This is a genomic window from Deinococcus carri (assembly GCF_039545055.1).
Lineage (GTDB): Bacteria > Deinococcota > Deinococci > Deinococcales > Deinococcaceae > Deinococcus > Deinococcus carri.
Genome location: NZ_BAABRP010000020.1, coordinates 1 through 57,671, shown reverse-complemented (window position 1 = coordinate 57,671; position 57,671 = coordinate 1). Strand labels below are relative to the sequence as shown.

The 57,671-nt window shown below is 68.5% G+C and carries 41 protein-coding genes and 1 pseudogene (1 of these 42 running past the window's edge); 15 read left to right on the top strand and 27 right to left on the bottom strand.

The annotated features are described in order from the left end of the window. The 6 genes from ABEA67_RS16915 to ABEA67_RS16890 all read left to right on the top strand — a co-directional run. Window positions 1–184, top strand: partial view of a hypothetical protein gene (locus tag ABEA67_RS16915; RefSeq protein ID WP_345467530.1) — the 3' portion only. Its footprint begins 152 nt before the window's first position; only the last 184 of its 336 coding nucleotides appear in the window; its start codon lies off the left edge, out of view; it ends in the stop codon at window positions 182–184. Between the two features lie 12 nt (window positions 185–196). After that, the gene (locus ABEA67_RS16910; RefSeq protein WP_345467527.1) at window positions 197–2,905 is read left to right on the top strand and encodes a DUF11 domain-containing protein; all 2,709 of its coding nucleotides are present in this window, start codon (window positions 197–199) and stop codon (window positions 2,903–2,905) included. Between the two features lie 14 nt (window positions 2,906–2,919). Further along, window positions 2,920–6,711: an SdrD B-like domain-containing protein gene (locus tag ABEA67_RS16905; protein WP_345467525.1), complete on the top strand. Its 3,792-nt coding sequence runs from the start codon at window positions 2,920–2,922 to the stop codon at window positions 6,709–6,711. After that, window positions 6,708–9,560, top strand: coding sequence for an SdrD B-like domain-containing protein (locus ABEA67_RS16900; RefSeq protein WP_345467523.1), 2,853 nt, complete (start codon window positions 6,708–6,710; stop codon window positions 9,558–9,560). The genes ABEA67_RS16905 and ABEA67_RS16900 overlap by 4 nt, the downstream gene beginning before the upstream one ends. A 217-nt stretch (window positions 9,561–9,777) precedes the next feature. Beyond that, window positions 9,778–12,360 (top strand): EAL domain-containing protein, encoded by a 2,583-nt coding sequence (locus ABEA67_RS16895; protein WP_345467532.1) that lies wholly within the window; start codon window positions 9,778–9,780, stop codon window positions 12,358–12,360. Window positions 12,361–12,737: 377 nt separating this feature from the next. Continuing rightward, entirely contained in the window at window positions 12,738–13,511 is a 774-nt protein-coding gene (locus ABEA67_RS16890) for an IS982 family transposase (protein ID WP_345467521.1), read from the top strand. A 10-nt stretch (window positions 13,512–13,521) separates the two neighbouring features. On the opposite strand, the gene ABEA67_RS16885 is transcribed toward ABEA67_RS16890, so the two are convergent. After that, window positions 13,522–14,442 (bottom strand): DUF5996 family protein, encoded by a 921-nt coding sequence (locus tag ABEA67_RS16885; protein WP_345467519.1) that lies wholly within the window; start codon window positions 14,440–14,442, stop codon window positions 13,522–13,524. A 375-nt stretch (window positions 14,443–14,817) separates the two neighbouring features. Here ABEA67_RS16885 and ABEA67_RS16880 point away from each other — a divergent pair. Beyond that, window positions 14,818–15,591, top strand: a pseudogene (locus ABEA67_RS16880) (IS982 family transposase). 180 nt (window positions 15,592–15,771) lie between these two features. Here the strand turns inward: ABEA67_RS16880 and ABEA67_RS16875 are convergent. From ABEA67_RS16875 to ABEA67_RS16865, 3 genes are all read right to left on the bottom strand, one after another. Then, entirely contained in the window at window positions 15,772–16,602 is an 831-nt protein-coding gene (locus ABEA67_RS16875; protein ID WP_345467517.1) for an alpha/beta fold hydrolase, read from the bottom strand. A gap of 120 nt (window positions 16,603–16,722) precedes the next feature. After that, complete coding sequence (locus tag ABEA67_RS16870) at window positions 16,723–17,544, bottom strand: acetoacetate decarboxylase family protein (RefSeq protein WP_345467515.1); 822 nt, start codon at window positions 17,542–17,544, stop codon at window positions 16,723–16,725. 148 nt (window positions 17,545–17,692) lie between these two features. Next, window positions 17,693–18,424 (bottom strand): type 1 glutamine amidotransferase domain-containing protein, encoded by a 732-nt coding sequence (locus ABEA67_RS16865; protein WP_345467512.1) that lies wholly within the window; start codon window positions 18,422–18,424, stop codon window positions 17,693–17,695. Window positions 18,425–18,485: 61 nt separating this feature from the next. Here ABEA67_RS16865 and ABEA67_RS16860 point away from each other — a divergent pair, with 61 nt between their 5' ends. Next, window positions 18,486–19,127 carry a TetR/AcrR family transcriptional regulator gene (locus tag ABEA67_RS16860; protein ID WP_345467510.1) on the top strand — a complete coding sequence of 214 codons (642 nt, stop codon included), beginning with the start codon at window positions 18,486–18,488 and terminating at the stop codon, window positions 19,125–19,127. After that, window positions 19,124–20,125 carry an NADP-dependent oxidoreductase gene (locus ABEA67_RS16855; RefSeq protein ID WP_345467507.1) on the top strand — a complete coding sequence of 334 codons (1,002 nt, stop codon included), beginning with the start codon at window positions 19,124–19,126 and terminating at the stop codon, window positions 20,123–20,125. The genes ABEA67_RS16860 and ABEA67_RS16855 overlap by 4 nt, the downstream gene beginning before the upstream one ends. Before the next feature lie 161 nt (window positions 20,126–20,286). Here the strand turns inward: ABEA67_RS16855 and ABEA67_RS16850 are convergent, their stop codons facing one another. The 4 genes from ABEA67_RS16850 to ABEA67_RS16835 all read right to left on the bottom strand — a co-directional run bounded on the left by ABEA67_RS16850 (window position 20,287) and on the right by ABEA67_RS16835 (window position 22,428). After that, window positions 20,287–21,318 (bottom strand): SIS domain-containing protein, encoded by a 1,032-nt coding sequence (locus ABEA67_RS16850; protein WP_345467504.1) that lies wholly within the window; start codon window positions 21,316–21,318, stop codon window positions 20,287–20,289. A 106-nt stretch (window positions 21,319–21,424) separates the two neighbouring features. Next, window positions 21,425–22,114: an N-acetylmannosamine-6-phosphate 2-epimerase gene (locus tag ABEA67_RS16845; protein ID WP_345467501.1), complete on the bottom strand. Its 690-nt coding sequence runs from the start codon at window positions 22,112–22,114 to the stop codon at window positions 21,425–21,427. Then, complete coding sequence (locus ABEA67_RS16840; RefSeq protein ID WP_345467500.1) at window positions 22,107–22,244, bottom strand: hypothetical protein; 138 nt, start codon at window positions 22,242–22,244, stop codon at window positions 22,107–22,109. Before ABEA67_RS16840 ends, ABEA67_RS16845 begins: the two co-directional genes overlap by 8 nt. Before the next feature lie 13 nt (window positions 22,245–22,257). Next, window positions 22,258–22,428, bottom strand: a complete 171-nt coding sequence (locus ABEA67_RS16835; RefSeq protein WP_345467498.1) for a hypothetical protein — start codon at window positions 22,426–22,428, stop codon at window positions 22,258–22,260. Between the two features lie 376 nt (window positions 22,429–22,804). Between ABEA67_RS16835 and ABEA67_RS16830 the strand changes: the two genes are divergently transcribed. Further along, on the top strand, window positions 22,805–24,346 hold the full coding sequence (locus ABEA67_RS16830; protein WP_345467496.1) for a cation:proton antiporter: 1,542 nt from the start codon (window positions 22,805–22,807) through the stop codon (window positions 24,344–24,346). Between the two features lie 585 nt (window positions 24,347–24,931). On the opposite strand, the gene ABEA67_RS16825 is transcribed toward ABEA67_RS16830, so the two are convergent. Both ABEA67_RS16825 and ABEA67_RS16820 read right to left on the bottom strand, forming a co-directional pair. After that, a complete protein-coding gene (locus tag ABEA67_RS16825) occupies window positions 24,932–25,528 on the bottom strand; it encodes a hypothetical protein (protein WP_345467493.1) in 597 nt (198 codons plus the stop codon). 120 nt (window positions 25,529–25,648) lie between these two features. Then, on the bottom strand, window positions 25,649–28,123 hold the full coding sequence (locus ABEA67_RS16820; RefSeq protein WP_345467491.1) for a DUF2339 domain-containing protein: 2,475 nt from the start codon (window positions 28,121–28,123) through the stop codon (window positions 25,649–25,651). 377 nt (window positions 28,124–28,500) lie between these two features. Between ABEA67_RS16820 and ABEA67_RS16815 the strand changes: the two genes are divergently transcribed. Beyond that, window positions 28,501–29,442, top strand: coding sequence for an aldo/keto reductase (locus ABEA67_RS16815; RefSeq protein ID WP_345467490.1), 942 nt, complete (start codon window positions 28,501–28,503; stop codon window positions 29,440–29,442). 149 nt (window positions 29,443–29,591) lie between these two features. On the opposite strand, the gene ABEA67_RS16810 is transcribed toward ABEA67_RS16815, so the two are convergent. From ABEA67_RS16810 to ABEA67_RS16800, 3 genes are all read right to left on the bottom strand, one after another. Continuing rightward, the gene (locus tag ABEA67_RS16810) at window positions 29,592–31,526 is read right to left on the bottom strand and encodes a hypothetical protein (protein ID WP_345467488.1); all 1,935 of its coding nucleotides are present in this window, start codon (window positions 31,524–31,526) and stop codon (window positions 29,592–29,594) included. Window positions 31,527–31,642: 116 nt separating this feature from the next. Continuing rightward, complete coding sequence (locus ABEA67_RS16805) at window positions 31,643–31,840, bottom strand: T9SS type B sorting domain-containing protein (protein ID WP_345467485.1); 198 nt, start codon at window positions 31,838–31,840, stop codon at window positions 31,643–31,645. A gap of 145 nt (window positions 31,841–31,985) precedes the next feature. Continuing rightward, the gene (locus ABEA67_RS16800; RefSeq protein ID WP_345467483.1) at window positions 31,986–33,944 is read right to left on the bottom strand and encodes a peptide-N-glycosidase F-related protein; all 1,959 of its coding nucleotides are present in this window, start codon (window positions 33,942–33,944) and stop codon (window positions 31,986–31,988) included. 368 nt (window positions 33,945–34,312) lie between these two features. On the opposite strand from ABEA67_RS16800, the gene ABEA67_RS16795 reads away from it, so the two are divergent. Further along, on the top strand, window positions 34,313–35,974 hold the full coding sequence (locus ABEA67_RS16795; protein ID WP_345467481.1) for an FAD-binding dehydrogenase: 1,662 nt from the start codon (window positions 34,313–34,315) through the stop codon (window positions 35,972–35,974). Between the two features lie 62 nt (window positions 35,975–36,036). Here ABEA67_RS16795 and ABEA67_RS16790 read toward each other — a convergent pair whose 3' ends face one another. The 4 genes from ABEA67_RS16790 to ABEA67_RS16775 form a co-directional block, all read right to left on the bottom strand. Next, window positions 36,037–37,335: a sensor histidine kinase gene (locus ABEA67_RS16790; RefSeq protein ID WP_345467479.1), complete on the bottom strand. Its 1,299-nt coding sequence runs from the start codon at window positions 37,333–37,335 to the stop codon at window positions 36,037–36,039. A gap of 11 nt (window positions 37,336–37,346) precedes the next feature. Beyond that, window positions 37,347–38,018, bottom strand: coding sequence for a response regulator transcription factor (locus ABEA67_RS16785; RefSeq protein WP_345467476.1), 672 nt, complete (start codon window positions 38,016–38,018; stop codon window positions 37,347–37,349). After that, window positions 38,015–38,680, bottom strand: coding sequence for a phosphatase PAP2 family protein (locus tag ABEA67_RS16780; protein ID WP_345467473.1), 666 nt, complete (start codon window positions 38,678–38,680; stop codon window positions 38,015–38,017). Before ABEA67_RS16780 ends, ABEA67_RS16785 begins: the two co-directional genes overlap by 4 nt. Before the next feature lie 232 nt (window positions 38,681–38,912). Beyond that, the gene (locus ABEA67_RS16775; RefSeq protein ID WP_345467470.1) at window positions 38,913–39,389 is read right to left on the bottom strand and encodes a PepSY domain-containing protein; all 477 of its coding nucleotides are present in this window, start codon (window positions 39,387–39,389) and stop codon (window positions 38,913–38,915) included. 295 nt (window positions 39,390–39,684) lie between these two features. Between ABEA67_RS16775 and ABEA67_RS16770 the strand changes: the two genes are divergently transcribed. Together ABEA67_RS16770 and ABEA67_RS16765 are read left to right on the top strand one after the other, a co-directional pair. After that, window positions 39,685–40,893, top strand: coding sequence for a polysaccharide deacetylase family protein (locus ABEA67_RS16770; RefSeq protein WP_345467467.1), 1,209 nt, complete (start codon window positions 39,685–39,687; stop codon window positions 40,891–40,893). Next, complete coding sequence (locus ABEA67_RS16765) at window positions 40,890–41,477, top strand: DedA family protein (protein ID WP_345467464.1); 588 nt, start codon at window positions 40,890–40,892, stop codon at window positions 41,475–41,477. The genes ABEA67_RS16770 and ABEA67_RS16765 overlap by 4 nt, the downstream gene beginning before the upstream one ends. A 9-nt stretch (window positions 41,478–41,486) precedes the next feature. Here the strand turns inward: ABEA67_RS16765 and ABEA67_RS16760 are convergent, their stop codons facing one another. After that, complete coding sequence (locus ABEA67_RS16760; protein WP_345467461.1) at window positions 41,487–42,089, bottom strand: DedA family protein; 603 nt, start codon at window positions 42,087–42,089, stop codon at window positions 41,487–41,489. A gap of 173 nt (window positions 42,090–42,262) precedes the next feature. Between ABEA67_RS16760 and ABEA67_RS16755 the strand changes: the two genes are divergently transcribed. After that, on the top strand, window positions 42,263–43,471 hold the full coding sequence (locus tag ABEA67_RS16755; protein WP_345467458.1) for an MFS transporter: 1,209 nt from the start codon (window positions 42,263–42,265) through the stop codon (window positions 43,469–43,471). 26 nt (window positions 43,472–43,497) lie between these two features. Here the strand turns inward: ABEA67_RS16755 and ABEA67_RS16750 are convergent, their stop codons facing one another. The 9 genes from ABEA67_RS16750 to ABEA67_RS16710 form a co-directional block, all read right to left on the bottom strand. Then, the gene (locus ABEA67_RS16750; RefSeq protein ID WP_345467456.1) at window positions 43,498–45,171 is read right to left on the bottom strand and encodes a VgrG-related protein; all 1,674 of its coding nucleotides are present in this window, start codon (window positions 45,169–45,171) and stop codon (window positions 43,498–43,500) included. A gap of 3 nt (window positions 45,172–45,174) precedes the next feature. Then, window positions 45,175–45,756 (bottom strand): CIS tube protein, encoded by a 582-nt coding sequence (locus tag ABEA67_RS16745; RefSeq protein ID WP_345467454.1) that lies wholly within the window; start codon window positions 45,754–45,756, stop codon window positions 45,175–45,177. Window positions 45,757–46,070: 314 nt separating this feature from the next. Then, window positions 46,071–50,474 carry a protein kinase domain-containing protein gene (locus ABEA67_RS16740; protein ID WP_345467451.1) on the bottom strand — a complete coding sequence of 1,468 codons (4,404 nt, stop codon included), beginning with the start codon at window positions 50,472–50,474 and terminating at the stop codon, window positions 46,071–46,073. Beyond that, window positions 50,471–51,349, bottom strand: a complete 879-nt coding sequence (locus ABEA67_RS16735; RefSeq protein ID WP_345467448.1) for a phage tail protein — start codon at window positions 51,347–51,349, stop codon at window positions 50,471–50,473. Before ABEA67_RS16735 ends, ABEA67_RS16740 begins: the two co-directional genes overlap by 4 nt. A 12-nt stretch (window positions 51,350–51,361) precedes the next feature. Beyond that, window positions 51,362–53,380, bottom strand: coding sequence for a putative baseplate assembly protein (locus tag ABEA67_RS16730; RefSeq protein ID WP_345467445.1), 2,019 nt, complete (start codon window positions 53,378–53,380; stop codon window positions 51,362–51,364). Window positions 53,381–53,383: 3 nt separating this feature from the next. Continuing rightward, on the bottom strand, window positions 53,384–53,791 hold the full coding sequence (locus ABEA67_RS16725) for a GPW/gp25 family protein (RefSeq protein ID WP_345467442.1): 408 nt from the start codon (window positions 53,789–53,791) through the stop codon (window positions 53,384–53,386). 252 nt (window positions 53,792–54,043) lie between these two features. After that, window positions 54,044–55,975, bottom strand: a complete 1,932-nt coding sequence (locus ABEA67_RS16720) for an ATP-binding protein (RefSeq protein ID WP_345467439.1) — start codon at window positions 55,973–55,975, stop codon at window positions 54,044–54,046. Between the two features lie 282 nt (window positions 55,976–56,257). After that, window positions 56,258–57,031, bottom strand: coding sequence for a hypothetical protein (locus ABEA67_RS16715; protein ID WP_345467436.1), 774 nt, complete (start codon window positions 57,029–57,031; stop codon window positions 56,258–56,260). Then, the coding region (locus tag ABEA67_RS16710; protein WP_345467433.1) for a hypothetical protein at window positions 57,028–57,671 on the bottom strand (644 nt) is incomplete at its 5' end. The genes ABEA67_RS16710 and ABEA67_RS16715, both read right to left, overlap by 4 nt.

Below are 57,671 nucleotides of genomic sequence, written 5' to 3'. Positions count from 1 at the left end.
TGACGGGGGGCGCAACTTCGGGTTCGCGCCCCTGAAAAAGCGGGTGGTGACCACCGAGGGGGGACGCCGCCTTGAGAAGGAAGTCGAGGTCCGTCCCGACGAGTACACCCATGTACGCTGGAGCATTCCTACGCTGGATGCTCGCAGCAAGGCCGAAGTGACCCTGCGCACCCGGGTGCGCTGAGGAGGCTGCGCTATGCCTGTCCGTCATCACCATCTGCTGTGCGCCGGGTTTCTGGCCCTGACCACCGGTGCCCTCGCGGTCGGGACACCCGCCAACACCACAGTGACCAACACCGCCACCCTGAACTTCCGCACCTCACTGGGCGACTCCCGGCAGATCAGCTCGAACCCGGTCGAGCTGCTGGTTCGTCAGGTCTATGCCGTGACCGTCTCGCCGGACGCCACCGCAGACGCCATCCCGGCCGCCCGGCAGTTCGGTGTTCCGGCCGACCAGCAGCGGCTGGTGCCCTACATGGTGCGCAACGACAGCAACGGGCCAGATACGCTGAACCTCAGCGTCGTTCAGGCCCAGACCGGGGACGACTTCGACTTCACGACTGCCGTGGTCTACGCGGACCGTGACAACAACGGTGTACCCGACGACGCCACGCCGCTCACACAGGTCACGCTGAATGCCGACGCCATGACGACCGTGCTGGTCGCCGTCCGCACGCCCGCCACCGCGCAACCGGGGGCCGTGGGCAAGTTCGCGCTGCGGGCCGTCTCCACGGGGAACCCCGCCGTGATCGACGAGAACAACTTCGCCCAGGTGACGGTCAGCCGGGACGCGCAGCTCAGCATCAGCCTGAGCAACACGCCGCAGGGCAGCGTGCAGCCGGGCAGCATCATCCGTTACTCCGCGCAGGGCAGCAACACGTCGCCCGCCCCCGCAGGGAACGTGACCGGCGTCGTGACCGTGGACGGCACGCCGCGGGACGGCATCTTCGTCCGTGACGTCCTGCCCGGCGGGATGAGTCTGGTCAGCGTGGCTCCGACCAGCGGCAGTTCGGCCGGAACGACCACGCTGGTCTATTCCACGGACGGCGGGCAGACCTGGACGGCCACGCTCCCCACTCAGACGGGGGCCGTGAACGCCGTCGGGATGCTGCTCACGGGGAGCGGGGCGTTCTTCCCGTCCGGAGCCACGCTCACCCTGACCTTCGACGCGGCGGTTCCGGTGAATTCCCCGGGCGGCACGGACCTGAGTAACCAGGCCACCGTGACCTTCGACGGCAACGGGGACGGGGATGGCGCGGACCCGGGGGAAGTCGCCACTGCCCGCGTCACCAACACCACGGCCACGGCCACCGGGGCAGCGTTCGGCCCCTTCGAGGCCCCCAGGGGCAACGGAACGGGCACCTATACCTTCGGCGGCCACCAGATCGACCGCTCCGGCGACTTGCAGACGCTGCTGGGCAGCGTCGCGGCGGGCACCACTGCCAGCTTCAAGCAGACGCTGCTCAATACCGGCAACACGACGAACACCTTCAACCTCGCGGTGGACTCCGCGCCCGCCGGATGGACCTGCCGCGTGCTGAACGTGGACGGGACCGGCGCGGTGGGTCCCTCCACCAACCCGGTCACGCTCGCTCCGGGGGCCACCGCCGACGTGGCGACCGAGTGTGACGTGCCCTTCGGGGCCGCCAGCGCCACCAACCAGGAGGTGCGCGTCTCGGCCACCCCCACGGGCGGCACCCCCGACGTGACCGTGAACCGTGTGGCCCAGGTCACGGCCGCCAGTCCCACCGTCCTGGGCAACAGCGACGGAAACCAGGCCACGCCACCGAACACGGCACCTGTGACCGTGGCCGCGGCCCCCGGCACGTCCGCCCGCTTCCCGCTGGAACTCCAGAACGGCGCACCTGTCCCGGAAAGCTACACCCTGACCGGCACCGTGCCCGCCGGCTACCCGGCCCCCACCTTTTACCTGGACACCAACTGCGACGGCGTTCCCGACGGCTCGCCGGTCACGACCACCCCCAGCATTCCGGCGGGGGAAACCCTCTGCCTCGTCGCGGAGGTTACGCTGCCCGTGGGCCGCCCGGCAGGCCAGGAACCCGTGACGTTCACGGCGACCGGCACCACCACCCCGAGCCGCGTGAGTACGTTGACGAACGCGGTGCAGGTGAACGGGGTCGCCAGCGTCAGCTTCGGGCCGAACGGTGCCCAGAGCACCCTTCCGGGCGGCAACGTGGTCTATGCGCACACCCTGACCAACACCAGCAACAGCCCCGTCACCGTGACGGTGCCCGCCTTCACCTCGGCCAGGGGCTGGACCTACGAGTTCTCGACCGACGGCACCACCTATGCCCCCAGCCTGACGGGCCTCACCCTCGCCGCCGGGGCCAGCACGCCGCTCTATGTGCGCGTCACGGTGCCGCAGGGCTACCAGCCGACCGCCGGGGACCAGGAAGCCGCCGTCATCCGCGTGGACGTCACCACGAACACCACGCCGAGCAGCACCGGCAGCGCCACCGTCACCGACACCACCACCGCGCTGCGCAGCCGTGCCGGCATCACCAAGAGTGCCGCCCTGTGTGCCGACGCCGCTTGCGCGACGACGTCCCCGCTGGCAAACGGCGCTCAGGTGTCCCCCGGCGACGTGGTGCTCTACACCATCACCGCCACCAACGATGGGGACGTTGCCCAGAACTTCGTGTACGTCTCCGACACCGTCCCCACCCACACCAGTTTCGTGAGCGCGGGTGCGGCGGGCAGCGGGCTGAACCTGCTGTACAGCGTGGACAGCGGCAAGACCTGGACGGCCTCCGCGCCGGCTGGCCTGCCGGCAGGACTGCTGTGGGTGGGGGTCGACAGCAATGGCGACGGTACCGTGAACGCCAGCGACACCTTCACCGCGGGGCAGAGCTTCTCGGTCCGCCTCATCGTCCGCGTTCAGTAAGCGCCGGAGAAGTGATGAGGACGCTCTCCCTGACCCTCTGTCTCCTCGGCAGCGTCGCCGCCCAGCAGGTGACGAACACGGCCTCCCTGCACCTGAACGGGGGAAGCCTCCCCTCCAACACGGTGGAGTTGCAACGTGCCCCGACCTGCACGCCGTCGCTGAGCGTGGACGGCGCGGCAGGGACGGAGGGGCTGCTCCTCGACACCCCCGGCACGGTCTTCGTGCCCCACACCCTGCGGCAGGGCGGGGCGGGCGGCGAAATCACGCTCAGTGCGGACGTGCTCCCGCAGGCCGCCTGGACCCCCCGCCTGGCCGTCTTTCTCGACGCCGACCGGGACGGCAGGCCCGACGGCGAGGCTTTGACCCGGCTCACGCTGGGGGCGGGTGAGGAACGGCCCCTGTTGCTGGCCGTCTCGGCCGGGACGCGGCAGACCGGGACTGTGCGTGTCCAGCTGAGCGCGGCCTGCGGCAGTCGCCGCGCCGACGGCACCCCGGTCGAGATTCGCCCCCGCGCGGGGGCAACGCCCCTGCTGCTGAACCACTCTTCGGCCATGCGCGAGGCCGAGGTGGGCCAGCCGATTCCCTTCACGCTCACCCTCCGTAATCCCGTCGACGTGCCCCTACCCGCCACCATTGAGGCGGTGCTGCCGGACGACGCCACCTACCTTCCCCGGGCGGGTGACGGAGCGCCCGAGGTGCGGGGGAACACCCTCCTCTGGACCTTGACGCTGCCGCCGGGGGTCAGTCAGGTGGTCACCTACCACGTTCAGGTTCTGCGGCACCGTGGGCCGCAGGTGACCTCCGTCGCCGTGGCCCAGGGCATGATCGCCGGCCGGCTGGTCCGCAGCGAGCGGGCCGCGGCCACCGTTGCGCTGCGGGCCGGGGTCTTCGACCAGCGCGGCACCCTGATCGGTCAGGTCTTCGTGGACCAGAACGGCAATGGCCGTTCCGACGCCGCTGACGTGCCCGTCCGGGGCGCGCGCGTGCTGCTGGCAAACGGCACCCAGACCCTCACGGACGCGCGGGGCCAGTACACCTTCCGCAACCTGGACCCCGGCTCGTGGCTGGTCGGGCTTGACCCCGCCACCCTGCCTGCCTCGCCTGCCGACGGTGCCCTGCGGCGTGCGGTGGACGTGGCGGGCCTGGCGCGGGCGGACTTCGCCCTGGCCCCGGTGACGGCGACGGTGGCGAGGGCCACCCCCGCGGCACCCACCCTGCCCCCGCCGCAGGGCCTCATCCGTTCGCCCCTGCGCGGAGCGGTGGTGCGCGACGGCAACCGCACCGGCATCACTCTGGAAGGTCCTGCCTCCGAACCGGTCAGCCTGCGCGTGAATGGTCGAGAGGTCCCCGAGGACCTGCTGGGCGAGCGCGGGCCGGGGCAGACGCCCGGCAGCGTGCGCCTCGGCTTCGTGGGCGTACCGCTGGAGGAAGGCGTCAACACCCTGGAGGCCCGCTTCGGGGACCAGACCGAGCGCCTGGAGGTCACGGTGGCGGGAACGGCCCGCCGCCTGGTCTTCCGCCCGGTCTCGCTCGTCGCGGACGGGCACTCCTCCCTGGTGGTGGACATCGCCGCCCTGGACGCCCGCGGCACGGAGGGCGGCAACGGTTTCGTGACCGTCTCCACCGACCTCGAACCCACCACGCCTGACGCCGCCCCGCTGGAAAGCGGCTATCAGGTGGCGCTGCGCGGCGGCGTGGCCCGCGTGACCCTGGCTCCCCTCGCCGCGGGGCGGGAATTCACGCTGCGGGCGGCGCTGGGCAGCCTCACCGCCGAGACCCGGCTCTACGCGCCCTCGGGCGGCTCGACCCTGGCTCTGGGTCAGGGCAGTGTCGGGGTGCAGGTGGCCGGTGGGCAGTTCGGTGTGACCGGCTCCGCGCGCGGCTACCTGGAGACGCCGCTGGCAGGCGGGCAACTGCGCGCCGCCGTCGACACCGGCGGCCTGCCGGGCGTGGAGGACTTCCAGCGTTTTCCCGTCACCGGCAGCAGTACCGAGGCCCAGACCCCCCTGCGTTCGGACGACGCCTTCGCGGTGCGCTACGACCGCCCCGACCTCACCGTGGGGTACTACGCCGCCCCGCTCGGGGTGCCCGGTCTGGAGACTCTGCCCGTGGGCACTGCCCTGCGCGTCGAGCGGCGCGGTCCCCTGCGGGTGCAGGCCTTCGCCGGACTGGTCGCGGGGGACAGCCAGGTCGAGGAGTTCACCCCCGGCGGCAGCCTCTATCACCTGAACTTCGGCCCGCGCACCGGCAGCGAGCGGGTGGTCGTCCGTTCCGGCGGGCGGGACCGGGTCCTGGTGCCCGGACAGGAGTACGTGCTGGACTCGGCGGGCACCCTGGTCCTGGCCGCGCCGCTGGGACCCTACGACGCCGACTTCCTGCCGGTGCGCCTCATCGTCACCTATGTTCCGGCCACCGCCCGGCGCAACGTCCTCGCGGCGGGGGTGGGGGCGCAGTACAGCCGCGGTCCCTGGACCGTGGAGTTCGGGGCCGCGCACCTCCAGCGGTGGTCCTACAGCGTGGGGGCGGCCTACGACACGCCGCAATTCAGCGTGAAGGCCGGGTACCGGCAGGACCCGCTGAACCCGGAAGGCCGCCTGACCGTGGACCTGCGCGGCCAGCAGGGGCCTTTCAGTGTCGTGGCCAACGTCAGCTCGACCCCCTCCGAGGGCACCCTGGGCACCGCGAGCGCGACCTACCGCTTCGGCGTGCGCCAGGCCACGCTGCGCCAGCGCTTCGAGAGCACGGGTGCCCGCACCGAGGCGGCCCTGGAGCAGCGCTTCGGCCCGGTCTCGCTGGGCCTGGGCTTCGACTACGACTGGTCCTCGGGGACTTTCGGTGCCCTGGGCCTGGCCCGCTATGAGGCGGGGCCAGGGCGGGTGGAGGTCACGCACGCGCAGCCGCTGGGCGGGCGCGCGGCGGAAACGCGGGTGGTGGCGGCCTACCAGCTTTCCAGCAGTCTCACGGCGGAAGCGCAGGTGCGGCAGCAATGGGGCGTGGGCGCGACGGGCGAACTTGGTCTGCGCCAGCGTGTCGGCACCTCCAACTTCAACGTGACCTACCAGTTGCCCGGCGTATCCGGGGAGGCCAGCCGGGCGCGCTTCGGCCTGGACGTGCCGCTCACCCTGAGTGAGCGTTGGAGCGCCAATGTCGGCGCGGGGCTGGAGCGGGACATGGGGAGCGGGACGCTGGGCGGAACCCTGACGACCGGCGTGCGCTACCAGACGCCCACCTTTTTCGCCACCTTGGGCGGCGAGTACGGCTTCACGGGGAGCGCGGGCCGCCTGACGCTGCGGGGCGGGGCGGCGGGGCAGCTCGGGGAGGGGCAGACCCTCTCTGTGGACGCGAGCGCACAACTGCTGCCCACCCCCCAGGGCCGCTTCACCGTGAGCTACGCCCTGCGGCGCGACACCTTCGCCCTGCTGACCTACCACCGCGTGCAGGGCGGCACCACGCGGGTGCTGGAGGGCGAGGTGCAGGCCAACCTGCGGGTGCGCCCCGCCCTCGACCTGCAACCCAGTCTGGCCTACCGCCTGCCGCTGGGCGATGCGGCGGCGAGCAGCGTGCAACTCGGCCTGGGGGCCACCGTCCTGCTGACCAAAACCTTCGGCGTTACCGCCAGCGGCTACCTGCTGTGGCAGCCTGCGGCCAACACCTGGTCGGCGGCGGCGGGGCTGGACGCCCGGTATCGCCTGGCCGACCCCGTCTGGCTGGTGGCCGGCTACACCTGGAGCGGCTTTTCCGGGTTAACCGAGGGGGCCAGGCCAGGCTTCCACGTTCGACTCGACTTCGGCGGAGGCACCCCTTGAAACGGATTCTTCTTTTCGTCCTGTGTTTGCTGGGGCTGGGAATCCTGGGCATGAACCAGGCACAGGCGCAGGCGTGCAGCAGCGGCGCGTGTGTGGCTGCCGGACCCCGGTTGGTGAGTGTGGACTCCCGGCAGAGTGCACTGCTCAACACCCTGTTGCAGGCCCTGCTGCCCGGCACGGGTGTCCAGCTCAGCGTGCTCGACTGGAACGCCCTGGCCGGAGGCGACGTGAGGCTGACCCTCCTGCTGGAGCGTCTGCGCGCCAACCTCAACCTCTCGAGCACCGACGAGGTGCTGGGCACGAACATCACCCTGGGTCAGTTGCTGGTGGCCCTGGCCGATGTGGCGCAGGCGGACGGCAACACGGCCCTCGTCAACGCCCTGAACACGCTGCGGGTGCCGCTGGGCGGCCTCGGCGGGAGCATCCGCCTCGCCGACCTGCTCTCGGTGCAGTTTCCCCAGGGGGCACTCACCGACGTGGGGCTGGATGTGCTCGATCTCATCACGAGTGCCGTGCAGCTCTACAACCACCGCAACGTCGCCACCACGCCCGCGCCCGTACAGGTCAACACCGCCGCCCTGGGGCTGACAGGTGTGGCCGCGCTGCGAGTGTACGCTCAGGTCGTCGAACCCCCGGTGTACGTGTGTGGCCGGGTCGGTTCCTCTTTCCACACGGCGGCCATCCGCCTCAAGCTCGACCTGACGCTGGCGAGCGGCCTGAACACGGCGGCCCTCACGACCGCCGTCTCGAACATCCTCGCCGGGCTGACCCTGAATGCCACCAACGTCCGGGTCGAGCAGCTCGACGCCCTGCGCGTCAGCGTCTACGTCGAGGTCGCCCAGGCAGAGGGCACCATCAGCGGCCTCGACCTGCTGGCGAGCGCGGTCACCCTGCAGGCGCGGCCGGGGCTGGTGAACCTCTTCCTGGGCCAGATTCCGGACCCCATCTTCTTCAACCGCACCCGCCTCCTGACCTCCGCCGACGTGACGCCCGCCACCGCCGCCACGCTGCGGGTCAGCGCCCTCCTGCCGATTGCCGACATCACCCTGGACCTGGGGGTGCAACTGCGCGGCACGGCGAGCGGCCGTCCCGAACTTCTCACCCAGACCTACACGGTGCCCTTTCCACAGACGCGCACCTTTTCCTCCGGCTCAGTGTCGGCCAGTGCCCTGGTCACCTCGCTCCTGAACAACCTGGAGGTCAGCCTGGTCAACAGCGGGGTGAACGTCAGGCTGCTCGGCACCCTGCCCCTGCCGCTGCCCATCGGCACCATCACCGACGCCCTCCTGACCGGGCTGGTGACTCCGCTAACGGGCCAGTTGACGGGTCTCCTCACGCCCGTGCTGGGTACGGTTCTGGGTGGCCTGGTCGACCCGCTGCTGAACCTGCTGGGCATTCAGATAGGTCAGGCGGTCTTCAGTGTGGCGGGCATCACGCGCGTCTGCCCGGTGAGCGGCACGGTGTACCGCGACCTGCAACCGGACGGCACCCGTGATGCGGGCGAAAGTTGGAGCGGCACCCCGAACGTCTACGTCAACCTGGTGCAGGGGGGACGGACCGTGCAGTCTGTCCTCGTGACCGCCGGAAGCGGCGCTTACACCTTTGCGGAAGTTCCGCGCGGCACCTTCAGCGTCCTCGTGACGGCGGCGGCTCTGGACACCACGCCCCGCGCTCCCGCCGGTTGGATCCTGGTGACGCCCGAATCCGGCATGCGCTCCGTCACCGTCGACGCGGCCCCGGTTGCGAGTCAGGACTTCGGTCTCTTCGAGGGTGCCCGCGTTCGCGGTCTGCTGTTCGCTGACCACGGACTGGGTGCAGGGGTTCCGAACGATGCGCGCCGGAACGGCCAGGAGCCGCCCGCCCCTGGCGTGACCGTCAGCCTGACGGGTGCGGGCCAGTCGCGTGCGGCCACGACCGGCACAGACGGCCGCTACACCCTGTACTGGCCCGCGGCCTGGGGTCCGTCTGCGGCCCTCACCGTCGCTGACCGCCCCGTGGCCGGGTTCTCTAACGGGACGACGGCTACCCTTGCGGCGGACTTCGCGGGGAGCAACGTCAACCCGCTCCCGCTCGACGTGACCTCAGGCCGCGACCTGACGCGCGACTTCGGGGTGGTGGAGGCGTCCTCCCTGACCTCCGCCGCCCCGGGCGCAACCGGAACGCCGGGGCGTGTGCGCTATGCCCACCTCTACCGGCCCGGCACCCTGGGCACCGTGACCCTCGCGGCCAGCGGCACGGTGGGGTACGGCTATACCTTCGCCCGTGACCTCGATTGCGACGGGACCGTGGAGGACAGTGAACGGGCGGGCCTCACCTCCTTCACCGTGGACGGCAACTGGCCGCGCGAGCCGGACGGCCGCCTGCGGGCCTGCGCTCTGGAAGTTGAGGTCCGGGTCCCGGCCGGACAGCCCACCGGCACAGTAGATACCGCAACTGTCACGGCGACCCTGACCTGGGAAGGCCGCCCGGTGCAGGACCCTCGCGGCGTCACCGACACGACGGCGGTGACGGACCAGCAGGCGGCCACCCTGACCAAGCGCGTCCGCAACTTGACGCGGCACGGCGCAGGCTCGGGCCTCAGCTCCGATGCTTTTCCCGGTGAGCGGCTGGAGTACTGCCTGGACTACCGCAACCTCGGAGTGGACCCCCTGACTCAGCTCGTCCTGGCCGACCACCTGACTCTCCCGCTCCAGTACGTCCCCGGCACCCTGGCCCGCGATGGCGTCGCCCTGACGGACCAGACCGGCGACGATGACGGCGACGTCACGGGGCAGCAGGTGGTGGTGCGGCTGGCCGCGCTGAACCCAGGCGCGGGCGGCAGCGTCTGTTTCCAGGTGACCGTGCCTTAAAGGGGACCCTTTAGGGCGGGTGCCGGGGATTTTCATGGTCCCCGGCACCTGCCGCATATGCGTCCACGCGGCCTCCCTGCGGCAACTACAGTGGGATGGATTCAACATGCACCCCCTGCCCCTTCCTCTTCCGGCCTTCTGTAGCCTGCTTCAGGCCACGCTGTCGGGTTCCGCTCTGCCAGATGCTTTTGTGCTCTTCCCGCACGAGAGCAGCTTGGTGAAGCTCTCCGTGTCGGCCACGACCCGCACGGCAGGGGACTGGTCCCTGCTGGAGAGCCTGCTGCCCCCAGAGGGCCAGCTCCTGCCCCTGCTGGCGGCCGACCGCACCGCGGGCACCGTGGGGATGCTCTGGACAGCGCCGGGCGTGGACGTTTCTGCCGGGACGCTGGAGACACTGGCCTGGCTGCTGACCCAGTTCGGGGCGCAGGCCGCCCCCACGGCGGGCCAGCTGATCGAACACCTCCCCGAGGCCGCCGCACTGCTCGACGAACGGCAACAGCTGGTGGCCGCCAATAGCGCGTGGCACCACCTGCTCGGCTCCTCACCGGAGGCGTCCCCCGGTCAGCTGGCGGACGTGTTGCCGGACTGGACGGCCCTGCTGGCCGTACTGCCGGAAGCCCTGGCCGGCCACGTGCGCCTTGTGCCGCCGCAGACTGTTCAGGTTCCTGGCCGGGCACCCGAGCACCTGGGTGGCGAGTTGCGCCCCTGGCTGGTTCCGCAGACCTCCCGCCGCTGGGTCCTGTGCTTGATCTGGCGTGCAGGGAGTCCCGTTTCAGGTCTGCCCCCAGACCTCTACCAAGAAGCTTTTGCGCGGGCGGACCCCGCCATGATTGTGACGTCCAACCAGGGGATAGTCCTGCTCGTGAACGATGCGGCCACGGCCCTGCTGGAGCAGGACATGCAGAGCACGCTCGGGGAACCCCTCTGGGCGCTGGGTCTCTGGCAGCAGGACCCCGTGGCCCGCCGCCGCGTGCGGGTAGCTGCGGTTCAGGCGGCCCGCGGAAGGCCCACGGATGAGGAGCTGGCCGTCAAAACGCCTGCCGGGGAACGCACGATGTTTCTGCGGGTTCACTCCCTGACCGGCCAGCAGTTGCTGTTTCAGCTCTCCGAGAGGGCCAGGGCGGGCAAAGACATCCTGCACCAGGAGGCCGTGCTGGAAACCATGCTGCGCCATGCCCAGGAAGGGCTGCTGGTGTGCGACTCGCGGGGACAGCTGGTGCTCTTTAACCAGGCGGCGCGTGAGATGCTGGGACAGGACGTATCCGCTGTTCCTCCCGAGGAGTGGCCGCGGCACTTCGCTCTCCAGACCACACAGGGAGAACCCTGGCTTGATGCGGGTCAGCTGCCGCTCCTGCGGGCACTGGCAGGAGAAGAGGTGCGCGGCGTCGAGATCATCCTGGCTCCTTCAGAAAGAGCGCGGCGGCACGTTCTGGTCGATGCTTACCCGCTCCAGACAGCACAGCCCCCGGTGGCGCTGGGCGCGGTCGCGTTCATGCGGGACGTCACAGAACGTTCCCACCTGAGTGGTCAGCTCCAGCATCTCACGCAGCACGACCCGCTGACCACCTTGCCCAACCGCCACAACTTTCTGGGCTTGGTCGAACAGGCCCTGCAACGTCAGCACACGGCCCCGACATGTCGGTATGCCGTACTGCTGTGCGCCATAGGCGGCATGGAGGGGCTGAAGGGCCTCCGGGGTTCGGTTCAGGCCCACCGGCTGGTGCTGGAAGGCGCGGCGCGCCTCGTCCAGGCCGTTCGGGGAAGCGACGTCGTGGCCCGTTTTGAGGGCGAACAGTTCGCAGTCCTGCTCGAGCGTCCCGGGCCTGAGGCGTCTGTCGACGCTATTACCACCCGGTTGCGGGAGCGGTTGAAGGCCCCTTTTCTGCTTGATGGACACGAGTTCACCGTTGACCTGCATATCGGGGTGGTGACCGACCTCCTGTCCTATCAGGACCCGGAAGCCGTGCTCCGGGATGCAGCGGCCGCCCTGTACGCGGCGAGGCTGCAACAAACCGAGGTGCAACCCTTCCGGGCAAATGTCCGGGAGGAACTCGGGAGGCGCGTCAACTCGGAATTGGCCCTGCGCTCGGCGCTGCATACAGGACAGTTGAGGTTGTATTACCAACCGGAGCTGCACCTGCGGCAGGGGCGTGTCTCCGGCTTCCGCGTCCTGCTGGGCTGGCAACATCCCCAGCAGGGCCTGCTCTGGCCGGAAACCTTCCTGGCCGGACTGCAAGATCGTGAGCTTTACGAGGCACTGGGGAAATGGACCGTCCAGCAAGTGATTGGGCAGCAGAGACAATGGCGGACCCTCGACCCTGACCGGGACTTCACCATCGGCCTGGATATCACCTGGACGCCCATGACCGACACTTCACCCCTGGGCCTTTACGGGGTGCTCGAAGATGGGGCCGACCTCGACGCTGAAGAACAGTTGACGTCCACCCTGTGGGAGCTGGGGCAGCTTTACCACCACAGTTGGCAGACCCTGCTGCCCACCTCCCTCTCGGCTTCCCGGGTAAACCCAACCCAGCCCTCTGTCACTCCTCGCCTTTTCGTGGGTGCCCGGACCGTTACCCGGCTACCGCAAGACCTCGACATCCTGAACCATGCCCTGACCCTGGCACGACACCTGGAACTGGACCTTATGGCGGACGGGATTGAAACCCAGGAACAGCTTGGACTCCTGCGCGGCATAGGGTGCGTCTATGCCACAGGACCCTTCGTCTCTCCCCCGCTGCCTCCGGAGGCCGCCTGGCCGTTTGCCGTCAATGGTGATGATGCAATTTCCAGGCGGTGAGGTCACTGACAGCTTGCTTTGAGGCCTGTCAGCAGGCGCAGTCGCAACTGGCCCTGCGATGGGGGAAGCACACGTCGGCAAAAGAGGCGGGAGCGCGAGTGGCCTGGGGGTGAGCAGACCGCGGCCATAAGTCGGCGTCACTATGCCGGATATTCGGGCACATGCTGGGCCTGCCCGAAACCTTAGGGCGGGGCGCAGAAAGGTTGCCGCCTTTTGGCGACCTTTCCGAGCGAAGCGAGCAGCGCAAAAAGGGCGGCGCGCAGTGGAGTGGACGCCCAGGACGCGCGGCAACGCAACGGAGCGCCGCCCTATAAACGCCGTTTAGGGCCTGAGGCAGGGGCAAAAACGGCGTGCTGAGCGTATAAAAAGGGAACGATATGGTTAGATATCGTTCCCGCCCCAGTGTAGGTCGTCGTGCCGCCATCCGCCACTTCTACCGCTGGACTCGACGCCACTTCAGCACCCGAAAGACCTGCGGCCATCAGAAGGTCACGGATGCCGGGCTGGTGGCGCTGCTGCTCAGTCGCTTTGTGTTCAAGGTGCCGTACGCCTCGAGCTGGTGGAGCTTGCTCAGGGAAGACCGAGCCGGTCTTCCCTCGTACACCCAGGCCTACATGCGCAGTGTTCGGCTCCTCGCTCGTCTGGAAGCCCTGGCAACGACAGCCGAGCACCTGGCTGAGGTCATCATCGACTCGATGCCGCTCCCCGTGTGTCGTCCCAAGCGCACCAAGCGCTGTACCTTTCCGGGAGCACGCTGGGGATATGGAACTCAGGGTGGGTTCTATGGGTACAAGCTGCACGCCTGGGTCACAGGAACGGGACGAGTCGTTCAGTACGAGCTTCGACCCGCTCACCTCCACGACGTGACGATGGGCTACGAACTCAACCGGAGATGGCCGGAGTTCGGGGGGCCAAAGATTATTGGGGATAAGGGCTATGCCACCCTGGGCTTCGTCTTGCCGCCCAAGAAAAACACCAGATACGACACGGGGTGGCGGGTCTCCCGCCACCCCAAACTCCGCAAACGTATCGAAACCGTCTTCTCTCAACTGGTCGCGGCTCAGGTCCGCTCCGTTCAGGCCAAGACGCTCTCCGGCTTGCGGCTCTGTGTCGTCCTGGCCGTCCTTGCTCACAACCTCGCCAGGCCCTAAACGGCGTTACTTATGTCGGCACATACTTAAATTCAGCTTGGTTCCAATGCGCGAGGGTGGCTGCCGCCTCATACGTGCTGTGCAGGAAACTCATCAGTAAAACTTCAGGTTGATCCGAGTCCCTCACCGCCTGATAGGGCAGGAGAAATTCACCCATCGTTGAGTCGTACTTCGCCTCGGCCGGTTGAACAGGCCACTGAGGATACCCCTTTGGTTCAGGATAGTGGTATGCGTAAAAAGCCGCCTCTTTGTGATCAGGGCCGCCTGCCCAGAAGCCAGCACTACATTCTTCGTGTGAATAGGCATCCTCAATCACTTTATAAGCCAGGAGAGGGCTGGGCGGGTGTGCGGGAGCAGTTCGGCCAGAGAAGCGCGTGACCGTTAAATCTGCTCCTCCCCACCAGTATAGCACTGGGCTTGACTTACCTTGAAATTCATCCCGGTAACGCTGCAACACCTTGGAAACCAGACCCAATACTTGAAAGTACCGCCCGGCCACGTCAGGATCGTAATTACGCTGAACGTGGTCCTGATCAAACCTCACGGCGTTCTCAATTTCCTGGGGCTGCGGCCAGAGGTGCACATGCAGTTCCAGCTCACGCAGGCTCTGAGTGAACTGTGCAAAATAATCCGCCATGCTCTGACGCTGCAACGCAATATCGCGCTGTCTTCCATCCTGAGTTTGAATGACCAAACGACTGTGCATCAAATCAAGGGTGATCTGGAATTGGGTACGCTGCGCCTGAACAGGGCCAGTCGTCAGGCCATACATACCGACGTTCAAAGCCACCTGCCAGTACTGATTCATTCTCGGACAAAGTGCCAGACGCACTTTGCCCAACATCTGACTGAGCAGGTGAATGATCTCGATGGTTTCCTGGTCTTCTTGGTAATTGAGTTCCGGCCAACTAGGAGCTTGCTCAGTAGTCATATCTCACACCTTTCGGTAGCGGACAACTCTAGCCCAAGTACGTCCTGGCAGGGACAAACCTCTGTTCATTACCTGGCGAGCATTGCGGACAGGCTAACCAACTCACTGACTCCTTCAAAGTCCCTGCCTTACACCTGCGAAGCGACCCGCTCCAACACGCTGTAGACGTGAGCTTTGCCGTGATCACCGCTGGGTGAATATCAGCGACCTCACCTTTCACCTGCCCGGCCTGAGTCTAAGCGTCGGACGGGGCAAGTGCCAGTCTGTACGGGCAGCCCACTGTTCGCCGCCCGCGAGCAGCAAATCCATCACGCCGTTTAGGGCTTGGACCTTGGGGGTTCGGGCGGCGCGTAGACGAGAAAAAATGGAAATGGTATGTGCAGATACCGTCTCCACCATAGTTTAGGTCGTCGCGCGGTCATTCGTCAGCTTCACCGCTGGGCCAGGCAGCATTTCAGCGACCAGAAGCGCTTCAAGCATCAGAAGTTGACGGATGCCCTGCTGGTGGCGCTCCTGCTGGCCCGCTTCGTGTTCAAGCACCCCTACCCGTCGATCTGGTGGAACCTGTTGAGGGAAGACCGCTCCGGTCTTCCCTCCTACACCCAAGCCTACACGCGTGGGGTACGTCTCCTTGAACGCCTCGAAGCCATTGTTAGCCCCGCCAAACCCTGTCGGGAGGTCATCATTGATTCTATGTCGCTTCCCGTCTGTCGCCCGAAGCGTGGCAAGCGGTGCAAGTTCCCAGGGGCACGCTGGGGGTTCGGCACTCAGGGTGACGTGTACGGGTACAAGTTGCATGCCGGGGTCACCCCAACCGGCGAAATCCTCCAGTATCTGCTGAAACCCGCCAACTTCCACGACACCACCGTGAGCTACGAGCTGAACCGCAGATGGCCGGAGTTCGACGGTCCGACAAGCATTGGGGACAAGGGGTAGGCCTGCCTCGGCTACGTGTTTCCACCCAAGGAGAACACCCGCTACGACACCGGGTGGCGGGAAGACCGCCACCCGAAGTTACGCAAGCGCATTGAAACGGTCTTCGCCCAACTCGTCGAAGCCCAAATTCGCTCCGTTCAAACCAAGACCCTCCCTTCACTCCGGCTTCGTGTCGTCTTGGCCGTCCTCGCCCACAACCTTGCCCAGCCCTAAACGGCGTTATAAGTTGAAGCGAAGGCAGATTCGCCTTCGCCAAATGACCTCGAACTTCACCAGATTTTTGCGCCGATTCGGGCAGGTTTATGACTCAATCCAGCCTGAACTGTTTGCATTATGGGTATTGGGCGAAAGCCGTTCAGGGTGTGGACTTATTCTCTACTCCTCATCTTCATCTCAAATGAAGTCCAGGAGCAACTTGTTGACTTCTTCGGCGTGGGTGGCCGCGAGGCCGTGCGGTGCACCTTTGATCACTTTCAATTTGGCGTGGGGAACATACTGCGGCACTCGCTGACCACTGACTTCCAGCGGCACGATCTGGTCTTTGTCGCCGTGAATGACCAGCGTGGGCTTATCGAACTTGGCGAGGTCAGCGCGGAAATCTGTTTCGCTGAAGGCATGGACACAGTCCACCGTTGCCACTGGGGACGCCTGATACGCCAGGCCCTTGGAGAAAGCCAGGAAATCCTCGCCCAGCTTATCGGCGTTGTCCTCCCAGTTGAGAAACTTGGTGGTCAGGTCAGTGAGGTATTTAATGCGCCCGTCTTGCACCTGTTGCGCCATGTCGTCCACCTCGGCTTGCGTCAGGCCGCCGTCGGGGTTGTCCGCCGTTTTCAGCAGGTAGGGGGTGACTGCCCCCAGCAGCACGATGTTCTTGAGGCGCTCGGTGCCGAACAGGCCGACGTAGCGGGCCACTTCGCCGCCACCCATGCTGAAGCCCACCAGCGACACGTCACGCAGGTCAAGCTGGGTCATCAGGTCGTTCAGGTCGCTGGCGAAGGTGTCGTACTCGTAGCCCGTAGCCGTCTTGCCCGACTGCCCGAAGCCCCGGCGGTCATGGGCAATCACCTGATACCCCGCGTCCGTCAGGGCAAAAATCTGGGCTTCCCACATGCGCCCGCTGAGGGGCCAGCCGTGGGACAGCACCACCGGGCGGCCTGTGCCGTAGGTTTCGTAGTAGAGGTCGGTTTGAGGGGCGAGGTTGTGCTGGGTTTTGATGGTGGGCATGATGAATCCTCCAGGGGAACTAAGGGAATGTGATGCAAGAAGTGATGTGGAGCGCAGTTTAAAACTTGAGTGGGCGAGCACCTCCTTTAAGTCAAAGGGAAAAGACTTTGTTCACGTCCTTCACCGTGATACGGAGAAGGGGATCGGCATGTTCAGGGCAATCTGGCTAGAGGTGGACACGTCCAGGCTCAGTGTTCTGAGTGGCTTTAAGGAACGAAGGTCATCGGACAGGCGGCCCCGCCCCAGATGCAGATGGGCGTCACGCGGGGAAAACTGGCTCCCCATGCTCAAAATGTTGGTCTGGTTGATCACTTCATGCCACGCGCCGCGAAAGTGCGTGTAGGTGGTCAGGCTCGACACCCGCTGACCGTTGGCAAACTGCTTTTGGGGCGGCGTGACCACCGACAGGGCCAAATCCAGACCGCCCGCATCATTGGCGACCTGGGCAGCGGTGCGGCGCTGGTCGATGTGAATGTCAATGTCCGTGACCCACTTGGGCAGGCCGTAAGCGTCATGGCCTCTGATCCTGGCAATCTCGGTATTCACAGGGAGCGACAGCACATAGGCGTGCAGATGCTCATTTTTGAGACTGGCGGCCAGGTCGATGCCTCCCAGCGGGCCGTGTCTGGCGGGCTTGACGGGAATCCCGACCGCGACCTCCGTGTAAAAGTCGATATCACACACGTCGTAGCGGTAGAACATCACCGCTGCCAGTCCCAGTCCGGGAACTACCTCCAGGGGGCTAAGAACGCGGGGTAATCTGGCCCGGAGCGCTTCCGTCGGCGCGAGCATGGTCAACCTTGCCGTGGAAACACGGTAGTAGAAGTTTGGTGTGAGGGTCGGGCCGATAGGGGTCTCAACGGCCGTTTTGGGCAGTTGCCGGAAAAAAGACACGTCCGGGACGCGGGGATCGCGGGCGACTTCATCCAGGTCGGTGTTCATCCGGTAACGGTCATACAACCCGCCTTTGGGAACGGCGACCGTGTGCCGTCCCAACTGGACTTCAACGGTTGGGGGAGAAGCTGGAGGCATGTGCTTTTGCTCCTTGTTGAAGGGTTCAGTGCGTTCGCAAGCCTGCCCTGGGCTGGCCTCAGCCGAGATCAGCGATCAGACGTTTGGCGAGTTGTTCGGAGGACGCGGGATTCTGTCCGGTATAGAGGTTCCGGTCTACCACCACGAAGGGGCGCAGTGGCAGCGCACCTTTCTGGTAATCGGCACCCTCCTTGCGCAGACGGTCTTCCAGGTACCACTTGGCTTTCCAGCCGAAGGTGTTCAGGCGCTCCTCGGTGTTGGACAGGCCGGTCATCTTGTACCCCTTGAACGGCCACGAGCCATCGGGCTTCTTTGCTGCCAGGGCAGCGGCAGGCGCGTGGCACAGGAGTGCCAGCGGCTTCCCTGATTCCAGCCTATGAGCGAGCAGCGCACCGGAAACCTCGTCGTAAGCGAGGTCTTCCATCGGGCCGTGACCGCCGGGGTAGAACACCAGGTCATAGTCGTCGGGATTCACCGTGTCCAGCGTGCTGGGATGATCGAGTTGCGGTTTGATGGACAGGAGATAATCCGCGATTTCGTTGCGCTTGTTCAGGGTGCCCGCCGTCCAGTTCATGCTCAGGCGGTCGAGCGTGGGGGCCTGACCGCCCGGTGTGGCAAGGGTGATGTCCCAGCCCGCTTCGCTGAAGAGCTTGTGCGGCATGGCGAGTTCTTCGCCCCAGTAGCCGGAAGGGTGCCGGGTGCCGTCTTTCAGGGTCCAGTAGTCGGCGGCGGTGACGACGAACAGGACCCGCTTCGGGACGTCTGGCTGGGGAGCAGAGGAGGACGACATGCCCCGAATGTAGTCGGCGCTAGCATTGTTGTCAATGTCTACTTTGCGCTAGACTGCCTTCATGAACGAACCCCCAACCGACCTCGACCTCGTTTCAGAGCCGGAGCGTCCCTACCACCACGGCAACCTGCGGGCTGAACTCCTCAAACGCGCCTGGGACAGCATCGAACTTGAAGGAGCGGAAGGACTGTCGCTGCGTGCCCTGGCGCGGGAGCTGGGCGTCAGTCACGGCGCGTCCGCGCGGCACTTCAAGGACAAACAGGCGCTGCTGGACGCGCTCGCCACCCTGGGCTACGAGCGCCTGAATCGGGCGCTGTCCGGGCTTTCCAGTTCAGCCGGACCCTTCGAGACGCGGTTCAAGGCCGCTGCCCTCGCCTACGTCAAGTTTGCCGTCAGCCATCCCAGGCTGCTGCGCCTGATGCATGCCGCCAAGCTTCATCCGGAGGCGAGCGCCACTCTGCACGAACTCAGTTGCGCCACCCTGCGAACCCTGACCGACGCCATTGCCACCGCGCAACACGGCGGCGAAGCGCGGGGGGGGGACGCCCGGCACCTCGCCCTGGTGGCCTTCGCCAACTTCCACGGGATCGCCACCCTCGCCACCGACGACCTGCTCCAGGGCATGGCCTGGCAGGACGCCGCCGCCCTGTCCATCGGGTTCACCTGGCAGGGCCTCGCCCCCGCTCGTCAGGAGCAACCATGAAAGCCGCCTATATCGACCGCTACGGGCCAAACGACGTGGTGAACGTCGGGTTTCTGCCCCAGCCGCAACCCGGCCCGCATGACCTGCTGGTGCGGGTGCGGGCCGCCAGCGTCAACCCCATCGACCTCGCCATTCGCAGTGGTCGTCTGCGCCCCATCCTGCCCTACAAACTCCCCCTGATCCTGGGCAGTGACCTGGCCGGTGAAGTGGTCGCCGTCGGTTCCGCCGTTACCCGCTTTGCCGTCGGGGACGAGGTCTTCGCCCGCCTCGACAAAGACCGGATCGGGGCCTTTGCCGAGTATGCCCTGGTCGGTGAAAAGGAGGCTGCTCACAAGCCCGCACGACTGACGCACGTCGAGGCCGCGAGTATTCCGCTGGTCGGCCTGACCGCCTGGCAGGCCCTCACGGAACTGGGACACGTGAGTCGGGGTCAAAAGGTTCTGATTCAGGCCGGGTCGGGCGGCGTGGGCAGCGTCGCCATTCAGTTGGCCCATTCTCTGGGGGCCGAGGTCGCCACCACCGTCTCAGCCCGGAATGAGGCGCTCGTCCGCGAACTGGGGGCACGGACGGTCATTGACTACCGCACGCAGCAGTTCGCTGACCTCCTCTCCGACCTTGATTTCGTGCTGGATACCCAGGGCGGAGAAGTGCTGGCTCGCTCTTTCAAGGTCTTACGCCGGGGCGGAACGCTCGTCACCATCAACGGCGCGCCGACGCCAGAGGCCGTGCGTGACCGCAAGATCACGTGGCCGGTTCGATTGACGCTCGCGGCGGTGCATTTCAAGGACTACAGACTTGCCCGGCGTTACCACGTCAACTTCGCTTACCTGTTTATGCGCCCCGACGGGAAACAACTGGAGGTGTTGGGCGGACTCCTTCAGGACGACACCCTTCGCCCCGTGATTGACCGCGTGTTTTCTCTGGATGAGGTGCGCGAGGCGCTCGCCTACAGCGAGACCGGGCGGGCGACAGGAAAGGTGGTCATCGAAGTGCCGTAGCTGGTGACGTTTTTTCTGATGCAAGAACTCTCGCCCTAGGGCGGGGCGCAGAAAGGTTGCCGTTTTTTGGCAACCTCTCCGAGCAAAGCGAGAAGCGCAAAAAGGGCGGCGCGGAGTGGAGTGGATGCCTGAGACATGCGGCAACGCAACGGAGCGCCGCCCTAGCGGGTGCGCGTGACCTTGCTCAGCAGGGGAGGCGCGTCGGGATTCAGGCCCTTGTGCAGGGCCAGGTGCCCGGCGAACAGGTAGAAGGCGAGCGCGCTGGGCACGGGGTCCGTCAGAGGGTGGCCCGTCTGCGGGGTGGTCAGGGTGCTGCCGGCGGCGGGGCCGAGGGTCCGCAGGTCCGCGTCACTCCTGCCCAGGTCGGCGTAGGCCTGGGCCGTGGCCGCCGCCGCCGCATCGGCCGAGGTGAAGCCCAGCAGCGGCACGCCCTCGGCCAGCAGCCGCCTGGGGCCGTGGCTGAACTCGGCGGCGCTGTACGCCTCGGCATGGATGCCGCACGTCTCCTTGAGTTTGAGGGCCGCCTCCTGCGCCACGCCGAAGTGCAGGCCCCGCGCCAGCACCAGCAGGTTGTCCGCGAAACGGTAGCGTTCCGCCAGGGTGCGGGCCTGGTCTTCCAGCGTCAGCGTGTGCTCCAGGGCTTCCGGCAGGGTCTCCAGGGTCCGCTTCAGGCCTTCCTCCCCGGTCAGCTCCGCGATCACGGGCAGCAGCGCGGTCAGGCTGGCGAGGTAACTCTTCGTCGCGGCGACGGCCCGCTCCTCGCCGCAGCGCAGCGGCAACACGAACTCGGCCTCACGCGCGAGGTCGCTGCCTTCCACGTTGACCAGGGCCACGGTCGTCGCGCCGGCCTCGCGGGCCATCAGCACCGTCTCCACCACGTCGGGACTCGTGCCCGACTGCGACACGGCGATCATCAGCGCCCCCCGCAGGTCCAGCCGCGCCCCGTACAGGGTATGGACGCTCGGCCCCAGGCTGGCGACGGGAAGCGAGAGCTGGGTTTCCAGGGCGTATTTCAGGACGGTGCAGGCGTGGTCGCTGCTGCCCCGCGCGACCGTGACGGCGTAGGGGGGGCGGCGCTCATGCAGCGCGGCGGCCAGCGCCCGCACGACGGTGGTGTTCCCGGCAAGCTGGCGGCGGACGACCTGCGGGGCCTCGCGCGCTTCCTGCAACATCAGGGGGTCGGGGTGGGTCATGGCTGTTCCTCCAGCATAGGCTGTCCCGCCACATCCGCCTGCACGACGGTCGGTCAGGGTTTGAGGACGGTGGGGCCTTACGGCATCCGGGGCCACGGTTGCGGATTCAGCCGCGCAGGGCCTCCGCGAACCAGCGGGTCACCACGTCCGGGCGGGTGATGGCCGAGCCGACGACCACGAAGCTGGCTCCCCGTTCCAGCGCCTGTGCGGCCTCGGCGGGGGTGTTCAGGCGGCCCTCTGCCACGAACGGCAGGCCCGCCGCGCACAGTTCGTCCATCAGCGCCCAGTCCGGCGTCTCCAGTTGGCGGCTGTAGGGTGTGTAGCCGCTCATCGTCGTGCCCACGATGTCCGCGCCTGCCTCCAGCGCCGATTCCGCTTCCTCCAGCGTGCTGATGTCGGCCATCACCCGCGCACCCGTGGCGTGAACGGCGGCGAACATCTCCGCCAGCGGCTCCGGGCGGGGCCGCTGGGTGGCGTCGAGCGCGACAATCTCGGCCCCCAGCTCCGCCAGCCGCACGGCCTCCGCTGCGGTGGGCGTGATGTAGACCTCGGTATCGTCGCGGTCGGTCTTGGTCAGGCCGATGATGGGCAGGCCCGTCACCGCGCGCACCGCCTGCACGTCCCCGAAGCCCTGGACCCGCAGGCCCGCCGCGCCCCCCTGTTCGGCGGCCAGGGCCAGGCGGCTGATGATGTAAGGGTCACGCAGGGGGCTGCCTGGGTTCGCCTGGCAGGACACGATCAGGCCGCCGCGCAGCCGTTCCAGCACATCCTGGCCGGACAGGGGGCGCTCAGGCATGGGTGCGCGTCCCCCCGGCGGCCAGGTCGCCGCAGGACTCGTTCAGCCGGGTGAAGCCCGCCGAGGGGGTGAGGGGATTCAAGGCCCGCAGGGCGGCGCGGGGGAGACGGAGCAGGAAACGCTGGGACATGGGACTCTCCTTGTCAGGGGGTGGGGGGCGGAAGCTGGAAGTGGGCGTGCAGCGCCTCCATGATGCGCTGGCGGTTCCTGACCCGCAGGGCCTGGAGAACGGCGAGGTGGTCTTGCGCGGTCTGTTCCGGGTTCCAGTGGACGGCTGCCCCAGAACCGCCTCTGCTCCACAGGGGGAGCAACACGAGCCGCACAAAATCGTACGGTAAGGCAGGAGCGCCGAGCTGGCGGGACTCCCGCCGGGCTGGGCTATGCTCCCGGGTGAGCGCGGAGGAGGACCTGAAACTGCCGACAGGCCGCTGAGAAGTGGGGCCGCGTGTGGCCCAGGGGGTCGGCGCTCGCAGCCCCCGCTCTGTCCGGGGCCTGACAGGTCCGTCCGGTGCCCGGCGTATGGAGGAGGTCGGGGAGGCCTGGGCCGGAAACCTGATATTTCCGCGGGGTGGAAGCAGGAACGTCGGCACCCCACCTGCTCGATTCGTGAGGGCGAATCGGGGCGTTCGGTGTAAGGTGCTCTCCCTCGGCCACCAACTGAAGTTTCCTTTCCGGGAGGCACCTGCACGCATGCTGATCTTCGAGACCCTGCTGGGGCTGCTGTTTGGAGCAACCGTCCTGTCCGTCCTCGCCCGGCGGCTGAACATCCCCTATCCCACCCTCCTCGCCGTTGGTGGGGCGGTTGTCGCCTTTCTCCCGGGGGTTCCCCGCTTCGACCTGCCCCCCGAGCTGATCCTGGCGGTGTTCGTCGCGCCCGTCTTGCTGGACGCGGCCTACGACACCTCGTTGCGCGACCTGCGGGACAACTGGCAGGCCGTCTTGTCGCTCGTCGTGGTCGCCATTGGTCTGACCACCGTTGCCGTGGCCTTCACCGCCCGGCTGCTGTTCCCCGAGTTTCCCTGGGCGGCGGCTCTCGCCCTGGGGGCCTTGCTCGCACCCCCAGACGCCGTGGCGGCGTTGGCGGTGTTGCGGCAGGTCAACCCGCCCTACCGCCTGCGCAAGATTCTGGAGGGCGAGAGCCTGCTCAACGACGCCTCCGCCCTGCTGATCTACACCCTGGCCGTCGGGGCCGTGACGACCGGGAGTTTCAACGCCGCGGGGGTCCTGCCCGCCTTCCTCCTCACCGTCTTCGGCAGTGCCGCGGTCGGCTGGCTCCTGGCGTGGCCGATTGGCCTGCTGGTCGAGACCATCGACGACGCGCCCACCTCGGTCATCTTCCAGTTCGTGCTCACCTTTGCCGTCTGGCTCCTGGCCGAGCGGCTGGGCCTCTCCGCCGTCGTCACCGTGGTCGTCTTCGGGTTGACCGCAGGCCGGCGATCCGTCTTGTCGGCGCGGCTGCGGGTGCCGACCTTTGCTGTCTGGGACGCGGTGACCTTCGTCCTGAACGTCCTGGCGTTCACGCTGATCGGCCTGCAACTGGGGCCGATCCTCGAAGCCCTGAACGGGGCGGAACTCCTGCGTGCGCTGGGTGCGGCGTTCGTCATCCTGGCCGTGGTGATCGTCGTGCGCCTGGTGTGGGCGCTGGCGTACGCCCTGGTGCAGGGGAGGAACCATGCGCCTGGTCCGGGTTCGGCGTCCTCCTCCACGTCCCTGCCCCTGGCGAAAAGCGGGTTGGTGATCGGCTGGTCGGGGATGCGGGGGATCGTGACGCTGGCGACTGCCCTCGCGCTCCCGGAGGGCTTTCCGGGGCGCGACTTCATCCAGCTCACCGCCTTCGTCGTGGTGCTGGGCACCCTGGTGATCCAGGGGCTGACGCTGCGCCCGCTGCTGCTGCTCCTGCGCCTGCCCCGGGACACGACGGTGGAGACGGAGACCAGCCTGGCACGGGGTGCGGCGCTGAAGGCAGCCCTGAAGGCACTGGAGGGGGACGACTCGGAAGCCGCCGCGCGTCTCCGGCTGGAATACCAGGCGGACCTGGGCCGGGTCCGCAGCGGCGGGGACCCGCACGACACGCCGGACAACGTGCTGCGGCAACGGGTGGTGGAAGCGTCCCGCCGGGCACTCGCGGAGTTACGCCGCACGGGCAAGATCGGGGACGACGCCTATCACCTCGTCGAGGAGGAACTGGATTGGCTGGAACTGAGCGCCCGGCCAGCGTCCACGCCCGCCTGACAGATAGGCCAGGAACAGGGGGGTGAGGACGCCTACGGATTCCGGATAATCCGTTCCAGCCCCTCTGCTGCACAGCTCTACCAGTCCGGTCGGGTTCACCAGTGACTGCATCACTGATGAACTGGAATCCCTAGGGCGGCGCTCCGTTACGTTGCCGCGTGTCCTGGGCAGCAACTCCACTTCACGCCGCCCTTATCACGGTTTCTCACTTCGTTCGGCCCAGAAAGGTTGTCGAACCTTTCTGGGCACCGCCCTAGCCTCCAGCCCAGCGTCGGATGGGCAGGCGTCTCCAGTTCTTCATGCCGGGCCGCAGCAAGCTCGACCCCCTCCCGGTTATGAGTCTCGTCCCCCAGTCATACGACTTCCGGTGGAGCAGTGATGCCATCCCTGCGAAACCCGACGGGAAGGAGAAGGGACGGATTGCAGAACGGCTGGGGCCGGAATTCGTGTCATACGGATTCCGTCCAATTCCTGAACAGTCGGGAGGGCACCGCCTGTTCATCCATCTCCCGAAATCCGCCCTTGTTCCTTCTCCCTCTGGTCGGATTTCCGGGTGTTTTCAACACCCTTCAATCGGAATCAGTATCAGGTCCTGGGCAGGGAGGCGGCGTTGTACCGCTGCGGGCCGCGCCCGTCTTTCCAGTCCACCTCGACCCACAGGGCCGTCGCCTGCCGCACCAGGGCACGCTGCTGGTCGGTTGGAGCATCGAAGATCAGGATGGACGTGCCCATCCCGGGCACCAGTTGCCGGATCATGCCCGTTCGCGGCTGCCAGCGCCACACCTCCCGCCCGAAGCTGTCCCGCAGCACCAGCCAGGCCCGCCAGGTTCCCACCTCCCTGAAGGCCCCGATGGGTGCCATCAGCATCACGCTGATCGGAGCGGGTGGGGCCTGCCCGGAACTCAGCCCTGCCTCGAATTCCCGGGCAGCCCTGATAAGCGCGGGGTATTTCGGATCGCTGTAGGCACACGCTCCCCGCAAGACCTCGGCGGGTGGCGTGAACCACACCTGCCGCTGACCGACCCGCTGCCGCACGGCACGCAGTTCGGCTGCGGTCGGAGGTGGCTCCGGCGTGCGGCAGATTTGAAGACGTTCGGCCTGGGTGGGATACAGCAGGTGTTCCGGGGAGGGTGCCGGGGCAGCGCCCAGACCACCCGCCAGCACGAGCGGGAGGAGCCACATGGGGGCAGTCTGACGGCCCCCGCCCAGGTCGATATGAGAAAGACTTCAGGCGCAGCGCGGGCGACTCTGGACGAGGCTGGGGCGCGGATGTCCTCCAGGGCAGCGGCCGCTCCGGCACGGTCAGCTCTCCGCGGGTTCCTCCTCCGGCCGGGGCGCGAGCTGTCCGATGCCCAGCAGCAGCAGGCCCAGGAGGGCAGTCGCCGCTCCCCGGAACAGGCCGCCGAGGTCGTCCAGATCGACAAACACGAGCTTCAGCGCGCCGAGGCCGAACGTGGCCAGCGCCACCCACCAGCGCAGGGGGTGGCCCAGCTGCCGCGCCTGCACCAGCAGCGCGACCGAGGCGGCCAGCAGCACCACGGTCGAGGTCAGGGTGAAGGTGAGTGGCCCCTCCCCCCGGACCAGCAGCTCGGCGGTGCGCCCGCCCAGGGCGAGCAGGACGAGGGCCAGGCCCGGCCACAGCCCATCCTGGAGGAGGGGCGGCGCGACGAGCGAGGCGGCCCGCGCCGTATCGCCCCGGGGGTCCGGACGGCGCGCCAGCCACCGCAGCCCGGCCAGCGTTACGAGCAGCCACAGCGCCGCGCCCGTCCCCAGCGCGCCCAGCAGCAGCCAGAGGCCTGCGCCCGGGTCGCGCGGCCCCGTCAGCATCGAGGCCACGCTGACCAGCACGGCCAGGGCCAGCAGCGGCCAGGCACGCCAGAACCAGCGGCTCTCCCCCGGCAGCAGCGCCACCCCCACCGTCAGCAGCGCCAGGAGCAGGGCGGCCCGTTCCTCCCCATCACCCTCCTGGGTCCAGACGAGCAGGCCCAGCGCGGCGGTTGCGACGCCGGCCCCTTCCAACCCCCCGCGCCACCGGGGAGGCAGCAGCGGGCGGTGCACCGCCGCGAGCGCATACAGCAGCCCGCCGGACAGCAGGCCGTGGGCCGCCACCTGCCACGCACTCCCGGCGTGTGCCAGGCCCAGCGGAACGAGCAAAGCCCCGGCGGCGAGCGCACCCCAAACCAGGGTGCGAGCGAAGCGTTCCTGCCCCCACCGTTCCAGCCCCAGCGTCAGGGCCGAGAGGACCACCACCACCCCCGCAGCCGCCAGGAAGCGTGGCCCCGCGTCCAGCTCGCCCAGCACCCCCGACGGCGCGGAGACGGCACGCAGCAGGACGGCCGCGGCCACCCCCGTCACGGCCGCTCCGGCCCGGCCAGCGAGGGCCAGACCGCTGCCCAGCGCCAGCCCCGCCACCACCAGTGAGGACGGCCACGGGTGCAGGAGATGGTCAGCGAGCAGCATGCCCAGCGCCGCCGCCCCCACCCACCGCCACACCCGCGAGCGCAGCCAGGACCCCAGCAGTGCCACCCCCGACGCCAGCCCCAGCAGCCGGGTCGAGGGCCGCCAGCCTTCCATTCCCAGCGCCAGCGCTCCCCCCAGCGTGCCGACCCCGACCCCCAGCACGGCGTCCCGCAGCAGGGCCGTCCCTGGACGCCGCCGCTCCCCCAGGCGGTGCAGCCAGAGGGCCAGCCCCGTGCAGACCGCGCCGACCAGCAGCAGTGCCGTGGTGGGAAGGCCCCCGGGAAGCCCCCGTCCCTCCTCCAGCGGTTGCAGGAGCGGAGCGGCCCCGGCGAGGCCCGCCAGCAGGACCCCGGCGGCGGCCAGCGGGGGCCGGAGAGAGGCCTCCTTTCCCGCCGTTCCCGGCCGCAGCCCCACGGCCAGCGCGGCCCCGACGGCCCCCAGCAGCAGGAGCGCCCACAGCAGCGGATGCCCGGGCTGGTCGTGGACCCGCGTGGTGACGATCAGGCCCAGCAGACCGGCGGCGGGCAGTGGGGCGAGCAGGGCGCTGCCCGCCGGATTCAGGCGGCGCTCGGCGAGGACCGTACCGGCCGCGACCCCCAGCAGGGCCAGCCCGGGCAGGGTGGGGTCGCCCAGGTTGTCGGCCAGGAGCCACGTGGACAGGCTGGCCCCGCTCAGGGCGGTGGCGGTTCCCAGCAGCCGCCCCTGCACGGTGCCGTGGACGCCGACCGCGAGGCTCAGGACCAGGATCGCCGCGAGAACGGTGCCCGCCGGGGCCACCCCCGCCCCCACCAGCGCACCGAGACACAGGGCGAGGATGCCGTAGCCCAGCCCCCGCAGAGCCTCCCCGATCACCGGTGCCGTCCGCCCGGCGGCCGCGTACAGCGAGGCGGCCAGCAGCGCCGCCAGCCCCAGCAGCACCTCGCGGGTGAGGAGGCCGCTGCGGGCCAGCGCCGCGAGGAACCAGGCCGCCCCCACCAGCGTGACCGCCGCCCCCAGGACGGCGAACACCGTGCGGGAGGACAGGGGCGCGCGGGCTGGGGGCCGGCTGACCTCCTGGTCCTCCGGCCAGGGACTTCCCGCGGGCGTGGGCAGTGCGGCGGGAGGTTCCGGCGTGGGGCCTCTCTCCTCCGCCGGTCCGGGCCGGGCCACGGGCGCGTCCTCCGCCTCCGGTGTCGCCTGCGCGCTGGCCCGCGCTCCTGCCTGCCGTTCGAGGGCTGCGAGCCGCTCACGCAGCCCCTGCATCTCCCGCGTGAGGGACCCCAGACGCGCCAGCAGAACGAGGCCCAGGACCAGGAGCGCCAGCAGCAGGAGGGTCACGGAAGACAGCGTACCTGTCGCCGGGTTGCTCCTCCATAGCGGCTCCAGGCTCTGACGCTTCCCAAAGGGGCAGAACTCGCCACTGCCGCCGAATTGACAGGCGGAATGGGCATCCCTGGAGAGGAGCGCGGGGTTGTCCGGTTGTCCCTCGGAGCCTAAGACGCGATGACACCGATGGAAGAGAGCGCTGCGTGTGGCATACCCCTGGCCCCCAGTGTGCTGGGCAAAACGCTGAGCTGTGCGAACGTCGCCGCCTGGGGTCGCGGTGGGGCGTGTGCCTTCTGAGGTCGGTGGAGGCTCTTTCCTGAGAGGTGCCCAAAGGCCCGGAGTTCAGCCTGACATCGGAAAAGGCCCTTCACATGCCCTAGCATGGCCCCATGCAGATGCGCGTCCTGGGTCACTCCGGCTTGCCGGTTTCCGCTGTCGGTCTCGGGTGCAACAACTTCGGGGGTCGCCTGGACCAGGCCGCCACCACTGCCGTCGTCCGGCGGGCGCTGGACCGGGGCATCACCTTCTTCGACACCGCCGACATCTACGGCAACCGGGGCGGTTCGGAAACCCTGCTGGGCAAGGCCCTCGGGGCGGAGCGGCCGCGGATTGTTCTTGCCAGCAAGTTCGGGCTGCCGATGGACGAAAGCGGCCAGCTTCAGGGGGCCAGGCCCGCCTATGTCCGGCAGGCGCTGGAAGCGAGCCTGCGTCGGCTGGGCACCGACTACCTGGACCTGTACCAGCTCCACCGCCCGGACCCCCAGACCCCCATCGAGGACACCCTGGGCGCGCTGGACGAGCTGGTCAAAGAAGGCCTGGTGCGTTTCGTGGGCGTGTCGAATATGGATGCGGCGGGTGTGCGGGCCGCGGACGAGGCAGCCCGGCGGCTGAACCTGACGCGGCTCACCTCCTGCCAGGACGAGTACAGCCTGCTGGTCCGGGACATCGAGGGGGAGCTGGTTCCCACCCTGCGTGAGCTGAATCTGGGCCTGCTGCCGTACTTCCCCCTGGCGAGCGGCCTGCTGAGCGGGAAGTACCACGCCGGGCAGCCACTGCCGGAGGGCGCGCGCATCACCGGCTCGGAGGGGGCGCAGAACCGGTACCTGACCGAGCGCAACTGGCGGGTGGTGGAGGAACTGCGGCAGTTCGCCCAGGGGAGGGGGCGCACCCTGCTGGAACTCGCGTTCAGTTGGCTGCTGTCGCACGACGTGACCAGCAGTGTGATTGCCGGGGCCACCCGACCCGAGCAGATTGATCAGAACGTAGCGGCAGCAGACTGGGCACTGACAGCAGAGGACCTCGCGGAGGTCAACCGCATCACCTCCGCCTGAACCAGGGGCCAGGCGACATCTTTTCTGGCCTGCCAGAGCAGGCGGTGTCGCCCGGCTGGATTATGTGGTGTGAGCGTCCCCTGTTGTCACCGCCAAGCGCCTGGAACCCCCCCTGACCGGGAGAGGGCGGGGCCTTCAGGAAGGCCGGGTCACGGCAGGCCCAGCACCGTGAAGCTCGTCCCGGCTTGCCGCCCCACGCCGAGCAGCAGAGCCTTCCCATCGGGGCGGAAGGTGAGCGCCACATTCTCCAATTCCAGGGCAACGGGTGGAACCGGCCAGAGGGTCTGCTTTCCTGTCGTCACGTTCCCGATAAACAGTGCCGGGCGGCCCTCTTCGAGGTAGGCCACCTGCCCCCCATCCGGTGAGACGGCCAGCGAGCGCACCCGCCCCGCCGTGGGCCAGCTCCGCACCTTCTTGCCCGTCTGGGGGTCGTACACCTCGACGGCCAGTGGCCTGACGGCATAGTCGGGGGCGCTGATTTCCTGGGCGGCCACCGCGAGGATGTGACAGTCCGGCGTGGTGACGGCCATGCGGTGCCCTTCGGGCAGGGTCAGGCCGAACTGAACCTTCTCCAGGCTTTTCAGGCTCCACAACGAAGCCCGGACGCCGATTCCGTGGTTCCCAAAGACGGCGGTGCGTTCGCAGACCGCGTCCCCCCGCGGCGTCACGTCGGCGGCCTCGCTGCCCGACTTGCGGTAGGTGCGGCCCGGCAGACTCCCCAGGAACACCTCACCCTGACGGGCCAGCACCTTTGCCAGCGGCACCACCCGCCCGCTCAGCACCAGTTCCCGGTCACCCGCGGTAAAGCCCGCGATGTTGTTGACGCCGGTGACCGTCGGCCCGACGGGCTTCCCACTGCGAACGTCCCAGAAGCGCACCTGACTGCTGTTGCCGTCCCCGCTCACGAGGAGGGTGCCTGCCCGGTCGAAGCGCAGGCTGGCGACGGACTGCGGGTGCGCCGCCGCACTCCAGCGCACCTTGCCTGTACGGGCATCCACCAGATGAATCTGGCCGTTTTCACCGGAGCCCGCCAGTAATTTGCCGTCCGCGCTGTAGGTCGCCAGGGTCAGGCGCGCCTGCGGGAGCAGGTAGGCGGCCACCTGCTTCCCGGCGGGGGTCAGGGCCAGGGCACCCAGGCTGCTGGCGCTGATGACGTTCCCTCCCAGCCAGGCCACGTCCCGCACGCCGATGTAGGTATTGAGCTTCTGCGGTGGGGGAAGGCGTTTCCACGCCCCCAGGTCCCAGATGCGCGGGCTGCTGGTGCCATCCGCCAGCAGCCTGCGGCCATCCGCACTGAAGGCCAGCTTCCCGGTCCAGTCGGCGTAGGTGGGCAGGGAACGGCCCTGCCCGGTGCCTAGGTCGTACACCGTGACCGACTGGTTGTAGGCCTTGGGAAAGCTCATCCCCCAGCCCACCGCCAGCCGCTTTCCCGCCGGGTCGAACGCGAGGGCGCTCGCGGCGGCGGGCGTCAGCGGTTCGTCCATGAAGGTGGTGTCCTCGCCCGGCAGGCGCGTCAGGGTGGGGAGGGCGTCCAGGGAAGGCAGGGCGTAGCGCAGGACCTTCTCCCCCTGCAAGACCGCGAGCTGCCGCCCGTCCCGGCCCAGGGCCAGGGCCGTGAACGGGAGCGGGGCCGCTGAGGGTGGCAGAGCCAGCTTCCGCCACTGGCCCGGCTGTCCGACCAGCACCACGTCGCCGCAGCGCACCGCGAAGGTGTCGGCGGCGAAGGCGAGCTGGGGTGGCCCGGGCAGCCTGCCGGGGGCGGGGCAGAGGTCGCGGGCCAGGACCGACACCTGACGGTCATGCACCCGCAGCAGGGTGCCGCTCCGGTCCAGGGCGAGGAAGTCCTGGCCCGCCGGAATCAGGCTGGTGAGGCTGCTCCCCGTCGGCAGCAGCAGGGCGAGGCGCTCGCCCCCCGGACGGAACAGGCCGAGCTGGGCTGCGGAGGTCACGGCGACCGTCTGCCCGTCATCACTCACAGCCACAAGGTCGGCGGGGCCACCAGGGACGTTGCCCTGCGCCTGCACCCTGACGGCTTCTCCACCGGAGGCGGTGAGCAGGGCCAGCGAGAGGAGGAGGCGTTTCATGCGGTCACCGGCTGGGGCGAAGGGCAAGTGGGCATGGTGGGAGGGTAGAGGAAGAGGCACGGTGACACGTCCGCCTTTTGGTTCAGCCCGGGAGCGGGCTTTTCCGGTGGCGCTTCTCACTTCACCTCCAGCCCAGTCGCCGGGGCGCTCAACCATTCGGTCCGGCCATCTTTGCGGGTCACGCGCAGCCCCGCCCGCACCTGATACCGGCCAGCGGGCGCGAGTTGTCCGTCACTCAGGCGGCCATTCCAGTAACTGCTCAGCCCCAGGTGCAGCGTGTCACCGCGCGGGCAGACTTCCTGACCTCCCCGCATGCCGGAGCCGCACGTCGTGCTGCCGTAGCCGGAAGCTGTGTCAAAGGGCCTGAGTGGGAGGGCCGCCTGCCCCTCCCGCCCAGGACAGTGTTTTACGACCTGGCCTTGCCCCTGGCCTGGGACCGTATCGCTTCGTTCATCCTGTTTACTGCTTCACGTTGGGTTTGTCGGGCAGGGCCGCGCCGCGCTCGGCGTAGTAGACCAGCCAGCTCGTCATGTGGATGCTGGCGTCACGCTCGGCCCCCGCCTCCAGCTTCGAGACATGGTCCACGCCGTCCACCAGCGCCTGGTAGGTCAGGGTATGGGGGCCAGCGCCTGTCGCGGCGGCGCTGAGGTCGGCGTTCCAGAGCTTGACCCCCTGGCCGGGGCACCAGTTGTTGCGCCCGTAGACCCAGGTGCCGGACTGGTTGGGCACCACGCCGCCTCCCACCTGCTCGAAGCAGCCCAGGGCCGTGCCCGCCACCGGGTTACTCAGCGTGAAGTCGCGGCCACCCACCGTCACGTGGTGGACCGTGTCGCAGAACTCGGCGCAGCTCTTGCTGTCGTTGAAGCCGTGCCCGGTCACCAGCGTCGAGAACTCCACCTTCTTCGCCCAGGCCGGGCGCTCGAAGGTCACCGGGGCCTGACGGGTGTTGTAGGCTCCGTCGCCCATCGCACCACCGAACTTGAGGGGCACAGCCCAGACTGGGATCAGGCTGCTTCCCCTGTTCTGGAACCGCAGGTTCATGGTGACCTTGTAGGGCTGCACCGACCAGTAGGCCAGGCGCACCTTGCCGTTCACGGCCTTTTCCCGCAGCACGGCGAGCAGCGGACTCATGTCGGTGACCCAGCGCCCGCTGTTCCAGTAGGGCGTGATGTCGCGGGCGATTTCCTGGTTGCATTTGGTCAGGTCAAGCGGGTCGCAGATGTAGAGATTGGTCTCGTAGTCCCAGGGCGGGCAGCCCGATTTGCGTTCCGAGGTGCAGGTCAGGGCACGGTCCAGCTCCAGCGTGTCGAACTGCGCGAAGTTGGCCGGGAGGGTCACGTCGGCGTAGATCATCTCCTTGCGCCAGCCGGGATCCTTGGCGATTTCGCCCCTGAAGACCGGCGTGACGGTGACCTTGCCGCTCTTTTCCTCGTTTTGCAGGCGGGTTTTCAGGGCCGTTTCCCAGCTCAGGTACTCGCCCTCCTTGCGAACCGATGCGAAGGGGTCCACCGGCTTTTCCCCTTCCTCTTCCAGGGAGGCGTTGAACACGTAGGGAATCGGGCCGGTGTCGGTGGCGTTGCCGTCGGGCGAGATGCGCAGGACGCCCGGGGCGACATGCAGGTTGGTCAGCGTCACCTGGGCAGACTTGCCCCCTTCCAGGGCCTTGACGAGCTGCGTCCCCTCCGTCTTGGGCAGCATGGCGAGGACGGCCGCCTTGCAGGTGTCGTTGCAGTCGCCGCGAATCACACCGATGGGGCTGTCGTTGTTGACCAGCAGCACCGCCGCCGCGCCGCGCTTGGTGGCGGCCTTGACCTTGTCGGTGAAGCCGCAGGTGCCACGCAGAATCACGGCAGCCTTGCCGCTGATGTCGCCCACCGGGGCCTTGTCGCCGCAGGCGTCGTTGCCGTACAGCACGGCTTCGAGCTGGGTGCTGCCCGTGAAGCTCTTGCCGATGCCCGAGTCGCCCAGGGCAGTGGCCTGGACGCTGCCACCGCTCCAGGTGGCCCTGACATCACGCAGGTCGTTGCCCCACCGGTCCAGCAGCTTCCCCAGTGCCGAGTCCGGGCCGGGAGGCGTACTCGCCACGACCACATTCACGCCGCTCACGCCGGCGGCCGCCGCGCGGAGTTCCCCGGCGCGGGCCTGAATATCGGCGTCGGTGGCCCCGCCAGGAAGAAGCAGGTACGTCACGTCGGCGGGGCTGCCCTGCAACTGGCTCAGGTCGCCCTGCCAGATGGCCGCACTCTCCGGCGTGCGGGCGTCCTTGCTCACCACAACCACGTTCTTGCCGCTGAGGTTGACTTTGCCCTGCGCGGTCTGCACGGTCAGTGCGTTGGGGTTGTCGGGCGCGTTGAAGAGACCACAGCCACTGAGCAGCAGGGCAGAGGTGACGGAAACAAGAGCCACGGCACGGTGCATATGACCTCCTGCGCGTTCTCCACGTGCGGGCAGAAACGCGGCGCTGTATTGAATCTGGAGGGCAACATAGTCCAAATGTGGTCAGGAATGCTATTCCTCCGACCCAAGAGCTGGAGTTCTTAACTTGTGATGAAGAGAGGGATGGTGAAGGACTCCTCCCCCTTCTTCGGGGAAGTCCGACTTTAAGAAGCCGTCGGCACCGTACGAATCGGCCCGGTGGTGCGGTTAGGTGGCTTGCGGTCCTGCTCAAGAATCGGCACCTGGAGACAGCATTGAAGCCTCAGGGAGCCACGGGCAAGGCAGGAGGGACGGCATCCCCGGCATCCCCTCTTTGTTGCAGAGGTGCGGCCCAACCTGCTTAATAGGTCATGCCGACACCGGATGCGGATGTGATCGTCGTGGGGGCGGGCCTGGCCGGACTGGTGGCCGCCGCCGAACTCGCGGATGCGGGCAGGCGCGTGCTGCTGCTCGACCAGGAAGGCGAGCAGAACCTGGGCGGGCAGGCGTACTGGTCCTTCGGGGGCCTGTTTTTTGTGGACTCGCCTGAGCAGCGCCGGCTCGGCATCCGCGATTCGCTGGAGCTGGCGCGGCGCGACTGGCTCACCACCGCCCGCTTCGACCGCCCCGAGGACCACTGGCCCCGGCGGTGGGCCGAGGCGTATCTGGACTTTGCCGCCGGGGAAAAGCGGGCGTGGCTGCACGGGCAGGGGATGCGCTGGTTTCCCGCGGTGGGCTGGGCCGAACGGGGCGGGGCGGGCGCGGGGCTGCCGGGCAACAGCGTGCCGCGCTTCCATGTCACCTGGGGCACCGGGCCGGGCGTTCTCGAACCCTTCGAACGCCGCGTCCGCGAACACGAGCGCAGCGGCCACATCCAGTTTCGCTTCCGCCACCGGGTGCGCGGCCTGAACGTCACGAACGGGGCCGTTCACGGCGTTCACGGGGACCTCCTCGAAGCGTCCGACGTGGCACGGGGTGAGGCCAGTTCGCGCGTCGTGGTGGGCGACTTCAGCCTGAACGCGGCGGCCGTCCTCGTCACCTCAGGCGGGATCGGGGGCAACCACGCGCTCGTCCGCCAGTACTGGCCCACCCCACGGCTGGGACCTGCGCCCGCCTTCATGCTGTCGGGCGTGCCGAAGTACGTGGACGGCCTGCTGCAACAGGCGGTGCGGAGCGCCGGGGCCAGCCTGATCAACCCCGACCGGATGTGGCACTACACCGAGGGCATCCGCAACTGGAATCCTATCTGGCCGAACCACGGCATCCGCATCCTCCCTGGCCCCAGCAGCCTGTGGCTCGACCCCACCGGGAAGCGTCTGCCCTTTCCCCACATCCCCGGTGGCAGCACGCTGGACACGCTGCGGCACATCACCACGCACGGCTACCCCTACACCTGGTTCCTGCTCAACCGCGCCGTCATCAAGAAGGAGTTCGCCCTCTCGGGCAGCGAGCAGAACCCCGACCTGACCGGCAAGAACCTGCTCCTCACCCTCAGGCGCGCGGGGAAAGATGTGCAGGCCCCGGTCCAGGCTTTCATGGACAACGGCGCGGATTTCGTGGTGCGGGACAACCTGCGCGACCTGGTAGCCGGCATGAACGAACTCACCGGCGAGAGCCTCGTGGACTACGCCACAGTGGAGCGCGAGGTGCGCGACCGTGACCTCCAGACCCGCAACGTCCCGGGCAAGGACCCGCAGCTCGCCATTGTCCGGGGCGCGCGGAACATCCTCAGCGAGCGGCTGATCCGGGTGGCGAAACCTGCCCCCCTCCTCGACCCGGCGGACGGTCCCCTGATAGCCGTGAAGCTCCATATCCTGACGCGCAAGTCGCTGGGCGGCCTGGAAACCGACTTGCAGGGGCGCGTGCTGGGCGAAGGCGGCCAGCCCATGCCCGGCCTGTACGCTGCGGGGGAGGTGGCGGGCTTCGGCGGGGGCGGCGTTCACGGCTACCGCGCCCTGGAAGGCACCTTCCTGGGGGGCTGCCTCTTCAGCGGTCGAACTGCCGGACGTGCCATCGCCTCCACAGTGAAGTGAGACCACTGGGGGGAGCGTGGTAGTGCTCGTTCAGCCGGACCCGTGCTTTTCGTCTGGGGCTGTCATCCGTTTACCCCTGGGAAATGCAGCGTGACGGTGAAGCCCGGCTGCGCCCACTCCGGCCGCAATTCTGCCCCCCAGCGCCGGGCGAGTGCGGCGACGACAGCCAGGCCCAGCCCGCTGCCGGCCAGGCCCTGCACCCCAGGCCCGCGCTCCAGGGGCCGCAGGAGCCGGGGCCAGTCCTCGCGGGCGGGTCCGGGGCCGTCATCTGCCACACTCAGCTCCCCGGGCCGCACCCGTAGCGTGACCTGCGGCCCGCCGTACTTCAGCGCGTTCTGGAGCAGATTCACCGTCGCCTGTCGGACGCCCTCCGGCTCGGCCTGCGCCCAGCCCTCCTCCACGTCCAGATGCAGGGTCTTGCCCGCGGCGCGGAACTCGGGCCGCAGGTCCTCGGCCACGGCCAGCACCGTCCCGGCGAGTTCCACCGGCTCCAGCGTGGGCGGGGCGTCCGTCCGGGCGAGGCTGAGCAGGCCCTCGCTGAGCGCCCGCAGCGCCCCGATACGCTCCTGAAGCTGGAGCAGTCCGGCCCGGTAGGCGTCCCCATCGCGGGGCCGGTCCAGCAGCAATTCCACCCGCCCGGCCAGGGTGGTGAGGGGGGTCCGCAGCTCGTGGGCGGCCATCCTAGCGAACTGCTTTTCCTGCTCGATGGTGCCTTCCAGGCTGCCCAGCATCGCGTTCACAGTAGTGGAGAGCCGGGTGAGTTCATCGCCGCCGGGCGCGACGGGCACCCGCTCCCGGTACGCCCCGCGCCGGGCGATGCTCGCGGCGGCCAGCGCCACCTGGTCGATGGGCTTCAGCGCCCGGTCTGCCAGCAGGTAACCGCCCAGACACGACAGCACGATCATCAGCAGGGCCGCGCCGACCAGCACGCGCGCCAGCGTCTCCAGCAGGCCGCTGAGCAGGTCGGTGGGCCGCATCACCCGCAGCCAGCCGCCCCCTTCGAGCGGCACGCTGTACACCCGCCAGTCCTCCACCGTCTGAAAGCCCGGCCGGGGCAGGCCCGGTGTCAGGTGTTCGTGCCCGCCCGCCTGCGCCGTCACCTGCCCCCGCGCGTTCAGCAACTCCAGCGCGAGTTCACTGCGGACGTTGAGGCCAGCGGCGAAGCGCAGTGCCCCGGCCTCGCGCTCGATGTTGCCCAGGGCCACCGCTGCCGTTTCCTCCAGCGTCGCGTCCAGCGAGCGGGTGAGCTGGGTGGAGGCCACCAGGTAGATCAGCACGGCCCCCAGCACGCTCGCCAGGATGAACACCAGCGCGTAGCCCAGCGTGAGTTTCAGGCGCAGGCTGGCGGGCGGGAGCTTCAAGGCCCCAACGTTCAAGGGACAGCCCCCAGGCGGTAGCCCACGCCGCGCACGGTCCCGATCAGGCCGTCTTCCGTCTTGCGGCGGATGGTGCTGACGTACACGTCGATCACCTTGGGTTCCACCCCCTCCTCGCCATCCCAGAGCCGCTCGATGATCTCGTCGCGGGTAAAGGTCCGGCCCGGATGGTGCGCCAGCAGTTCCAGCAAGGCGTATTCCTTGCGCGTCAGGTCACAGCGCGCGCCGCTGTGGTAGACCTCCCTCGCCGTGAGGTCCAGCATGAAGCCGCCGCTAAGGGGAAGAGTGTTATGCGCGTATCCCCCCGCGCGGCGCAGCAGGGCGCGCACGCGGGCACGCAGCTCCCTGAAGGCGAAGGGCTTGACGAGGTAGTCGTCCCCGCCCGCTTCCAGTCCGGTCACGCGGTCCTCCACGGTGCCGCGAGCAGTGAGATACAGCATGGGGGCCGTATTGCCCGCCGCCCGCAGTTGCTGACCCAGCCGGTAGCCCGCGTCCAGCCCCTCGGGCAGCATCACGTCCAGAATCAGGAGGTCGTGCGGGAACAGCCCCGCCAGCGCGAAGCCTTCCCCGGCACTGGCGGCGTGGTCCACCGCGTAGCCGTCCTCGCGCAGGCCGTCGCGCAGCAGTTCCGCGATGTGCGGGTCGTCCTCGACAATCAGCAGTCTCACGCGGAACCTCCTTCTGGGGGCAGGCCACGGTAGGGCCGCAGCACGCTGTAGACGCCCAGCACCCAGGCCAGCCCACTCAGCCAGCCCGCCAGGACATCGGTAGGGTAATGCACCCCCAGGTAAAGCCGCGAAAAGCCGACCGCCCCGCTGAAAAGGACCCCCAGCACCAGGACCAGCCAGCGCAGCGGCGTGCGCCAGGTCAGCAGGATCAGTGCCGTGACGAAGGCCGCGCTGTACATGCTGTGCCCGCTGGGAAAGCCGAAGTCGTTCTCCTGCACCAGCCGGGGCCACAACTCGGGCCGGGGCCGGTGAAAGATCAGCTTCATCACCAGGTCGAGAAGCGCCGCCCCCGCCACGCCCACCGCCCAGAAGAGGGCCAGCGAACGCCGTCTCAGCCACAGCCCCAGCAGGATCAGGGCGCTGACGGGGGCGATGACCGTCACGCCGCCGAGGGTGGTGAACAGCAGCGCCAGCCGGTCGAGAAACGGGGTCGCGTGGGCGTGCAGGGCCAGCAGAAAGGGAGCCTCGAAGGCGATGCGCTCCTGCTCCAGCACCTCTTCCGCGATAAAGCCGACGATCACGAGGGGCAGCAGAATGCCCAGAAACAGGCGCAGGAGGGCTGCCGGGTGGATGCGGCGGCGGTGAGACAGCAGGGTGCTCATGGCTCAGAGCTTGCCGCCGCAAGGTAAAAGGACGGTATACGCACAGAGGAGCGCCGGGGAGCGGAAGGCCCCGGCGCTCACGGTCACTGACTGACCGTCCTGGGTTTTGCCCTAGGGCGGGGCGCAGAAAGGTTGCCGCTTTTTGGCAACCTCTCCGAGCGAAGCGAGAAGCGCAAAAAGGGCGGCGCGGAGTGGACGCCTGAGACATGCGGCAACGCAACGGAGCGCCGCCCTATTCGTTGTCCTCCTGCCCGTTCTCGGTGTCGGCAGCCTCCTGGTGCAGCACCCGGCCATTCCCGGCGTCCACCTTCACCTCGGTCCTGCCCACCAGGGCCGCGTAGACCAGGTTGCCATCCTCGTCTTCGAGCTTGACGCTGCTGACGGTTCCGGGCACGGTGGCCTGGGCGGCTTGAGTGGCCTGCTGGGGCGTGATGCGGGCCAGGGTGCGGAGCTGCGCTTCTTCCTGGGCATCCGGCACTTCTGCGCCCTGCGGCTCGGGAGGCAATTGGATGCTGCTCCTGTAGGCTGGGGTCTGGTCGTCCTGCGTTTCCGCGTCATTGTCTCCTGTGTTCTGGCTCTGCGCCGTGCTGGTCTGTGCCGGAGCCGTCTGTGCTGGGTTGGTCTGGGCAAAGGCATAACCGGCCAGCGGAACGCCGACGGCGGCAGTGGTGGCGAGGGCAAGCAGGACGGTTCGGGTGTTCTTGGTCATCGGTCACTCTCCTTGGGTGGGGTGAAACCCTGTGCTTCACCTGCGGCCAGGATGCCTGCACCCGGTATAGGGACGGTATAAACTCCGTCCAGCACAGGTAAAGTGGGATTTAACCGGGCCGGGGCGGGAGGCGCAGCACCTGGGCAGTCTGCCTGCCCCACCCTGCAAACATGCCTGCCGCGCGACCTCCCCGCCCTCCTGATTGCTGCTGTGTCCGGGGGTGGGGAAGCCGGAGGCAGGGGCACCTGGGGCGCGGCTATACCAGCCGGTAAGGTGACGCCCTTAGACTCAGGCCATGTGCCGTCCCGCCCTGCTGCTGACCGCCGCCCTGAGTGTTGTGGGGGCTGCCCACGCGGCCACCAGCCTGCCTGCCCCTCTGCCGCCCGTCACGCCGCCCGGACAGGTGCAGCCGCTGGCACCCGGCACCCGCGCCGCCCCGGTTCTCCCCACCCTGCACCTCACCCCCGCCATTCCCGAGGTGAGGAAGGTGGAGGTGCTGGGCAACGGCTTTATCCAGGCAGCGCATGCCCTGGTCCTGGTTCCGTCACAGGAGGTCTCCCCGCAGCGTGCCCTGGTCCTGGCCGTCCAGAGCGTGCAGGGGGCCTACCGCGCCGACCCCACGCTCGCGGAGGTGGATGTCAGCGTGTACCGCGCGGAGACCTACCGGGGCTTCGGCGGGCCGCTCCCCGTGCTGACCCTCTCGGTGCCGCGTGCGCGCCTGAAGACCTTCCAGAGCGAGGTGGCCGCCGACACCTATGACCGCGTCTGGACCCCACAGAATATGGAACTGCCCGAACCGCCCGGCACGCCCGTGCAGGCGCTGGAGCGGCTGCCCGTCTTCGTGGGCACGCAGGCGGAACTGCTGAAGCAGCGGCTGGAGCAGAGTCTGGCCCAGGCGGGCGGCGGCGTGCGGGGCGGGCTGCTGTTCAAGGGGAACCCTGCACAGCGGCAGGTGGCGCTCACCTTCGACGACGTGCCGCACCCGCTGTACTTTCCGCTGGTGCTCGACCTGCTGCGGCGCGAGAACGCCCACGCGACCTTTTTCATCATCGGGCGCAACGCGCAGGCCTACCCCTACTTCATCCGCGATCTGGTGCAGGGCGGCCACGAACTCGGCAACCACACCTACCATCATGTCCGCCTGCCCCACCTGACCGACGCGCAGATTCGCGCCGAACTCCAGTCCACCAACGCCCTGCTGACCCGCCTGACCGGCCAGCCCGTGCGGTTCTTCCGCCCGCCCGGCGGCGAGTACAGCCAGCGCGTGCTGGATATCGCCCGCAGCCTGGGCCTGACCACCGTCTTCTGGACCGACGACCCCGGCGACTTCCAGAATCCGGGGGTGGAGACGGTGGAGGCGCGCTTCACGCGGCACCTGCGCCCCGGCGGCATCATCCTGCTGCACGATAACGCGCCCGACGGGCTAAAAGCCCTGCCGGACCTGCTGAAGGTGGCGCGGGAGAAGGGGTACGGCGTGGTTCCTGCCGGGGCGCTCGTCCGGTGAACCTGCACGCCTGGCTGACCGGGCTGGACCCCGCGTGGCTCAACGCCGCGACCTTCGGGCTGCTGACGCTGGAGGGGGCGGGGATTCCCGGCATTCCCGGCATCGTGCCGATGCTGGCGCAGTCGGCGCTGATCGACGCGGGGCGCACCACCCTGGCGGCGGCCCTTTTCTGGGGGACTCTGGGCAACTGGCTGGGCAGCCTGCTGGGGTACGCGGCGGGGCGCTGGGGCGAACGCTGGCTCCCGCCGCGCTGGCGGGCGGCCGTGCAGAATCAGCGGAACCTGGACCTGCTGGCCCGCTGGGGCGCGCCGCTGGTTCTGGTCAGCCGCACAGTCGGCAGCCTGCGCACCCCCGTCACCCTGGGCGCGGGCCTGACCCGCTTTCCCTTCGGGGCCTACCTGCTGCTGAGCCTGCTGGGGGCGCTGCTGCATGTCGGCGTGTGGCAGACGCTGCTGTGGCGCTTCGGCCCGGCGCTGCTGCCCCACCTCGAACGGGTGGGCATCGATGCCTTTGCCGCGGTCGTCGTGGTCGTGGCCCTGTGGTTGCTGTGGCGCGGGCTGCGCCGCCGCGCGCCGCTGTCCTGAGCTGGGGCACTACACGCTGCGGCGGGTGGCCCGGTACAGTTGCAGGCCCACCGGGATCAGGCTCAGCAGCACCACCGCGCCGACCACCAGCAGGATGTAGCGGTCGAGGTGGGGAATCAGGCTGCCCAGCCAGTAGCCCAGCAGCGGCACGCTGACCCCCCACAGCAGCGCCCCCAGCACGCTGAAGGTCAGGAAGCGGAGGTAGGGCAGCCCGCCCACCCCCGCCATCGTGGGGGCCACAGTGCGGACCACCGGCACGAACCGGGCCAGCATCAGCGCCAGGCCGCCATACCGTCCAAAAAAGCCCTGGGTGCGCGTCACGTACTCCGGGCGAAAGAAGCGGCTGTCCTGGCGGCTGAAGACGCCGGGGCCATACCGCCGCCCCAGCAGGTAGCCGGTGCTGTCCCCGATGATGGCCCCCAGAACCACGGCCAGCATCACCCCAGGCAGGTGCAGGCTGCCCTGCCGCGCCAGCACGCCCGCCGTAATCAGCAGGCTGTCACCCGGCAGAAAGAAGCCCAGCAGCAGCCCCGTTTCGGCAAAGATGATGGCGAAAATGCCGAGATAGGACGCGCTGAGCAGCAGGTGGGAGAGGCTGGAACCGTCGGACATGGGCGCAGCTTAGAGCACAGGCCAGATCAGAGCACCAGCCAAAAGATGCTGCCTTTTTGGCCGGGTGGAGCGAGCAGGTTTTGCTGAGCCTCTGGACAGCACCCTGGAGGGTCGGCGGGCGCAGGCGGTCTCTCCGGGCCGCGGGCCGGGGCGGCACGCCGCATGATGGACGTGTGGTGAACCCCGCAGCCTCCTCTGCCGCCCCGCGCGCGTTTCTGCCGGTCATTGCGCTGGTGGGCTGCGGCGCTTTCCTGAACGTCTACACCACGCAGGCCCTGCTGCCCAGGCTCTCGCAGGAGTTCGCGGCGTCCAGCGTCGTCACGGCGGTCACGGTCAGCGCCACCACCCTCGCCATGGCCCTGTGTGCCCCGCTGGTGGGGCTGCTGGCCGACGCCCTGGGCCGCAAGCGCCTGATGGTGGGTGCCCTGCTGCTCCTCGTCCTGCCCTGCCTGCTGATGGCGCGGGCCGACTCGCTGTCCCACCTGATTCTCTGGCGGTTCGTGCAGGGGATGCTGATTCCCGGCGTGATGGTGGTCACGACCGCCTACGTCACGGAGGAACTTCCCCCCGCGCGGGTTCCGGCGGCGCTCGCCGTATACATCACGGGGACGGTGGTGGGCGGCTTCGGCGGGCGCTTCCTGAGCGGCCTCATCGCCGGGGTGGCGGGCTGGCGCGAGGCATTTCACGTGATTGCCGCGGCGAATCTCCTGATCGCGCTGGTGGCCTGGGTGCTGCTCCCGCGGGCCAGGAACTTCGTGCCCCAGCCCGCCGGACAGGCCCTGCCCACCCTGCGCGGCCACCTGCGCAACCCGGCCCTGCTCGCCGCCTGCGCGGTGGGGTCGGCGCTGCTGTTTGCCCTGGTGGCCGCCTTCACCTACGTGAACTACCACCTGGCGGCCGCGCCCTACCGCCTCACCTCCGCGTCGCTGGGGTCCGTGTTCGCTGTGTACCTGCTGGGCGTGGTCGTGACCCCGCCCTCCGGCCGCCTGGTGGCGCGCCTCGGGCACCGCCGGGTGCTGCTGGGCGCGCTCGCGCTGTCGGCGCTGGGCTTCGCGCTCACGCTGGCGGCCCCGCTGCCGCTGATCATCCTGGGGCTGGCGGCCGGCTCCAGCGGCATCTTCGTCGCGCAGGCCACCACCACCAGCTACGTCGCGGCGAGTGTCACCCACGGGCGCTCGCTCGCGTCCGGCCTGTATAACCTCGCGTACTACGCGGGCGGTGCCCTCGGCGGCGTCCTGGTGGGCGTGGCCTACACCTCGCACGGGTGGCCGGGCGTCATCGGCTCGGTGGGGGCAGCGCTCCTGCTGGCCGCCCTGACCGCCACCCTCGCCTGGCCGCGACCCCCGGCGGGAGGAAAGATAAGCACCGGACCTGAGTGCTGAACCCGGCGTGGCGTTCCCCCCGGTCCTCAGTTCAGCTTGATGGTGCTGCCCCTGACATCCACGGCCCCCGCACCGCCGTCGATGCTGATGCCGCTGCGCGCTTTGAGGTCCATGCGGCCCCCCGCCTCGATGCTCACGTCGCCCTTCATCTGGATGGTCAGCTTGTTGGTCTTGCTGTCGATCCGGATGATATTGCCGTTCATGTCCTCGACCAGGATGTGCGGCTGGTCGTCGGAGTCGTCGAGAACGATCTTATGGCCCTTGCGCGAGTAATGCACGCGGCGGATGGTCTTGCCGCCCTTCACCACCCGGCGCGAGGGTTCGGGCGGCGCGTCCACCCCGTTCCACAGCCCACCGATAACGTAGGGGTGGTGCATGTCCCCGAGTTCGAAGCCGACCAGCACCTCGTCGTCGACCTCGGGGATCCACTGCATCCCGCGCCCCGGGCCGCTGCCCGGCGCAGCAATCCGCGCCCAGTCGCTCTCGTCCTTGTCGGAGAGCCAGGGGAACTTGACCTTTACGCGGCCCTGGTTCCTGGGGTCCTCGTTGTTGGTGACGATGCCGATGACAAGGCCGTACTGCGCCTTGGGTTTGTGTCCCCCCGCCAGCGTCTGGGCGATGTCCGGCGCGCGGCCCCCGCTGACGGTGAATTCGGTGGTGTAGCCGCTGCTGGTCTGCTGGTCGCCGGTGCGGAAGTGGTGCGTGACGCTGGAGAGCGTGTACTCGCCCGCGTAGCGGTCGCTGACGCCCCCCAGGTTGACGGTCATGCCAGCGGTCATCTTGGGGTAGCCGCCCGCCACGCCCGTCGCCTCGACCAGGCCCTGCCGCCGCTGGTCGGCGCTGCCCCCGGCGTACAGTTCGGCCAGTTTCTCCTGGCGCACCACGTGCCCCGTCAGGGTGTAGGGGGCGGCGAGGTCCTCCTCGCCCGCGGCGGCCACCTCGGGTTCGCCCTTGCCCTTGCCCGCCGCGCTCACCACGGCCCGCTTGCGCTGCGGGTCCCAGCTGCGCAGGGTGGTGCCGCTGGCTTGCCCCAGGCTGCTCACGCGGGGGTTGAATTCCAGCAGATTCACGCCCCAGTCCAGGTCCCCCGCGTGCCCCATGCTCTCCATCGGCAGGCAGCAGAGGGTGGTGCCGTCCACGAACAGCAGGTAGCCCAGCTTCAGCGCGCGCTCGCGCAGGAAGTCCAGGTTGGTCTGGTTGCTCTGGAGCACGTAGTCGTGGACGAAGCTGGCCGGGCCGACCTTGGCCTTGAGGCCGAGTTCGGCGGCGATCTTCTTGACCACGTCCATGTCGGTGACGTTCTGGAAGGTCCGGGTGTGGGTGCCGCGCGAGAGCCGGTGCAGCCGGTCGAAGGCGCGCACCACCAGCCGCTGCCCGTGCTGGAGAAGCTGCGTCTCGACCTCCACGATCTCGCCGTCGAAAACGTTGAGTTCCCGGTGTTCCTCGACCTGGATGGTGATCGTCAGCGGATTGCCGTTGACGAAGGTGCCCTTCTGGTCGTCGGTGAAGCGGTAGGCCGCCTGCCCCGCCACCAGCGGCGTGAGGTCGCGCAGCGTCAGGGTCGCCACGTCGGGCATGTGCAGGCTGCTCTCGATGGTGATGTCGTGGATGTTCTGCATCGCCTCGGTGGCGAGGTCGCCGTTGATCCGCACGTAGAAGTGCGGCACCGCGCTGCGCAGGTTGACCGACGGGCCGCTCACGGCCTACCTCCGCCCGTACTTGGCGCGCAGGTCGCCGGAGTCCTTGTAGGACTGCGCGTCGTGCCGCACCCGTTCGCTGATGGCGTAGGTGCCCTCGCCCGACCCCCGCAGCGTGCGGTGTTCCAGCGCCTCCTGGAATTCCACCGTGACCATCGCCCGCACCGGCATCCCGTTGGGCATGAACAGCGTGTACTGCTGCTGCATGGAGGTGATCACCGCGTTGAAAAGCCAGTTCTTGCCCCAGATGAACAGCACCTTGGGTGGGCGGCCCTTCTTGGTCTTGGGGTCGCGCAGCGCCTCCTGAATGTTCATCAGTTGCCAGAGCTGGTCGGTGTATTCCCGCACGTCCCGCACGGTCTTCTCGTTGTCGCGCAGGTAGGTGTCGAAAAAGAGCTGCATGCTGAGCTTGGCCCCGCTGCCCCCCGAGAAGGTGAGGTCGGAGGCGTCCTTGGTGCTGTTGTCGGCCGGTCCCCAGTTGTTGGTCTTCTGGACCTGGTACTCCTTGGGGTTGAACAGGCACTCGACCTCGATCTTGGGGCCTTCGATACTCTTGATGATGGCTTTGACGAGCGGTCCATCCGTCATGGGGGCCTCCTGCGAAAGGGGGATGCGGAAGGGGAGGGGGGAGCCAGTGAGGCCAGTCTAATACGGATTGGGTCCAGTTCCTGACCAGTCATACGGATTCCGTCCAATTCCTGAACAGTCGGGAGGGCACCGCCTGTTCATCCATCTCCCGAAATCCGCCCTTGTTCCTTCTCCCTCTGGTCGGATTTCCGGGTGTTTTCAACACCCTTCCATCGGAATCAGTATCAGGAGAGCGCCCCCTGTTCAGGCGTTTCCCGGAATCCGTCTCTGTGCCTGCTCCCTCCGGCTTCCTCGGGTCGGATGTCCGGGTGTTCTCAGCACCTGCCCGCCCAGGTGGTGCCCGCCCGCCAGCCGCACCAGCGTTCCTTGGCCTGCCGGGCGCTGTAGATCCCCTCGAAGGTGTTCACATTCTCGCCGAAGACCACCACGAAGCTGAGGTTCTCCCCGGTCTTGCCGGGAACGAGCACCTGCCCGCTGAGGTTGTACGAGCCGGTGACGCTGGGGCTGAGGGTGCCCTGGACCCGGCCCTCGTCGCCGGTGCGCAGGTTGCTGAAGGTGCCGCTGACGACGTTGCCCTGCACGTTCAGGTGCATCCGCCCGAAGGGATGCTGCCAGTCCCCGGCCACACGTTCGGTGCCGCTGGCTTCGCGCACGACCTGCACGCCGACGCTCTGCTGGACACTCGCGGTGCCCGGACGGCTGGCCCGCAGCGTAAACCGGGTGTCCTGCCGGACGGTCCGGGTCGTGCTGCCGCTCGCGTCCACCGGTCCCAGCCCCGTGATCACCACCCGCGTGGCGTTCTGCACGTTCCACGACAGGGTCACGCTGCCGCCCGCCGTCACCCGCGTGGGCGTCACGCTCAGGCTCACGATCCTGGGGGCGGGCCGGGCCGCGGGCTGCGCGGCCGGGGGGGCAGAGGCGGCGGGTGGCTCGGGCCGAGTCGCCGGCAGGGAAACGGGCCGGGCGGGCACCGGCTGGGGAGCCGTGGCCTGGGGCGGCGCGGGCCGGACCGGGGTGGAGGGTGCCGGGGCAGGCCGGGGTGCGGGCGGAGGGCGCACGCTCACCGGCTGGCTGGCCTTGAGGGTCCCGGCCAGCAGGGTATAGGTGGTGCTGGAGCCGGGGTTGAGGCGCACGCTGCCGTGCGGCGGGAACTTGCGGTTCAGGGGCAGCAGCTTGACCTGCTCGACGCCCCGCACGTCCCAGCTCACGGTGACGGGCTGACCACGCTGCACACTGGCGGGCGTCGCGCGGAAGGCCACGATGCGCGGAACGACCGGGGCCGGCGTGGGTGCAGGCGTCGGAGCCGGGGTGGGGGGTGCCACGGGGGCCGGTTTGGGCTGAGGGGCGGGTGTGGGTGCGGGTTTCGGCGCGGGTGCCGGCGCAGGGGCAGGCTTCGGGGTCGGCGTGGACGGGACAGCCGCTTGGGGCTTGGGCGCGGGCGGCAGCACCGGCAGCGCCAGCGACTGCGCGTCGGTGGCTCCCTCGCTGCTGCGGGCAGTCAAGGTGAGCTGCGCGCTCTGGGCCGGGGCCGTCACCGTGGTGCTGCCCGAGGGGGGCAGCGCCAGCGTGCCGCCCAGCCCCGCGAGTTCGGCGCTGGCCGCGTCCTGGGTCTGCCAGGTCAGCGTCACGGGCTGGCCGCTGCGGGGTTTGCGTGGGGTGGCCGTGAAGGCCGTGACCCGCGGCGGGCGGGCGCTCACGCTGACGGCGCTGCTCGCCTCGGTGCTGGTCTGGCCGTTGCTGGCGCTGAGGCGATAGGCGGTGTTGGTCTGCGCGACCACCTGTTTCTCGCCCTGGGCCGGGACGGTCCCGAGCGGGTCGATGGTCACGTTGCTGGCATTGGCGACCTTCCAGCGCAGCGTTACGGTGTCGCCCGCCCGCGCGTTCTCCGGCGTGACCTGGAACAGCTCGACCACCGGGGCGAGCAGTTTCACGCTGGCGCTGCGCGACACCGTCTTGTCACCCACCTGCGCGCGCAGGGTGTAGGTCTGATCCTGCGTCACCTTCTGCTGGAGGCTGCCGCTGGCGGCGACCGTGCCGACCGGATCGAGGGTGACGGTGCTGGCGTTGAGCACCCGCCAGCGCAGGGTGACGCTCTGCCCGGCGGCGGCCTGCTGGGGCGTCACTTGGAACAGGTCGATGCCGGGCGGCAGCACCTTCACGTCGCGGCTCTGCGTGACGCTCTCGCCGCCGCTCTGGGCGCTGAGGCGGAAGGTGGTGTCGGCCGTGATCTTCTGCTTCAGCTCGCCCTTCGCGGGCTGGGTGCCGAAGGGGTCGAGCGTCACCTCCTTGACGTTGGCGACCTCCCAGCGGAGGGTGGCGCTCTGGCCGCTGGTGATGTTCTCGGGCGTCACCGAGAAGCGCTTGACGACCGGCGCGGGCAGCTTCGGCGTGAGGGTCAGGGCCGTCTGGGCCGTCTTGACGCGGCCGTAGGCGATCACCTGCACCTCGGTGGGTTCGGTGATGCCCTGCGGAATCAGCAGCTTGCCGTGGCCGCTGTAGAGGGTCTTGTTCCAGGGCTTGACCAGGATGCGCGAGGTGCCCCGCGTCTCGAAGTTGAGGGTAAAGGGCTTCCCGGCGGGCGGCTGCTGCGGGTCGGCACTCACGCTCACGATGGTGGGCACCTGGAGCAGCCACCACACGAACAGAATGGCCAGAATCAGCAGCAGCGGCAGCAGCCACAGCGGGATCACCGGAAGGTGCAGCAGCGACACGGTGTCGGCGTGATCCTGGCCGCGGTCGGGCCGGGGGTGAATCCGCAGGGTGCGCGGGCGAGGCGAGGCGATCCAGCGGATGGGCAGCCGCACCTGGAGGCGGTGCTCGAACTGGTCGCCGGGCTGCACCGTCACGTCCTGCGGCAGCGCCTCCACCCGCACCTTGCCGACCCCCTCGCGCAGCCGCAGCCAGTAGTTGTGGATGATGGCGCGGATGGGAATGATGTTGCGTAGGTCGCCGGTGGGCGGAATCCGCATCATGTCCCAGGGAGACTGGAGAAAGACGTGGCCCTCGTCGTCGCCCACGGTGGGGTTGTAGGTGATCGGCACATTGGAGACGTTGGTCAGGCGCAGGTCGTAGTGGGTGCGCCGCCACGCGCTGCGCCGCCGCGGCGTCAGCTCCAGCCGCGTCTCGGTAAAGGGCAGGACCGTCCAGTCCATCGGCGCGAAGCCGTACTCGCCGGGATTCTCGCGGCTGCGGGCCAGCACCTTCATCGGGTACGTGGCCGCGTGGGACCCCGGCTCGCGCGGCACCAGCACCCGCAGGGTCGTTTCGCTGGTCATGCCGGGATTGAGCTGCACCTCGTGGTAGAGGTTCTGCACCCAGGCTTCGGGAATGCCCTCGACCTCCAGCCGGAAATGGTCCACCGTGCGCCCGGTGTTGGCGAGCTGCACCTTCAGCAGCCGCGCCTCGCCGGGCTTCAGGTCAATGGCGTTGTCCTCGACCAGCACGCCGATGCGGGCCTGCTGCACCACCCGCTGCCGGGGTTGCAGCCGCAGCCAGAAGGGTTCCACCCGCAGAATGCCGCCGTCGGGCCAGGCCGTGCGCTCGCGGGGTTCCAGCGGCACGCCGCCCAGCGTGGTCCCGTTGGTGGACCCTAGGTCGGTCACGAATACGCCGTCTTCCTCCACCTCGAGGTTCAGGTGGTGGCGCGAGACGCCCGCGTGTTCCAGCACGATCGTGTTGCCGGGGCCGCGGCCCAGCGTGGCGGTGTCGGCCCGCAGCGGCTCGACCCGCAGCAGTTGCCCGCGCTCGTCGCAGATCTGGAGCCGGGGCCAGGGCGTGCGGTCGGCCAGCGGCTCGATGCGCGGCGCGGGTGGCTCGGGAATGTCCGGCAGCACGACCGTGGGGCGCGGCCCCTGCGGCAGCAGCCCGCTCAGCACCGCCTGGAGCGCGGCCTCCAGCTCGTGTGCGCTGCCGTAGCGGTACTGCGGGGCCTTGGCGAGGCAGGTCAGGACCACCTCCTCCAGGTCCTGGGGAATGTCCACCCGGATCTGCCCCGGCGGAATGGGCGCGACGTGCTGGTGCTTGTCCACGGCGTCGGCCAGGTCGCGCGTCTCGAAGGGCACCAGGTTGGTGAGCAGCTCGTAGAGGACGACCCCCAGCGCGTAGATGTCGCTGCGGACCTCGGTGCGCACCCCCCGGCACTGCTCGGGCGACATGTAGGCGGGCGTGGTCACGATCAGGCGGTCGTGCGTGCCGTAGGTGTAGGCCTGCAACTCGCCCACCCCGAAGTCCGAGACCAGCACGCCGTAGGCCTGGCGGCCCAGGATGGCGCGCGCGGGCGTGAGCAGCAGGTTCTCGGGCTTGAGATTGCCGTGCATCAGGTTGGCGTCGTGCGCGTAGGCCAGTGCCCCCGCCGCCTGCCGCGCGATATCGACCGCGATGATCAGGTCCAGGAAATGGCCCTCGCGCGCCTGCGCCTGGAGAAGCTGGCGCACCGAGCCGCTCTGCGCCAGCGTCATGCCGTAGTAGGCGCGGTGGTCGCGCTCCACCAGTTCGCCGGGCGTCAGGATGCCGGGATGCGCCAGCCGCCGCCACTTCTCGAACAGCCGCCGGAACTGGAGCATGAACTGCGGCTGCGCGGTCAGCTCGGGGGCCACCACCCGCAGCGCGCTCACCTGCGCGCCGTCTAGGTTCTGCGCCGCGTACACCTGCCCCAGCCAGCCGCCCCCCAGCTCTCGCAGCAGCCGGTAGCCCTCGAAGATGATGCCGGTGGTGGTCACACGAACCTCAGCTCGTAGCGCACATGGGCCGGGAGGTGCCGGGCGACCAGCCGCTCCACGTCCTCACGGGTGGTGCCGCTGCTCGCCTCGTCGGGTTCGGGCAGGGTGACGGTCACGCTGTAGGGACCCTGCGCGTTTTCCGTGATCTGCGGCGTGACCCCACAGCCGATCTCCAGCGTGCGCATCAGGCCGTAGCGGGTGCCGCGCCAGCGCAGCAGGTGCATGGCCTCGCGCAGCCACTGACGCTTGCGGGCCTCGGGCCAGTGGGGATCCACCTCCAGGCCCAGCCAGGCGGCGAACCAGTCCAGCAGCCGCTCGGGGGCCGTGGCGGGCGAGAAGTACATGTCCAGGTGGTCCTGGCGGTGTTGCAGCGGCTCCCAGATGCTCTGGAAGATCATCAGGTAGCGGGCCAGGAACTCCGACTCGCTGAACATGGCGGGCAGGTAGTCGAGGTAGACGCTGGCCGACCCCTCGGCGGGCGGGGCGGGCAGGCCGGGCCGCGCCGGGGCCAGCGGCAGCAGCGGGAAGTCCTGGGGAGTCGGCAGGGCGTCCACCTCCGCGGGGGGCGCGGGGGCATCGGGTCCGGGCAGGTAGGCCAGCACATACGGCCCCATCTGCACGATGGCCCCCTCCTCCAGCACCTGCGGCTGGTGCGGCACCAGGCGGTGCCCGGCCAGGAACGTCTCGGCGTTGCCCAAATCCGTGATCACCCAGCGGCCCTCCAGCCGCCGCACCTCGGCGTGCCGGATGGCAATCGAGGGATGTGGCAGGCTCAGCCCGTTATCGGGGGTGCGCCCGATGGACAGCAGGTTCATGTCCAGGGTGAGCATCTTGACGGTGTCGCCCTGAAGCTGCACGAAAAACTGGTCGTTCATGGCACGGCCCCCCTACTCCACCCGCACCGTGTGGAGGTCCGAGACGACCACACCCTGCGGCGGCAGGAGCAGCTGGGTATTCACGGGCTGGCGCAGGTCCTGCTGGCCGGGTTCGGTCAGGAAGACCTGCACGTCCTCGACAAAATCGATGCCGGGCACGGTCCGCAGCAGGCTGTACAGCTCCGAGAGGTGCAGCGTGCGCCCGAACTCCCAGCCCGCGCCCGCGCTGCCGCCGGTGTGGGGGTTGAGGTAGCGGTACAGCAGCGCCTCGGCGGCCCACCGCACGTCGGTCTTCAGGCCACGCGAGCTGCCCGGCGGCACCCGCAGCAGCGCGTTCACGCTGACCCAGAACAGTTGCGGCGCGCGCACCTCCAGGGTCGTGCCGACCAGCCGCCGCTCGTCGAGGGAGGCCTGCACGCTGGCTCGCAGCTCGGCCGAGAGCGTGAGCTGGTCCGGCGCGATGCGGCCCGGCGGCACGGCGATCTGCGGCAGGATCACCATGCTGACCTGCCCCGGCTGCACGTCCAGCGCGCGGATCTGGCCGGGGTAGGCGACCTCGCCCGCCGCGCCCGCCAGATTGGGGGTGATGCAGCGGGCGCGCGCCACGCCCTCCACCTGCCGGGCCAGGAACTCGTAGTCGTCGGCGGTTACGGCGCGAGTGCGGGTGCGCAGCACGTGGGGCACGCGCAGGATGGCGTCTTCGAGCGTCTGCGCGTTGCGCCCGCCCAGCGCCGGGGCGTGGTTGGTCACGCGGGCCACGTAGGGAATGCTGGCCTTCAGGACGCTGAGGGTGTGCGCGGGCACGTTGCCGGTCACGCCGCCGCCGTGCAGGTAGCGCTGGAGCCGCAGCGTCGCGCCCTTGGGCGGCACCGCGCCGAAGCGGTACACCGTACCGTCGGGCTGAAGCAGGGCCGGCCCGAAGGTCACGGTCCCGTCGAGGTATTCCAGCCGGAAGTGCCGGTCCCCCGGCCCGCTCTCGGCAAAGTCGGGCACGTCGCTCCAGAAGGTGGTGTCCTCGCCTGCCAGCTCGCAGACGATGGTGTCCTCGCCGCTTTCCAGGTACAGGACCGGGCTGTTCAGCAGCTGGAAGCGCTGCCCCGGCGTGCCGTCGCTGCGGCCCAGCACCTCGTTGCGCACGACCACCGCGTGCCGGGCGCTCACCGTGCCGCCGCGCGCCTCGACCCGCAGCGACTCGATGTCGGGCGACACCTTGTAGCCCGCGTAGTTCTGCTCGCTGGTGATGCGGCAGCGCAGCCAGTAGCCCCGCTGCCCGAAAAACTCCTCCTGCGCCATCGCGGGCAGGCGCAAAATCACCTCGCCCGAGACGTTGAAGGCCAGGGTGCCGTCGTACTCGACGGTGCAGGTGGCCCAGCGGCTCAGGCTGCCCTGCCAGACCTCCCACACGAAGGGCGGCTCCCGGGGGTCCACGCCCGCGCCGCCCGCCACCTCGCAGGCCAGCAGCAGCGCCAGCACGTGCGCACTGTGGTCATCGTCGAAGCACAGGTAAAAGGCGTCCCCCGGCACCGGCTCGGGCGAGAAGACGGCGATCTTGTGCCCCAGCACGCCCAGCCGCTCCAGATCGTGCTGCACGAAGGTATTCTCGCCCAGCGCGTTGCCGGTAAAGGCCGCCTGGAGGTGGGGCGGCGTGATCGTCAGGTCCGTCTCGGTCGAGAAGACGATGGCTTCCGACACCTCGGTGCGCACGGTCGCCACCTCGGTCGCCGCGCTGATGGTGAGCGGCTCCGATTGCGCTGCCGAGAGGTAAAAGGTCACCGGGGCCACGGCGGCGCGCGGCGGGTCGAGCTGTACCCCGATCATGTCGAGGAACTTCACGAACATCTTTTCCGGCACCTGGTTGACCCGGAACAGCAGCAGGTCGGTCATCCAGGCAAAGACCTCCAGCAGCGCGATGCCGGGGTCGGAGGTGTTGTGGTCGGTCCATTCCGGGCAGTACTGCGGAATAAGCTGCCGGGCCTGAGCCACGATGTCGTCGAAGCGGCGGTCGTCCAGATTCACGGTCGGCAGGGGCATGCGTTACCTCAGGGTGCGGCTTTCCAGCGGCAGGCGGTAGAAGGGAAACACCAGCGAGTGTTCCACATGGTCTTCCAGAATGCGGTAGCGGATGCCCAGCACGATCCGCTCCGGGTAATGCTCGTCCACGTCGGCGTCCACGCCCAGCAGCTCGATGCGCGGCTCCCAGGCCGTCAACGCCTCATGCACGTAGTAGGAGGCCAGCCCCAGGGTGCTGGCGTCGTTGGGGGCAAACAGCAGTTCGTGAATCTGGCAGCCGTACTCGGGCCGCATCACGCGCTGCCCCTTGGGGGTCATCAGAATCATCAGGATGGACTGCTCCACCGCCCGCACGCCGCCCACCAGCGCCACCCGCCCCCGGGCATTGGTGGCCACCGGAAAGGCCCAGCCGGTTCCCAGGTGTTCGCTCACTTCATTCCTCCACCCTCTGGTGAACAGGGATTAAACATGGTGTCTTGGTGAGTGCTGGAACGTGACTGGCCCAATTTAGCGTCTCATGTGAACGCCTTCATGTGCAAATCCTGTAGGGGGCCGCGGGTGGCCCTGACCGCCCCGGCGGTGCGCGCATTCTCTCATGAGAGGCCCTGGCCCGTTGCCGGGGCGAAAGGCAACCTCTGGCGGGAACTTTCTCTGCCGGGTGCCCGACCCACGCCGTCCTGCTGCTCACCAGTCCGCAAAGGCGGCGTCGTCGAGGCTGACGCGCCCCAGCTTGCGCCACTCGGCCTGGATGGCCTCACGCAGCAGGCCCATGCTCAGCGTCTCGCCCCGCGCCGCCGCCAGGAAGGCCGCCCCCAGCGCCACCGAGCGGATATTGCCGCCCGCCAGCTTGACGCGCGCCAGCCGGCCGAAGTTCACGCCGCTCACGTCCACCTGGGGCGGGAAGGCGCGCCGCCAGATACGCTCGCGTTCGGGGGCCTCGGGGGGCCGGAAATTCAGCACGAAGCGGATACGGCGCATAAAGGCCACGTCCATGCCGCTTTCCAGGTTGGTGGTGAGCAGGGCCAGGCCCGCGTAGGACTCCATGCGCTGGAGGAGGTAGTTGACCTGGGTGTTGGCGTAGCGGTCGTTGGCGCTCTGCACGTCGCCGCGCTTGCCGAACAGCGAGTCGGCCTCGTCGAACAGCAGGATCACGCCGCCGTCGTCGGCCGCGTCGAAGATCTGCTTGAGGTTCTTCTCGGTTTCCCCGATGTATTTGCTGACCATGCTGGACACGTCGACGCGGTACAGGTCGAGCCGGAGTTCACTGGCGATGACCTCGGCGGCCAGCGTCTTGCCGGTGCCGCTGGGGCCGCTGAACAGCGCGCTGATGCCCAGGCCGCGGGCGTGGCGGCCCATGCCCCACGTCTCGTACACCTGGGTCCGGTGCCGGACGTGTTCGACCAGCCCCTGCAGCACCGCCTTGTCGGCGTCGGGCAGGATCACGTCGTCCCAGCCGGGCGTGCCGGTCAGGCGCTCGGCCAGCTTGCCGATGCGGCGGCGGCCCGCGACCCGGCAGGCTTCCCAGGCCTGCTCCAGGCGCACGTCGTCGGGGAGGCCCGCGGGCAGGCCCAGGCGGGCGGTCTCGGCCAGGTCGCGCAGGGTGGCGGCGTTCAGGTCGAACTGATCGGTCAGCTCGCGCAGGCGCGGCGCGTTCCCGTCGCGCAGGCCCAGGGCGTGTGCCCACAGCGCCCGCTGCTCGGCGCGCGAGGGCCGCGCCACCTCCAGATTCAGGGCAGGTCGCCCGCCCCCCAGCGCCAGCGGTTCCCCGGTCAGCAGCACCAGCGGCGCGTGCAGTTGCGCGGCGATACTGGCGACCTGCCGCTCCAGGCTCGCGGCGGACCACTGTTCCGGGTTCAGGTCGAGGTTGGCCGGGTGCGCGTCCAGGCACAGAGCCAGGGGCCGCAGCCGCGTCTCGCGCTCCCACAGCCGCAGGTCACGCTCCAGGCTGCCCGCGTTTTCCAGCATGGTTCCCAGCGACAGCCGCAGCATGGGCAGGCCCAGCTCCGACAGGGCCGCGTGTGCCAGGTCAAGCTGCGCGCTCACGTCCCGCCCGTGAAGCTGCACCGTCGCCCTCTCACCCGAGCGCAGGTGCGCGGCCAGCGTGGGCAGGTGCGCCGCCGCGGATTCAACGAGCGGACCGGGCGGTGCCGCGAAGTCCTGAACATGGCGGTTCAGCCGCGGGTTCAGGCGGTCGTCGCCGTACACGTAGGCCAGCGCGGCCGGGTCCACCGCGAGCGGGGCCAGGCTGTGGTCGGGCACCCCTTCCGGGCGGTTCAGCAGGTGCCAGCGCAGCAGCGGCGCGTCGTCGGTCAGGTCGGTCGGGTTTCCGTCGAAGAGGCTCAGGGCCAGGTGGCGCGACACGCAGCCCGGGGGCGGCACCTCCGCCGCGTCGTACTGCTCCTGCACGAATTGCCGGAAGCGCAGCGGATGCACCTCCGCAATCAGCCCCAGCATCAGCAGCGCGCGCTCGAACTCGCCCAGCGACAGCGCCCCACACAACTGCGAGAAGCGCGTGCCCGCCGTGTCCAGCGGATTGTCCAGCGTGTCGCCCGGCCCGGCCCGGCCCGCCAGATGCGCTTCCAGTTGGTCCAGAAAAAGCTGGAGGGCGTCGGACACGGCGGCAGGGGTCCACTCCCTGACGGGGGGTGCGGCGGCACGTTTCCTGGTTGCAGAGCGCGTCATGGGGAACATCGGGGGTGCCCCAGTTTAGGGCAAATGGCCGCTGATGCGGGTGGTGTTCTCCGCCAGAGTCGAGTTGACCCCGGTGGGCAGGCTCCCGCGCCGATTCCCCTGACGTTGTTGGCGTCGTACAGGTTGCTGCTGGTGGCGCGGTCGCCCATCATGTTGCTGCTCACGCCCAGGTTGAAGTTGGTGTTCCGCCGATGGACCTCTTCCGGACTAGCCGAACGCTTGCACAGCTTGCCAGTTCCGTCCGGGGGTTCGGAGCAGAGTCCGGGAGTAGTCGCCCAGCAGGCCCAGACTGTTCAAATACCTGTTGAAGGCGGCTTTCTGTTCAGCCAGCCGTTCAAAGGGGACGGCCCAGGGCACTTCGGCCAGGTCTACTTCCAGGCCAGACCAGTCCGTTCGCCGAACAACCAGCCCTAACTTTTCCAGTGCTGCCGGGTCCAGTTGCGCTGCAAAGGCTGGCCCAAACCACGTGCGGATGGCCACACTGTCGGGACCATTCTTGAACAGCTCAAGCGAGTCAGTGTTGAGCATTCTGTTGAACGCTTCGGCTTCAGCGGTCTCAGCCTCCCAGGGAAAGCCCAGGCCACCGAAGAGCGGGCGCGTGACCTGAGCTATGGCAGATGCCACCTCAAACAACTCGGCAACTTGAGCCTTGCTTACGTCTTTAAAATCTATAGATAAGGAATTATACCCCAATTTTTCCGAAACAAAGCCAGGATAGAATTCATAGGCAGGTTTCTTTTCTCTGAGGAAATAGAGGAGGAGTTGTCCCTCCGTGGTCAGAAAATGATTATCATAGACTGGGCTGGGAAATTGCTTGTGATAGAGAGGATGGTTTGGTTCGTCCGAAAAGCTGAAAGTGTCAGGCGCGAACCCCATTTCTTCTAAAAGAGTCAATATTGATTGAAGATTTTTATAGGCCTCGGCTCTCTTCCCCGAGAGATAGCCTGTCCTCACCATTTTTATTGCCAGTTGCACTGTCATTCCCTTCCAATTTCCACTGGATTCATGTCACCGGCCCCAGCAAGAACTCGCACTTCATCTATGGGAATAGGCGTCCACTTCGCCTCTCCAAAACGCGGGTTCGTCCAGGCGAACCAATCGCCCGTCTGAGGATTACGCCGTAACACAACGACGTTCTCCGGGTTTGCCAAAGGAGCGCTGGGGCGGACCTGTGGCGACTCACTGGAGAGCACTACCATGAGCTTTTTGCCCTCTGTCAATGCGCCCCTAAACTCTGCCTGAAGTTGCTGGGTGTAATACTGCACGTCCGCCTCGCCGGACAAAGACTTGATGTCAGCCCACACGGTGTCGGACACGGCATCCGGCCGGACAGTCACCTCCACGCCATTTATCTTCGTGGTGTACACCACCGGCGTGCGGCTCTCTCCCGAGCGCGTGGTGTTGTAGTTGTTGTTCTGCATCCCCGCCGCATCAATGGCCGCGTTCTCATCGGCCAGGCCACGCAACTGGTTGGCATGTGCGCGCTGCGCCTTGCTCAGGAGTTGCACCTTGCATAGTGGAGCGAATAGCCGTGCTGGCGAAAGAATTCCTCGTTTTTGCTGAGCGTTCGAAGAAGCCGGTTTAAATACACCTCTGGCATGACCGTCATTAGCGCCAGGGT

Excerpts from the sequence above, each read along its gene's own strand:
- ABEA67_RS16910 (WP_345467527.1), top strand. The coding sequence starts at position 197 with ATGCCTGTCCGTCATCACCATCTGCTGTGCGCCGGGTTTCTGGCCCTG.
- ABEA67_RS16905 (WP_345467525.1), top strand. The coding sequence starts at position 2,920 with ATGAGGACGCTCTCCCTGACCCTCTGTCTCCTCGGCAGCGTCGCCGCC.
- ABEA67_RS16890 (WP_345467521.1), top strand. The coding sequence starts at position 12,738 with ATGGTTAGATATCGTTCCCGCCCCAGTGTAGGTCGTCGTGCCGCCATC.
- ABEA67_RS16885 (WP_345467519.1), bottom strand. The coding sequence starts at position 14,442 with ATGACTACTGAGCAAGCTCCTAGTTGGCCGGAACTCAATTACCAAGAA.
- ABEA67_RS16875 (WP_345467517.1), bottom strand. The coding sequence starts at position 16,602 with ATGCCCACCATCAAAACCCAGCACAACCTCGCCCCTCAAACCGACCTC.
- ABEA67_RS16870 (WP_345467515.1), bottom strand. The coding sequence starts at position 17,544 with ATGAACACCGACCTGGATGAAGTCGCCCGCGATCCCCGCGTCCCGGAC.
- ABEA67_RS16865 (WP_345467512.1), bottom strand. The coding sequence starts at position 18,424 with ATGTCGTCCTCCTCTGCTCCCCAGCCAGACGTCCCGAAGCGGGTCCTG.
- ABEA67_RS16860 (WP_345467510.1), top strand. The coding sequence starts at position 18,486 with ATGAACGAACCCCCAACCGACCTCGACCTCGTTTCAGAGCCGGAGCGT.
- ABEA67_RS16855 (WP_345467507.1), top strand. The coding sequence starts at position 19,124 with ATGAAAGCCGCCTATATCGACCGCTACGGGCCAAACGACGTGGTGAAC.
- ABEA67_RS16850 (WP_345467504.1), bottom strand. The coding sequence starts at position 21,318 with ATGACCCACCCCGACCCCCTGATGTTGCAGGAAGCGCGCGAGGCCCCG.
- ABEA67_RS16845 (WP_345467501.1), bottom strand. The coding sequence starts at position 22,114 with ATGCCTGAGCGCCCCCTGTCCGGCCAGGATGTGCTGGAACGGCTGCGC.
- ABEA67_RS16840 (WP_345467500.1), bottom strand. The coding sequence starts at position 22,244 with ATGTCCCAGCGTTTCCTGCTCCGTCTCCCCCGCGCCGCCCTGCGGGCC.
- ABEA67_RS16830 (WP_345467496.1), top strand. The coding sequence starts at position 22,805 with ATGCTGATCTTCGAGACCCTGCTGGGGCTGCTGTTTGGAGCAACCGTC.
- ABEA67_RS16825 (WP_345467493.1), bottom strand. The coding sequence starts at position 25,528 with ATGTGGCTCCTCCCGCTCGTGCTGGCGGGTGGTCTGGGCGCTGCCCCG.
- ABEA67_RS16815 (WP_345467490.1), top strand. The coding sequence starts at position 28,501 with ATGCAGATGCGCGTCCTGGGTCACTCCGGCTTGCCGGTTTCCGCTGTC.
- ABEA67_RS16810 (WP_345467488.1), bottom strand. The coding sequence starts at position 31,526 with ATGAAACGCCTCCTCCTCTCGCTGGCCCTGCTCACCGCCTCCGGTGGA.
- ABEA67_RS16805 (WP_345467485.1), bottom strand. The coding sequence starts at position 31,840 with ATGCGGGGAGGTCAGGAAGTCTGCCCGCGCGGTGACACGCTGCACCTG.
- ABEA67_RS16800 (WP_345467483.1), bottom strand. The coding sequence starts at position 33,944 with ATGCACCGTGCCGTGGCTCTTGTTTCCGTCACCTCTGCCCTGCTGCTC.
- ABEA67_RS16795 (WP_345467481.1), top strand. The coding sequence starts at position 34,313 with ATGCCGACACCGGATGCGGATGTGATCGTCGTGGGGGCGGGCCTGGCC.
- ABEA67_RS16780 (WP_345467473.1), bottom strand. The coding sequence starts at position 38,680 with ATGAGCACCCTGCTGTCTCACCGCCGCCGCATCCACCCGGCAGCCCTC.
- ABEA67_RS16775 (WP_345467470.1), bottom strand. The coding sequence starts at position 39,389 with ATGACCAAGAACACCCGAACCGTCCTGCTTGCCCTCGCCACCACTGCC.
- ABEA67_RS16770 (WP_345467467.1), top strand. The coding sequence starts at position 39,685 with ATGTGCCGTCCCGCCCTGCTGCTGACCGCCGCCCTGAGTGTTGTGGGG.
- ABEA67_RS16760 (WP_345467461.1), bottom strand. The coding sequence starts at position 42,089 with ATGTCCGACGGTTCCAGCCTCTCCCACCTGCTGCTCAGCGCGTCCTAT.
- ABEA67_RS16745 (WP_345467454.1), bottom strand. The coding sequence starts at position 45,756 with ATGACGGATGGACCGCTCGTCAAAGCCATCATCAAGAGTATCGAAGGC.
- ABEA67_RS16735 (WP_345467448.1), bottom strand. The coding sequence starts at position 51,349 with ATGAACGACCAGTTTTTCGTGCAGCTTCAGGGCGACACCGTCAAGATG.
- ABEA67_RS16730 (WP_345467445.1), bottom strand. The coding sequence starts at position 53,380 with ATGCCCCTGCCGACCGTGAATCTGGACGACCGCCGCTTCGACGACATC.
- ABEA67_RS16715 (WP_345467436.1), bottom strand. The coding sequence starts at position 57,031 with ATGACAGTGCAACTGGCAATAAAAATGGTGAGGACAGGCTATCTCTCG.